This is a genomic window from Micromonospora sp. CPCC 206061 (genome assembly GCF_036906915.1).
Taxonomy (GTDB): Bacteria; Actinomycetota; Actinomycetes; order Mycobacteriales; family Micromonosporaceae; genus Phytohabitans.
Genome location: NZ_JBAKHX010000009.1, coordinates 113,817 through 155,392, shown reverse-complemented (window position 1 = coordinate 155,392; position 41,576 = coordinate 113,817). Strand labels below are relative to the sequence as shown.

Below are 41,576 nucleotides of genomic sequence, written 5' to 3'. Positions count from 1 at the left end.
GACGAGCCAGCGACCAAGCAAACGCCCGAGGCGTCCTCGGCTGAGCAACCCGAACCCCCGGCGCAGCGCGCGGCAGACGAGCCAGCGACCAAGCAAACGCCCGAGGCGTCCTCGGCTGAGCAACCCGAACCCCCGGCGCAGCGCGCGGCAGACGAGCCAGCGACCAAGCAAACGCCCGAGGCGTCCTCGGCTGAGCAACCCGAACCCCCGGCGCAGCGCGCGGCAGACGAGCCAGCGACCAAGCAAACGCCCGAGGCGTCCTCGGCTGAGCAACCCGAACCCCCGGCGCAGCGCGCGGCAGAGCCAGATGCGCTGCCCCAGGCAACAACTGCCAACGTGCCCGAGGACGAGCCAGCCACGAAGCAAACGCCCGAGGCGTCGCCGGCTGAACAGCCACGGAGTCGCCGGGCGGGGGGCGCGCCATCCGCCCAAAAGGCAAGCTCAAGCCGTCGTGCAGCACCGAGGGCACAGCAGCTAGCCGCGGCCGCCGCCCGGGAGGCCGTCGTCGACAGCTACCTGTCGGCCCGCCATCGACCTCACGAATGGGTCCCAGCAGGCATCCGGCTTCCCATCGACCTCCGGCACCGCCTGGAGGAACGACTGCTGACAGACCAGGACAGTACGGGCAACTACCAGCTTGCCCTTGCTCACTACGTCAACGCAGCCTTGGACCTAATCCCAGACGACGACGTCGAAACCTCATCCGAGTGGGCTCGGGGGTACCTGGAATCACTTGGCATGGCCAGGCCCCGAACCACAGGGACAGGCACCCGCCTGCACGGCGATGTCGAGCTGCGGATGAAGCGGCTAACCGCCCGCTTACGGCGCCATTCACGGTACGGCCTGGTTGGGCACCTCCACGCCGCAGCCGTTGTCCGGCTCCTCGACGCGCTCGACGAGGAGTAGAACCCCCGCGCCCCATTGCAGGGCCGAGACAACCAAGGCAGTCATGCCAACCACAACCCACCAGTGGGGGGCCGCGAGCGACGCTCGCGGCCCCCCACTGGTGGGTTGTGGACGTGTTGGGGCCCGTGCGCCACACCTTCCATGGACGAACGTCTACAAGGGCCTGAGGCTCAACGCCGGCGCACCATGAAGCACAATAGGTGACGAGGAAGCCACTGGCTGCGCTGCCCAACCGGCGGAGCCTCCCCTGCCCCGTCGAGCGCATCCGATGCCACTAGGAGCCGCGCGCGGAATGTGATGCGATGCGTGGTGCGACACGCCGCGGAATGTGATGCGATGTTCGGTACGCCGCATGGCAGGATCAGCGACCATGAGCAACAGCCGTCGTCGCGGTCCGAGACCCGGAGCACGTCAGCGTGGCAACACCGCGGTATACGACCCCAAATCGCGCCAACCGTACCGGACCACACTGACCTTTCCGCCGGTCCAGAAGCCGTGGCTCCTTGACGAGGCGTCGGCCAGGGGGATGACCGTGGCTCGCCTGCTCATAGACCTCGTCAGGGGAATGGACCTAGACGGCACCGGCCTTCCACTGTGGGCGGAAGGTGGCAACTGCGAAGAGCACATCGCCAGGTCCCTCGAGGAGTTCGAAGCCGTGCCTGGACAGCGATATCGGGTCACAGCAGAGTTTCCGCCAGCCATCGGCGCCAAACTCGTCGGCGTTGCCGACGGGCTAAGCGTTGCCGTATCCGAGGTCGTCCGGGCGGAGATTCGGCAGTTGATGACCGGCCGCGCTAACGGCAGCCGGCACACCACCCACACCCAGCTAGCGCTTCCGACCACTTCCATGGATCAGCGCCCGCCGACCGTGGCCGCCGCATGACCTTCATCCAGAACATCCCGCACCCAATTGGTGCGCGCGTCCCGCTTACGAGGAGGCGATAGCCGACCCCAACCAACGACGGGGCCCCGGAAATCCGGGGCCCGCCGATAACTGAATGGATCCGCTCCAAGACCCGGGGTGCCTCGTCGGCCGCTAAACCTTAGGCGCCTCGGATGGAGCCCCCCTGCCTTGGAGGGCTGCTGCCATGACGGTAGCACCTACCCGCCTGGGCTGCACAGTCTCGTCCACGTTCGGGGACGAGTCGCGTCGTGCTACGCCCGGCGACCTGCCAAACGATCCCGAGGCCCTGCGCTACGAGCTGTTCACGGTGCGGCTTTCGCCGCGGCCGCGAATACGGCTCGACCGCAGTGGCACTCACGAGTACACCGAGCGCCGACGGCCAGCCGTCGCGCCGACCTGCCCGCACGCGGTCTATCTGACCGACGCGGAGGGTCAGTTCCGCCTGCTCTGCTTCGATCTGGACGCCTCAGCCGGCCAGTCGGTGGTGGGGGAGGATCTCGCACGGCTTTGCACGCTGCTGGACACCGTGGCGATTTCCTATGTGGTCGCCCGATCCGGCCCCGGCGGTGGCTACCACGTTTGGCTTCGTCTGCGGGAGCGGGTCGGCGCTGCGGTGGTACGCCGCCTTGCCCAGGCTCTGGCGGCCGTTCTGCCGTCCTTGGACACTGGGGCACTAACGAACCCGGCGACCGGTTGTGCACGCCCTCCGGGTGCTCTACACCGCCACGGCGGACGTTCGGTGCTGGTCAACCCGAGCGACCCTCTGCGGGCCTATGAGACGCTTGCGGACGGCGTTTCTGAGGGGCAGCTGCAGCTGCTGTTCGACTCGCTGCCGCAGACGGCCCGTGCCGCCGGCGCGGCCGCCGCATCCCGGCCAAGGGGCACCGCGCAACAGCGGATCGTCGACAACGACAGTGGCCCGCATCTAGCGGGGCAGCGGCGCGCCTTGTCGCCCTCCACCGCGGCGCTGTTGACCGCCGAGCCCGCCGGTGACGCCTCGGCGTTGCTGTGGCGCATCCTGCTGCGTACCGCGTTCGCTCGATGGCGCCTCGCCGACGTGGCGACACTGGTCGCGGACCCGGCGATGACGGGTCTGGAGCACATCCGCTCCACGCGGTGCGGCAGCGGCGGTCGTGTCGCACGCGGTCCAGCCGAGCAGGACGCGCTGCTACGCCGACAATGGCGGCGGGCCGTCGAGCACGCCGCCGCGCTGCCCCAGCTCGTCCCGCAGGACGAGGACGGACCCCGCGAGGCCGGGCGGGCCGCCGAGGTAACCGCGGCCGTCCAGCGCATCGAAGCCGCCGCCGAGGCGATGCCCTGGCGGTGGGCAACACCGGCCGGACCGGCAGACCGGGCCGCCCTCAAGGCACTGTGCCTTATGGCCCTGGCCTGCTGCTCAACGGAGCTCGCCCTGGATTGCCGCCGCTGGTCACGCCTGACCGGCCACGGCAAGTCCACAATGGCCGAAGCCGCTAACAGGCTTAGCCGCTCGTCATCGTTGGACGGCCCACCCTGGATAGCGCTGGTCACTCCCGCCGAAGGCACCAGAGCCGCCGTCTGGAGACTGCTGCCTCCGGAGCCGGAGCAACAAGACGATGCCACCCAAGGCGACCCCCATCTGTCGCCTGTGGACATAACCCGGACACAAGGGCGCAAGCCCGCCCCCCAGGGATCCGACTACGTACCGCAACCGGCAGGGGAGGACTGGGCCGCCACCACCGCACGTCTGCGACAGGAGCTGGCCCGCATAGCCCACGACGTCTGGACACCGAGGGGAGGTCTTGGCCACCACCTGGAGCGCACCTATTCCTATCTCCTAGGTCGTCCTAGGACGGTAGGAGGGTTGGCGCAGATCACGGGCTACAGCACGGCTACCATCCGACGACACCTCGACATTCTGCAGGAACACAAACTCGCAGCTCAGCAGCGGTCGGGGGAGTGGAAGACCGGTCGGGCGAGCCTGGACCGGGTCGCTGACCGACTCGGCGTCGCCGGCGTCGGCCGGACCCGCCATCAGCGCTACCTCGTCGACCGGGAGCTGCACGCCTGGTGGATCGAGGAGCAGGACTGGCGGCAACGTCGCGGTAAACCCCGAAAGGGGGGGCCACCCACCGGCGAGCCACCCGACACCGGCCAAGCCGCGATCCCCCTACCGGTCGGTCCCAGAACCACCTACGGCCGGTTCCCAGTGCGCCGCGATGGCCGGGCCGACTACACCCGGGCCCGCGCAGTCGTCGCCGGCCGGCTCGGCCTGACCGCCATTGCCGACGACGCCATCGAACGCGCCGCGGCGCAGCTGCTCGCCGAGCGGTTGGGCGCGACCGAGCTGGAGAAGGCCGCCGCATAACCGTTCGCCAGGCCGACGGGGGAGTGAGGGGGTCCGCGGCCGCGCCCGTCCCCGGAGGGCCACCGCGCCCGGACGCGGGAACCTTCCCGGTTCCCGCACCCTCCCGGCTGGGCCTGCGCGGCCCAGACCCGCGGCGCGCCGGGAAGGCCGACAACGCCGGCGTGCACGCCGGCCACGAGACGCGGGACGAACTCACGGCACCAGGTGGTCTTCCCGTTCGCGCGCCCGAAGGGCACCGGGGCGTTCCTTGGGCGTCAAGGCCAAGCCGCTACGCGGTCGGCTACGCCGAGCCTTGACGCCCAAGGAACGCCCCGGTAGGGACAAGCCCGCGCGAACGGGAAGACCACCCACAACGGGGGGCCTGCAGCTGACGCCACCACGTAGTGGCGGGGCCAAACGGACACCGTCCACAGTGGCCCACGTCACAGGAGAAGCCTTCCCTGAACCTACCTAACTACTGTATCATTAGAAGTAACGATGAGGAGGGACGGCAACCCGCCCCGTCGCACAGGAACCCCTCAAACGCCCCTCTCGGAAGGGAAGACATCCACATGGATGCCGTACGGATCGATCTGGACTACGCCGGGCCGTACCAGCCGCCGTCCGCCCCTGGCATCGCGTACCGGCCCCAACCCGTTACGTACCACGGAAAACTCGCGGAGCCCGTCTACCCCGGGCGACTCGTGGTCGACGGCGACTGGCCCGCCACACGCCCGGAGGAATGCGTGGGGGAGTACCCCACCCAGTGGATCGGCGACGGCCAGGTCCTGATCTGCACCGGATGCGGGCTCGACTGCACGTAAGGCGGCACGCACCACGCGTTCCCGCACATCACCAACGCACGCGCCACCAACGTCCAGAAGGGACCGGCCAATGCCCGGCGCCAGCAGCGACCAGCAGCCCGAACCGACCACCGTCACCGCCCAGCTCGACCTACGCTTCCCGAGTACCACCTGGCACGACCAGTACGGCACGCTCACCAACTGCCTCTCCTGCGGCTTCGAGGGGTTCTGCCTCGTCGAAGGAGCCGCCAACCCGCACCAGTGCCCCACCTGCCAGCACGCCGGGGGCACCCGCACCCGCACCGGGACCGGGCACCGCGCGGCGGCCGCCACCCACCAAGGACGCAGACGGGTCAACGCCGACGCCGCCGCCATCGTCGAACACCCCGACGGAGGCCGAGGATGGGCCGTCGCAGACGGCGTAGGCGACGACTGGGACGCCGCCGACGCCGCCTACCTCACCGCATGGACGGCGGCCGCCGCCGCCCCACGCGTCAGCGCCACGGGCGCGCTACACACCGCCCGCCAGGCGTGGCACGAGCAGTACGGCCACGCCCCGCCCGGCCAGGCCGGAACAGCAGTCGCCGTGGTGGCCACCGCGATGCCAGAACACCTCGGCGGCGGCCTCGACATCGCCTGGTGCGGCGACGCCCGGGCCTACGCCCTCAACTCCGGCACGCTCGCCCAGCTCACCACGGACCACACCGAGGCCGAGCAGCTGCGAGCCCTGAACATCAGCTGGCTGCCGATCGGCCCCGACCACCCCGGACACCACTGCGTCACCTCGACTGTCCGATCAGGACGCATCGACAGCTTCCGTGTCGTGGGCGACGTCGACCGGCTGCTGCTGTGCACCGACGGCATCTACAACACTCTCACCGAGGCCCAGATCATCCAGATCCTCACTAGCACCGATCCCGCCGAGGCCGCCGCCCGGCTCGCCGAAGACGCCGGCAACGCCGGCCGGGACAACGCCACCGCCATCGTCATCACCTCCGTCGGCCCGTAGGCGCCCCGCACGCCGCTGCGACGGCCGGTGCATATGTGACCGCCGACACACGTGCGAGGGCACCATCAGAACCAGATCTACTGTATCATTAAAACAAGCGTGACGGAGGGACGGCAACCCACCCCACGCCCACAGGAACCCACCGGAACGGAAGGAACCTCCTCTCATGCGCATCGAGATCGGTGACCACATCACCTGGCCGGACCACGAGGTTGCCCGTGCCTGGGGAGCAGCGGCGGTCGCCGCCGGCACCGGAACCGTGCTGGACCACTGGCACGACAGCACCACCGGCACGCACGGGTACATCGTCGACCTCGGCCAATCCGCGTCGCGGACCGTCACGCCAAGCGCGGCCGCCTGCCGCCTCGCCGCCCCCGCCACGGGCATGCCGGCCGCATGGCGCTGGATCGTCGGGCCCAACGACTGGGCCGGATGGGTGCTCCACGCCGGACAAGACATCGCCGGCTACGTCCAGCGCGAGAACACCCGCAACGAACTCGGCCAGACGGTCTACCTCTGGATGCCCTACAACGGCGACGGCGAGCAACTGAGCAGCCGCGCACTGACCTACATGGAGTCGGCCCGCCGCACCGTCGAACAGCACCTCGCCGTCGCCGCCGTTCCGGTCCGACCCGACAGGGCCATCGGCGTCGCCCCCGTACCCGCCGCCAACCGCGTGCACCGGCCTGGGCGCCTGCCGGTCAGCTGACACCCCGGCATCCTGCCCGCGTGGGGGGCAAACCCCGCGCGGGCAGACTGCCCCAGCAGGCCGCCGAAAGCGGAGACGCGACCCGCCGAGCATCCCCACCCTGAGGCTCGGCGGGCACGCAACCCAGCGCGAACACGTGCACCGGGTCAGTCGCGATCGTCACCGCCCGCCGCGCGGAGTCCGCGTTCCGAGTGCATCGAGCACCCGGCCCGCGGGCTGCCGCGCCCGCGTTGCGCCGCCGGGACCACCGGGCAGGCCAACCCCACGACCCAAGCTGCACGGCACCAGCTCCGCCCACTGCCGGCACAACACCACAGGTACCGAAACGGCTGGTCCGCAGGCACGGTCGGGCCCGCGTGCTTGTCCCGGGCCGGCCGCCGCACAGCCACCCGGCCAAAGACCACGTCGAAAGGACCACGACCTTGACCAGCACCGACATAGACCTTCGCCACGGCGACCGGATCCAGGTCCTGCCCGGCAAGGCCCGCAGCGCCCACACGCTCCAGCCACTCAAGACCGGCCTCTACATAGAGGTCAGCTCCATTCGGCCAGACCCGCTCGACGGCACAGTCGAGGTCACCGGGTTCCTGCTCACCCAGCGCGGCGCGTTCCGCAGCGGCTTGCCGACCCGGACCGTCATCCTGACCTCCGACGCCTACACCACCCCGATCCGCGTCGGCGACCGCGTCCGCTACCGGGCCACGGGCGAAACCCCCACCGTCACCGCCATCCACGAGGACGACAACGGCTACGCCACCGCCGCCGTGCGGTTCCCATCCGGCGCCCACGGCACCGGCTACCGCCTGGTCGACCTGGAACACCTGGCCCGCCCCACGACCAGCCCAGCGCCGGACCTCGCAGCGGTCGTCACCGCATGCGCTGGGCTGCACTGCCACCAACCCGCGACCAACATCGTGCTGTGGTGGCCGCGCTCCGGCGGGCAGCAGACCAAGGCGCTGTGCGCGAGCGACACCGACCAGTACCTGGCGATGCTCAACGGCAACCCGGCCAGGGTGATCGAGCTGGCCGACGGCACCCACGACTGCCTCGCCGACAACTCGGCCACCCAGGTCGCCACCTGCCAGCACTGCGGCCACCTCATCTACCTGTACCGGGCGCTGCTCGACCACGCCGAGCCGTGGCGCGACGGCGAGTACGACGAGACCGGCCGCTGCGGGCCCGGCGAGGACCGCGCCCGCATCCCCGTGGCGCACGACCCGGCCATCACCATCGCCGCCCGCGACGCCGCCCTGGCCACCCGCCCCTGCGGTGCCAGCAGCGGCCCGCACAACGCAGCCGACTGTCCCGCCACCCGCTCGTGACACCCCACCCACCGAGCTCTGACCAGCCCAATCTGAGAGGACACAGCATGACCCGCACCGCGACCACGTACGGCATGCAGGACGGCTTCGACTACGAGGGCTTCCAGTTCAGCGACGCCTTCCCGGTCCCGGACGCGTACGCCGTGTTGTACGGGATGGCCCACTTCCAAGGCCCTGACGGGTACCTGTGGTTCGCCCCCGACAACGGCGCCGGACAAAACAGCATCGACTGGGCCTACCCGCAGAACGTGGCCGAGTTCGACCGGCGGCAGGAGAACGACGAAGACGCCTACCACCGTGACCCCGAGTACCAGGCGGTCATGGCCGAGCTTTGCGCACAGGTCGACGCGGTGAGTGCCACGGACGCCCGCTACGGCCGGTGGAGCAGGACGCGGATCGAGCGTTCCGGGCACCCGGCCACGCACTGACCTGCCTCCCTCCCCGTGGGTGTGGCCGGCTGGGCCGGCCACACCCAACGCCCTGAACCACTCGGACGGTGCGGCTACACCGACCGGAACCCGGACACCAACAACCTCAGCGAAAGAGCGTGATCGTGAAGATCGAAGCCTATGAGATCGAATACTCCTGCTCGCCCGGCGGCGTGGACGCGTGGGAGGTCTACGACCAGAGCGACCCTCGCCAATCAAGGCTCCTGGCCACCCTGGACACCGCCGAGCAGGTCCGCGCGCAGTACCCGGACGCCACGCTGCACACCCTGGCCGAGTACCACGCCGGACAGGGGGAATGATCATGGACGCCCTGGAAGGCATCCGCGTCGGCGACACCGTCCGGCGCGCTTGGGCGGGCGCCGCGAAGGCGGCCGTCACCGCGCTGCGCGAGCTGCCCGACGGCACCGAAGTGGCCGACCTGCTGCTGCCCACCGGCAACACCCAGTTCGCGTACCAGGTCGACGGGCTGGTGTTCGTGGCCCGCACCGCCGAGGCGCTGCCCACCCGGCCCTGCCGCCGCCCGCACGCCGACCTGCCATGCATCCGCTGCGAGCACGCCGACGAGCTGACCCTGCCGCACACCAACCTGATGGTGCCGTTCACCCCGCTGCGCGTGGTGTCCCGCCGCGGCGGCGAGCTCCAGTACACGGCAGTGCTGGCGTTGGACGGTCAGCCGGTCGGCACCATCGAGTACGACCTCTGCGTCGGCTACGCCGAGTACCGACCCAACCCGGGCAGCCCCGTCACTGTCGCCCAGGTGGACCGCTTCGCCGACCAGAGCGTGCTGGAGGACGGCACCACCCCGACCACCGCGCACGTGCTCGACCGTCTCGTTGAGGAGTGGTTCGGCCAGACGCTGGTCAAAGCGGCCACCCGACGCGGCATTGGACTGGCCCGCTACCACTGCGCCTGGGGCGATGAGCACCACTCGCTGCCGTCCACTCCGGACGACACCGACGAGGCCCTGCTCGCAGCGGCCCGCATCGTCTACCCGCGCACGCCGCACAGCAACGGCGTCTGGCAGGCGTGGACGAAGAGCCAGCGGTGGCAGGTCCTGCCCGACCCCGCCGGCGACTGACCCGGTGTACCGTCGCCGGCCGGCGCGGATTCCACGGAATCGGCCGGCGGACCCAGGTTCAAGGACGCGTGGCAGCACGTCGCCGCGCCGCCTCGTAAGGAACGGGGGGAGCGGGGATCACCTGCGCGCTCCCGCCCCCCGCCCCCCTCCGGGCGCAAGCCAACGCTCCGAACCCGGGCTCGAACCGGGCAGCTCTCCTCCAGGAGGTAACCCCCATGCACGCCGACACGGGTTCCCCAGTCGCGGCCGCCGGCCGTAGCCGGCACAACCCTCATCGGTACAGTGGACCGCGATCTCTCCTTACGCCAGGAACGCGGCATCAGTCGCCGACCGGCACGGGGGAATGGTCGACGGGCAGTGCCCGCCCGCCGCGGTTCACGGCGGAGACAACGTCCGGCGGCAGCGCGACACGAGCAGGGACCGAGGCTATGGAGATCCGCGAAGTCGACGGTCGCCGTGCCACCAACCGCCGTGGCGCAGCCGAGTACCTCGGCCGCTCGTTGCAGACCGTGAATCTGCTCGCATCGCCCAAACGCAAGGCGGAGGGCTCTGGCTGGCCCGACGCCTTACCGACCCGGACCGCAGGCCAAGACTGGTACGCGCTCGACGATCTCGATCGGTTCCGCAATACGGTCCTCGCCCCCGCCGAGGCGGCCCGGCGCGCCAAGGTGCACCACGTACATCTCGACGGCGATCCAGAGGAGTTGCTGACTGCCAAGCAGTTCCGCGAGATCATCGGCGTCGAGGCCGGCCCGTGGGCGAAGTACGTCGCCGAAAGCCAGCCCTCCTGGAAACACGGGCAGGACGGGTACCTTCCCCTTCCGGATGTGGAGGAACCCGGCCGCGGCGGCACCATTCGCAAGTGGAAACGGCAACGCGTCCAGAGCTGGATCAACGACCGCCCTGGATCGACGCGCGGGGGCACACGCCGCGGTGGACCGACCACGGCCGACGCCGTCGCAGCGATCGCCTCCGCCGGCGGGCACCTGACCGGCACCCAGCTCGCCGAGGCTCTCGGCGTCCCGCTCAACACCGCCTACCGGCTCCTCCGGCAGGCGCGCGCCCAGCACGCTGCGAACCAGGCACCTCCGCCAAGCCTCTGACCAGCAATTACGCTCTCAGACGGCCGTAGGCGGCCGAATCGCACCTGCCTAGGGTGAACGGCACGGGCAGCAGAGCGCCTAGACCCCCACACCCGCGGAGGTTGCGTCCCTTCCTCCGCGCCCCTTGGCCGGCCCCCCCGCCGGGCGCCCAGCGCGGGGGACACTGTCGCTTCCCGTTCGTTCTGTCGGTCCGTCATCGCGCTGACCCGCCCTTCGCCACATGCGAGCCCGTCGACGAGCCGGGCCGGTTTCCCATCTGATCTGGCGGATTTCCGTGCACTCTGTCCGTTCGACTACTGTCATTCGGGCCGATTGACACCACCCCCCATGTCATTCACACTGGATGACATGAGGGGTGCGGAGCCCCCTCCGGAATCAGGGAGGCGGCCCGAGATGGCCACGTACGTCTACTACGAGGGCTGCGGCTACGAGAGCGAGCCGTTCGAGGCAGCCACCGACGACGCGGCCATCGAGCACGTCGAGGGCACCTTCCGCTCGGCCGGCAACCCCGACTTCGACGGGGACGAGGGCGGCATTCTTCGCATCGAACTCGCAGACGGCGAGGAGGACCGCCTCGGCGTCTGCGAGTTCGCCGGCGAGAACATGCTCCCCGACCTGGCCGGCGAGCGCGGCTCCTACCGGGGCGTCTGATGGGCGACGATCTGACCGAGGCCGTCACCGTCGCACTGGAAGCCGCCGCGATCTCGTGGGCCGCCCTGCTCGGCACCGACATGACCGCCGTCCTCGGCGAGCGCATCGCGGCGAGCGCCCCGCGTATCGCCGCCCAGTTGCACACCCCCGGCGAGCAGCAGGGCACGGCGGCGGACCTGCTCGACGTGATCGGCCACCCCGGCGACGACGACCCCACCTGGTGGACCACCGAGCTGGGCCGGGCGATCGCGCACGCCCTCGACGACCAGGGCGTCAGCCAGACCGAGGCCGCGCTGCTGCTCGGCGTCACCAAGGGCACGATCTCGCAGCTCGTCGCCCGGGGGACCCTCGCCCGGGTGGCGGGCGGCCAGGTGTCACTGACCTCGGTGCTGGATCGGCTCGCCAGCCGACCCGTGAACTGACTCCTGGACAACACCGACGCCCCTCTGGCGGGCCGCCGGAGCAGCGATCCGCCACTTCCGGTGAGACACCGTCGGGCGTTCGCCACCCGGTTCGCCATCGCGCTGCGCGCTCGCCACTTCAGCTGAGAACCGACAGACACCTGCCCTCATCACCATGAGCCCGGTCGAATTCTCGGCCGGCTCATTTCTTTTCATTTCTTTTCGTTTCATTATGTTGCGGCGATACGAAATGAAATGCTATGATGGTTTCATGCTGATCGACACCCGCCGCGCCGCGCGTCGTACGCTCGCCACGGCCTTAGACGCCCCCCATCCCGCAGGAGTGGCGCACCGATGACCGACGCCGAGCGCACCGCGCCGCCCCAGCCCACCGCCGGGCAGCCCACGTGCAAGTTCCCCGGTTGCACCAAGCCCCGCCGCCCGGCCAGTCCCGGGCCAGGCCGACCGCCGGAATACTGCGAAGACCCCGACCACACCCCCTTGAAGGCGCTCCGAGCCGAGCAGGCCGCCGCCGGAATCCGCCCGGAGACCACCGGCGGACCGGACCCGGATCAGCGGCCCGCCAAGCACGCCCGCGCCACCGCCATCGACAGCCTCAGTAAGGCCACCGTGGTCGCCGCCTCGCTCCGCGAAACCGCCGAGCTGTTCGACCACGCCGCCCGCCTCTCCGGGGACGCAGAGGCCGCCGCCATCGAAATCGAGAAGGTGACCGCCGCCGAGCGGCAGAAGGCCGCCGAAGCCGAGACTCGTGAAGCCGAAGAGCGCGACCGCCGTCTCACCGCCGAAGCCCGCGCCGAGAAGGCAGAAAGCTACGTCGATGCCCTCGCCGACCAGACAGAGGCCGCCGAGAAGGCCCGAGACGAGGCTCGGGCCGAGGCACGGCAAGCCCAGCAGGCCCTCGACGAAGTAACCCAGGCCCTCGACGAACGGACCCGTGAACGCGACGCCTCCACCACCCGCGGCGACCAACTCGCCGGGCAGCTCGCCGAACGCACCGGGCAACTGGAGACCGAACGCAGCCGGGCCGAGGACCTCGCCAGCCAACTTGAGCAGACCAGCGCCGCGCGGAACCAGCTCGACAGCGAACTTCGCCGGGCCCGCGAGCGGATCACCGACCTTGAGACCGCGCTGAGCGCCGCCACCCAACGCGCACAAGCCGCCGAACAGGCAGCGGCCACCGCAGACACCAAGGCCGTCGAAGCCGAACGCCGCGCCGACCGCGCCGACGCAGCCCGCGAACAACTAGAGGCCCGACTCGCCACCGCCGCCGAGCAGTTGACCGAGGCCCGCGCCGACCGCGACCGCCACGCCGCCGACCTTCGCCAGACCATCGGCGAGCGCGACCGGATCACCGCCGAACTCGCCGACCTGCGCGCCCAACTCGAACACGCCCAGGGCCGCAGCGAGCAGCTCGAAACCCAACTACAGCAGGCCCATCAGACCGCCGCCGCCGAGCGCACCGCCCGCACCGAAGTCGAGCAGGCCGCCCGCGCCGCCGAGACCCGCGCCGCCGACGCGGAGCGCCGCGCCGACCGCGCCGACGCAGCCCGCGAACAACTGGAAGCGCGGCTCGCCAGCGCGGCGGAGAACCTGGCCGAGGCCCGCGCCGACCGTGACCGGCTCCGCAGTGAGCGCGACCAGGCCCACGCGGAGGCCACCGAAGCCAACGAACGGGCCGGCCGATACGCCGAGCAACTCGCCAGCCTCGCCACCACCCGACCAACCGATCCCGAACAGCAGCCCAGCCCTCGCCGGGGTCGACGACGAGGCGGAGAACCGGAGTAGGGAACCCGTGAGCCAGACAGCCGACCGGCTCGGCCAGCCGGTCCCCGTGCCCCCACACGTCGACCCCGACGTGTGGGCACCGGGCGGGCCACGAGACGACGGATACGCGCACCCCGTGGGTCCGCGCGCCCAAACCCCGTCATGCGCCTTCCGTGTCGGGGGTGTCCTTCACTTAGCTCGGGTATGGAGCAGTGCCCGGCGCCAAGCGGGTGTGACTCTTCGATGTTCCGGCTGCTCTGCCGTTCGACTGTTCGGGCGTTCGACTGTTCGACTGTTCGAATCAAGCGCTGACGGAGATGCGCTGGCCGCGAACCACCGCCGTCGAGCGGGCCCGCTCCAGTGTGGGCGTCCGTCGAGCCGCGCACACGGCCTCGCTGAGCAGCCAGGCACAGGTAGCGTCGCGCCGTGACCTCCCACCACGTGACCCGACAGGGCTCCGCATCAGGCACCGCGGCGCCCGCCGACGAGACGAACCCAGCCGACCTTGCCGCCCTCGCTGTACGGCTGGAACAGGTAACCGCGAACCTCAATGGCCACATCGTCGAGGCCGCCGACCATCTCGCCCGCCCGCGCATCGCTGCCGCCGAGGCATCCGCCGGCCGGCAGCTGGCGGACCTGCGCGCCGAGTACGAAGCGCGGCTGCGGCGCGCGCACGACCTCGAGACCGAGCTGCGCCGCCAGCTCACCGCCCAGCTGCGCCAGGTCGCCCGACTCCGGTGGGTCGCCCGGTACCTACCCGCGCCGCTGCGCGGCCTAGTGCTCACAGACCCCAGCCGGCCCGGCGCCTGGTGCGGCGACCGGCCCGACGAACAGTTCGCCGTCGACGTCGACGCCGCCGCGGCGGCCGTAGGGCTCACCCCGTACCCGCACTGACTGGGCGCCGACGGCTACCGCCGCTGCGCAGCACCTCGCCCGGCTCGCGGCGGAGGCCGACGACAGCCGTGAGCACCGACGGCCTCGACCCCAGCCCGCTCCCCGGGCCCGCCGGCGGCCCTGAAGCCAAGGAGCTTCCAAGTGCGTAAGGCCGACCCTAGACTCCGTAAGCCATGGTGGGCGTACCTGGTCGCCGTCCCGTCGCCCTCCTAGCCGTCGGGATGATCAGCGCCTGCTGTGGCCTCATCGCCGAACTGGTCATCTAACCCATTACCTGACATAAGGTAAATTATCGACCTTTGAGGAACGTCGACCACGCCACGGCCCGGGCGCCTGGAGCCACTGTGACGTACCACCTCTGATCGACCTCGGGGGCTGGCATCGCCCGTGCCATCGCCGAGCGGGCTCTCGACGACAGTTCACGGCGTATGCGAGGGCGGACCGGCCGCAGTCCAGGCCCGCCCCCTCCTAAATCCCTGCAGTGCGGACCTCATCGCAGTTGAACAGCCCATCATTGCAAGTACGGGTGCATGTCGGCAGCCCATACACTGCCGGTTGTGGGTTTCCTGGCTCTAATCCATCGTCTCAATGCCCGTCGCTACAGAGCGGGTGCAGAGGCAGGTGACCCGGTAGACCAGTACAACCTGGCTATCGAGCTAGAGCGTGCCGGAGATGACGTCGCAGCTGAATCTTGGTACCGCAAGGCCGCCGAGGCGGGCGACCCGGACTCTCGTAACAACCTTGCGTTGATGCTCGACCGGACCGGGCGCAAGTCAGAGGCCCTCAAGTTGCTGGTGGCCGCGGCTGACGACGACGCCGAGATCGCCTACAACGTCGCCGTCCTGAACGAAGAACTAGGCGACGAGATCGCCGCGCTGGCCTGGTACCGGCGCGCGAGCGAGATGGGCGACTCCGACGCCGCGCGCGAACTCCGCCGACGCGGCCTCCATTGATAGTGCCCGACCATCAGCTGCACGGGTGTGTGACGGATCATGGAGCGGTTGTCGATCATGGGCAAGAACGAGAATCCCCGCTTTCCGGTCCCCTTCCCCGGACTCCTCCTGGACGGTAACGGGTCAATCCTCCAGCCAGCGGCACCATCCAGCACGGCCTTGGAATGCGTTGGCCGGGATGCCCAGGGCGCCTGGATAGAGCCGGTCATAGGCAGCGCTGATCTTCGCAGCCGCTGCTGGTGGGCGCAGCAGCCATGGCGCAGCCACGTGATGAGGTTCGAGTACCGCCCCGTACTTGGTGCGCACGATGTCCCCGACAAGCAGGCCGTGGCGCATCAGCCCACGCCACAACGGCTCCGCCGACCCGGTGAACCCCCGCTCCCACATGCTGAGCTCGCGGAGCCGCAATGGTAGCGCCGCGACCCTGATTTCTGCGGCCAGCATCGGAGCGCCCAGGAGACGCAGGGCGTGAGTGCGGTGCGTGCCGTTGACTGTCACCTGATGGATCGGGCCGGCCGGGCCGTCAGCTCGTTCCATGTAGACGATCCCGTCGTCGCTGAGCACCTCGCACACCGCTTCGTCCGGATCATCGGCAGTCAGAAGCTTCTCGATGATCAGGCCGACGATCTCGGGCCGGTGGTCGCCGAAATCGTTCCAGTGGCGGGCGTTGCCGCCGATCACCGTCGTGGGATCGACCCAGGCGTAGGCGTCGAGGTAGCCGAGATCCTCGCCGTCCCACAATGGCTCGTAGGGCACGAACTCGGTAACGGAGATCAGAGGATGTTTCTCGTTGAGCGCGGCGGCCCGGGCGGTGATCTTCTCGGCTAGCAGGTCAAGATCCCAATCGGCGCGCGCGCTCAGTAGCGCGGCCGCGAGTTCGGCGCGCTGCTTCGCGCTGGCCTCAAGAAAGGCGCCCATGGAGGGAAGGGCGCCACCGGTGTCATACGGCAGCCGGTCCGGCATCCACGTGCCGACCGGCGCGTTGGCCCACCGGATCGCGGGGCAAGCACCAGGCGGGGTGGACACCCCCGAGAGCAACTCCGCAGCCGCTTCCGCGCTGCGGGCCAAGCCCGCGACAGGACGGCCGGACTCGTCCACTGCCGAAAAGCCCTGCCCCGACGCGGTGACGTGCCAAGCAGTCTGGCTCGGCGGGAGCAGCCCGCCGCGTACCTGCTGCCGCCGCACCAGCCGCTCATAGACGCCGGCCAGCCGCGCCGCGTCGTCGCGAGGGTCGACCTCGACCAACTCCTGATCCCGCTCGCGGACGCCTGCAGCCGTAGCCGACACTGCGGACGCCATCTCACCGGAAACGACGACCACCGGCGCGGGCCGCCGTCGCCGAAACGCCGGCACCGACAGCAGCGACCACCAGAGCCCGACGACACCGACGCCCACCCACTGCGACGGCGCCGGCGTCGCCGTCCACACCATGCCAGCCGTCGCCGCGCCGTAGCCCACCCAGCCAACCCGGCCGCCGACGTTGCGGGTCACGGCCAGTACAAATAGGAGGGCGCCAGAAATGCACCAGGTCCACCACAGGGTCTCGGCCACCACTGGCATCGCCGCTGTGTGCGTGTCCAGATACTGGTGCACAGGGACGGTGACGACTTGACTCAGTGCCTGATCACTCAACCAGGCCGTCGCGGCGTGCCCGGCCGGCGCCGCCGCGGCGGCCAGGCCCCGCAGGATCGGGGCTACGAAACAGACCAGCACCACCGCCCCCACGCCGAGCGCGGCAGCGATGAGCCACCATGGCGGCCAGTGCTCACTGCTGCGATCCCGGGCCCGTGTCCACAGGTACCGGCCCAACTCGCCAACGACGGCGGCGAGCTCATGCCCGCCGCCGCGCCGCTCGCCATCCGCGGAAGCGGTGTCTGCTGATTGCTCGGTAGTGTCATCGGTCACCTGTGCGCTCCTGACTCAAGCCGCGCCAGCTTCGGGTAACACAGTGCCACGCGGCGCTGACAAGCCGACACGGTCGTGGGTCGGCGGTGTCCCCCATGAGTCTTAGCGGCTCGAGGCCTGAGGACGTCGCCGCCGTCTAGCGACCAAGACGTCGGCCGGGGCGCTACGAGGCCGACCGGCGCAGCTCCAGCACCGGCCATCCGCGTCACCGGTGCAGATACCGGTTATGCGCAGCCCTCATCTCGTCCACATCCCGATCCTTGCCGGCCGGGCTGAAACGATCTAGCGCCGCCCAGGCACGGGCGAGAGCGTCCGTGACCGCACCAAGTTCAGCCGAATGCTGCTGGGCGAGGCGTAACCGCTCAGCCTCAAGGCGATGCACCCACCCAGCCGCGGCCGCCTCGGCGCTGGCGGCAGCCGCGCGGACCTGAGCCTTGTTGCGGGCAGCCTCCACTGGTACAAGGGCGGCGGCGGGTCGACCGGCATCGGTAATGATCGTCACGAGGTCTGTGAGCGCGGTGAGCCTGACGAGCTGAACTAAGCGCGTACGTGCCTCGTGGATCGTGACCTCGCGGCGGGCATCGTTCGGGCGGGTACCGGCGACCATAAGTTCAGCATCCGGACGCGTATGACACTTTCCCGAGCCGCCCGGTCGGGCAAACGCAACGCCGGCGGTTCGGCGGGCTGCCGGGTAGCGGCGGTGGGCTACATCGACGCGGCGAGGGGCCTCGGTCGTCGACAGTTGACGCCAGGTCGTACAGGCCCACCACACGAGGCTCCTTCGGGACCGATCCGTTTCTTGGCCGCGTGTGACGGTGTGCTGTGGGCGGGGATCATCCGTGGCGTCTATGGGAAGGGCGACGTTTATGCCGCCGTGGCGGACAACGAATTTACGATCACGGCCTTGCTTGTCGCTAGGGCGGTCTCAAGACGGTGAATGGCCAGCTCGGGCAGCGGCCGCCCGAGGCCGCTTGCCTCAACCACAGTGGACAGGCCGTGGGCCTGATCAGAGGTGCCGACCGCCACCGATGAGTGGTGTGAAAGGACGTCGCGCGCGGCGTAACCGTCGCCGTAGTCGAGAACCTCGCGGATCAGGTCGCGAGCGATGTTACGCGTCATCGGATCGTCCGGCTTGTTGATCGCGTCGATGATGGCCAACCCTAGGCGAGTACGGAAGACCGCAAGCGTCGGCTCTGGTCGCAGAGAGCGGTACCGGGTGACCATCATCTCGACGTTATCGACAAGCAGTGCCAGGTCCGTGGGCAGCACGAGCGCGGTGAGGCAGGCGGCCACGGCGGCTTCCCACGGCTCACCAGGTTGCGTTTCGGCGAGGAGGTGCAGGGCCTCGGCGCGGTCGCCGCTGATCGCGCGGGCGAGCACGGCGACCTGGCGGCCGTCGAGCATGCGCCGGCCGATGCCGTTGTGCCGCCTAAGCCGGTCTTCGGCGTCGCGCCACCGACCGGCGGTGGTCAAGGCGCGGCTGCCATCGGCCAGCTGAACGCCCCACAGCCATTGGACGAGCTCGCGGTGGGTGTCGCTGCTGGTGGTAAGCACGGCTGCGGGAACGGGAATGCCGTCGATGACGGCGTCGGTCCGGGTGAGGACCGCCTGATAGAGGCTGTCGAGCAGGGCGGCGGCGGCCACTCCGTCACCGGCGCGGATATGTAGTCGGGCGAGGTTGACAAGCGGCTCGAAGGCATTTCGAGCAGTGCCGGTGTGGCGTCCCGGTGTGTCGAGGTAGGCGTGGGCGTGCTGGTGGCACCAGAGGCGCGCGAGTTGCTGTTGCCCGCAGTCGGAGGCGATGAGGGCGGCTTGGTTGTGCACGCGTGATGCGGCCGTGAGGTCGCCGTCGCTGGCGGCCCTGTCCGCGAGCGCGGCCAGCGCGCTGATCCTCGCGGACAGGGCGGTGCACGGCGGCCGCGACCGGGCGATGAGGGGGAAGCGTTGCGCTATCGGCCCGGTGGCGTCCATGGTGTTACTCCCAGATGACGCTGATCGGGTGGCCGGGCCTGTCAATCAAGAAATGGCCTTCGTCGGGGCTGCTGGCGGTGGGGATCGTCGGCAGTTCGAACCGCACGGTCCGGTCGCGGAATCGGGTGTCCCAGGTGGCCGCCTCGCCAGCGATCCGGTCCACCAAGGCCGCGGCGTCGGGTCCGTGGCCGATGACCCCGATCTCGTAGCGTTTCTGCCCGTCGACCGGGTCGGCTGGACGCAGGGTGAGGTAGGCCAGGTTCGGGCCTTCGACGGTGGCCATCGCACCCCACGTGGGGAACATCGGGTCCACCTGCTTGCGGTCGATCGCCTCACGGGCGGTGTTCATCCGCATGATCGAGTTGGGTAGGCGCAGCGCGAGCCACAGGTCGACCCACTCGTAGGGCACCATCGGGGGGAAGATCACCCCGGTCCACACGGTTTCGCGTGGGGTGTCGAGCACGCCGGCGAGTTGGGCGGCGTCGACGCTCTGGTCCTTGTTGACCTGCAAGGTGACGTCCTGCTCGGGGTTGAGTGCCACGATGCGGCGGGCGTCGTCGCCGATACCGCGTAGTGGCATGAACACCGCGAGCTGGGAGTCGACGCTGCGCCATCCGGTGCCGGCGCGGGTGAACACGATCGAGCGGGACGCCGCACCGCGCAGCCGCAGCGGCACGACCAGCCGCCCGTCGTCGGTGAGCTGATCCAGCCAAGGGGTGGGCACGGCGTAGGCGCCGACTGTGGCGATGATCCGGTCGTGCGGGGCGCCGTTGGGGTGGCCGAGCGCTCCATCCGCCAGCACGACGTCCACGTTGGTCGCGCCAGCGGCGGCCAGGTGCTCACGCGCGCCGTCGACGAGATCAGCGTCGACGTCGATCGTGGTGACGTGCCCAGTGGCGCCGACCATGTGCCCGATGAGGGCGGCGTTGTATCCGGTGCCCGCCCCGAGTTCGAGCACCCGGTGGCCGGGTTGGGCGGCGAGTTGTTCGAGCATCATGGCGACGATGCGTGGCTGGCTGGCGGCGCTGATGCGGGTGCCGTCGCCGGCGGTCTTGGTGTAGACGGCCTCGTCGGCGTAGGCCGCTGGCGCGTCGACGTTCGGCAGGAACAGGTGCCGGGGAACCGCCGAGAACGCGTCCCGCACGGCGTTGGTGTGGATCACCGCTTCGTCGGCGAGCCGCTGCGTCATCGCGGCGCGCAGGGCATCGGGCGTTTCCGCTTGTTGATCACTGATCGTAGTCATCTCGGACACCTTAGTGGTCGGTGGTGGCGCGGACCGGCCGGACACCACGGCGTCGAAGCCAAAGGTCCCGGTCATGGCCAGCGCCGCCATTGTGGACAGGTCGGGCACGGAGATCCCGGCCCGGTTGGCGTGAAAGATGATGTGGTGGGCCAGCACGGCACGCAGGCCGCGCCGCAGCCGCCCGGCGCGCGCCAGGGCGGCCAGTTCCTGACCGGCCCGCTCGAACCCGGCGACCCACCCGGCGTAACCGGCCAACGGGCGTCCGGGGTCGCTAAGCCATTTCGGGTCGACGGTCAGCAGCCGGGTCATCGCCTGCACGAGTGGTTCACGTCGCGCTTCGTCGAACACGGCCGGGTCGGCCACGTCGACGGGGCGCTCCAGGGCGACCTTGGCCCACACGTCGCCCTGCTCGTAGCGGTCGAGTCCCGCACTGCGCAGCAGGACGGCACACAGGACCGCGGTGGCCTCACACTGCCACGGCAGTGTGGGAGTCGAGCCGGCTTCCCGGGCGCGGGCGAGCAGGTGGTGGCCGTCGGCGTGGAAGAGCCGGTGGGCGGTGTCCATGCCGTCGCGGCCGCCGAACGCGATGGTCTCGGGTTCGTAGATGTTGGGATGCCAGCCCAGGACGCGCTCGTTGGCGGCCAGCTTGTCCAGCAGCGTCTGGACGGTGAGGTAGCCGGCGTCGTCGGTGTGGACCCGTAGTCGCCATACCTTCTTGCGGATGTACCACCAGCCGCCCAGTACGCCGAGCCGGACCGCCTGGTCGAGGTCAGGGGCGAGGTCGGTGGCCAGGATCTGCCATCCGGTGTGGGGGTTGATGGTGATGTCGGCTTGACGCCAGGTGGCGGTGGTCATCGCGGTGTCCTTCGAGGGGTCGACGAGGTTTCAGCAGATGAGCAGGCAGGCGTCCCAGCGGGTACGCGGCAGCGTCCCGGCCGCCGGCGCGTGTGCGGCGAGCGCGACGCCGGCGGCGCCTTCGAGTAGCCCCGGTCCCGCGGAGGCCAGCAGCGTGGTGGCGGTGGTTCGGGGATCGGCGTCCGGCGGGTGCACGGCGTCGAGGAGTTCCGAGGCGACGGCACGTAGGCGCTCTGCGGTGTGCGGTCCGGCGTCGGCCGCCATCCGCGTCGCCAGGTGCGCCATGCCCGCGAAGCCGTGACACAACGACGAATCGACCGTGGCGGTCCGCTGCGCCGGGTCGGTCAGCGCGTTGACGGCGGCGTTCTCGGCCAGCAGCCGCCGGTCAGTGTCTGCGATGGCCAGCGCGGCGAGCTGCTGGGCGCGGGCAAGGCCGGCGGTGCCGTAGCACCAGGATGGGCGCCGCGGGTGCTCGTGCACGGCGGGTGGGCCAGCGCGATGTTGGTCTCGGGTCACCCAGTACGGCCACACCGGTCCGGTCGGGGTGTCTACGCGCCACTGGTCCAGCCAGCCGCAGATCGTGGTGATGGCCGCGTGGTGGCCGGGCACCTTCACCCCGGCGAGGGCGGCCAATGCCAGCAGCGCCAGCGGCCCGCCGATGCCGTGCGCGACGCCGGCGTTGGCGTGCCCGCCGGGAAACCGCGCCTGGTCGGGGTCGCCGTGCGGCCCGACCGTGGTCCACCAGCCAGGCACCTGGATCCCGTCGTGGGTGGCGGGTTCGGTGAGCCGCACCAGATAGGACAGCACGGTGGCCAGCGCTGGGCTGTCCGGCATCCGGAGCAGCAGGTAGACGCCGAGCCCGCTCACGCCACGAACAAGGTCGAAGTCCGCCAGTACGGGACGGCGGCCGGCGAGCAGGCCACGGTGGTGGGTGGCGGCGCAGCGCTGCGCGGCGGCGGCGATCGTCGCGTCCAGCTTGTCGAGCGTCGACCTGTAGGCGCCGGGCAGGTGCTCGGCGACGGTGGCCAGGACGAACGCGAGCGATGGGGCGCCGTAGTTGAGGTGACTGTCGGGGCCGCAGGTGGCTGGGGTGCCGGCGGTGTAGGTGAGCCAGTCGTGGACCCGCTGCCACGGGGCCTGCCCGGCGGCGGCGCGTTCGGTGTGTAGCAGGGCGATGCCGGGTGCGCCGTGTGCCAGGTGGTGGGGCCACCAGGTTCGTCCAGCCGCCAGCGTGGACGCGATCTGGGGATGGGCGAGGTGGTCGGCGATGGCGTCCGCCGCGGCCAGCACCGGGTGGCCGCTGGTCATGCTGGTACTCCGGTGGTGTGGGTGGCGGTCCATGCCTGGGCCGCGGCGCGGGCAAGGTGCAGACAGGCCGGTTCGTCGTCGAAGTCGACGCCGTAGGCGCGGATGTAGTGCCCGTGCAGGATGTGCCGCAGGGCGTCGTCGCGGTTGATGCCGGCGGCATCGGGCCCGGGTACGTCGAGCTGCGCCCGCCAGGTGGCGAGGGCTTCCTCGCGCGGCCGCCAGGCGTCGACGATCGCGGCGCCGCCCGGCGCGGCGCGTAGCGCCGCCCATCCGTGGTCGGGGTTGGAGATCCGCACCGCCTTGTCGAACACCGGTCGGGGCACCGGCGCCTGTGGTGCGGCCGCCGGCAGCTGGTGGATCAGCCACCGCATGCCCGCGGTCGTGTCGCCGAGGTAGGCGATCGTGATGGCGACGGTGTGCGCGGCGATCAGCGCCTGCCGGTCCGGTCGGTCGGCCTGGCGCAGCTGCGCGAGCACGGCGCGGGAGTCGGCGGCGAAGACCCGCTCGGCGGCTCGCAGTGCCGCCCCGGAACCCCACCGGCCGGTCTCGGAGTACGACGTCGGGTACCGCACCTCCCGCAGCAGTCCGGCGCGGTGCAGCCGGTCCGCCCACGTGCTGACCAGCCGCGCCGCCAGGCCGAAGCCGTCCGGACTGGCCAGGCGGATCCGCAGCCGCAGGTGCGGATCGAGCCGGTCCGCGTCGCGGTAGCGCAGGAACCACCATTCCGGTTCGGTGTCGAAGCTGGCCAGCAGGCGCGGCAGGTGCTCGGCGAGCAACTGGTCCTGCCGGCGCATGTCCCCGTACAGGTGGGCGTACAGCAGCCTCGAAGCGGCGGGTGGCTCGCCGTGCCCCCGGCGGATGATCCGGGCCGGCGACACCGCCGGCAGTGGCGGCCACGGCGGCGGCGCGCTGGCCCGCAACGGCACGATGACCTCGTGCGACCGGTTGGCGCACCAGCCCTCGCCGTCCGGGTCGACGACCTCGGTCAGAACCGCGTGGCCGGCCAGGTCCAGGTGTCGACGCAGGAGCACCCGGTGACTTGGCTGCGTCAGGTCGAACATCAGCCGCATGTCGTCGGCGACCATCCGCACGTGCGGCGGCATCCGCCGCCGCTGCTGCCATCCGGCTAGCGCCTCGTCCCACACCGCGGCGGCGGTGTCCCGGCCGGGCAGCTCGGCGGCCGGCAACCGCCACGTCGCCGGCGCCAGGATCACCCGGCCGTAGCGCAGCCGGGGCCGGTACGGCAGAGACGCGGCGGCACCCCACCGGATACCGGTCAGCAGCGCGCACTGCGCCCGGGTCGCCTCGATGAGGAACCGGGCCAGCGGCGGGGTGTGGGTGCGCAGGTTCAGCGCGTGCAGCGCAGAGACTTCGATCCGGCGGCCCCAGGCCGGCACGGCCAGGTAGAGCCGGCGACCGTCGCAGCCCACCGCGATGTCACGCACGCTCAACGCTTGATCGGTGTGGGGCCGGTGTTCGGCGAGGCTAAGCACCGTCGGCAGGGCCCGTATCGCTCGGGTGACGTGTGCGGTAGCCGGGTCCAGCGGCGGGAACGACGCCTGCACCAACAGCGTTTCGCTGTCTGCCGCTGGTAGCGCGGCCATGGCGGCGATGTGCCGCGCCGCGGCGTCGGCGTCGAGTACGCCGAAGAACCGGCCGGTCAGCCCACCGACGTTGCGGGACACCTGCACCACTTCGAGGGTGTACCGGCCCTGCCGCAGGGCCCGCTCGTCGACGGCGTTGACACGGACCGCGACTTCGAGGTGCGACGGCAACCGCGGCGGGGTAGGGCCTGCCTCCAGCGCCGCGATCAGCGCCTCATCCAGCACGATCTCGCGACGCCCCTCGATCGCGGCTATCTGCGCCAGCGACAGCAGCAGCTCGTCGCGTGCCTTCACCTTCGGCGCCGGCGGGTCGACCAGCGTTCCCGGGTACCCGGCCGGAAACCCGATGCCGCTGTCGGGATCGACGAGTTCCAGCAGGGGCACTAGCGCGCCGATCCCGTACCGCTCGTAGAACGCGCGGTGGTAGTCGCGCCAGGCTGGCGTGCCGTAGGGGTACTCGCTGAGCCGGGCCAGAACCAGCGCGGCCCGCTGCACGTCAGCGGCGACCCGCTGCGGCAGCACCAGCCGGGCATCCAACCGCAGGTCGAGGGCGAGCGGGTGCCGTCCAGGGACGGATTGCACCGTCCGCATCCGCTCGGATAGCCGGTCCCGCACCGCCGCCTGCCCGCTCACCGCCTGCCCGCTCACGTCGATGCCGTTGTGCTCGGTAACCAGGCCGGCGATCTCGCGCAGGGACCGCACCAGGTCGGCGGCCTCACCGACCCGCCCGGCACCGCAGGCATCCAGGACCCGCACCAGGTGGTCGAGCGGGTCGATCTCGGTACTGGGTGCGTGCAGGTTCGTGATCAGCACCTGGCGGGCGACCAGCGTGGACAACATCGCCTCCACCTGCTCGACCGGCACGGCCGGCGCCCCGGCACGCAGCTTCGCCAACAGGTCCGCGACACCAACCGGAGACTGCGCCGCCTCGACGACCAGCCTCACGGCAGGGGTGTGGCGGATCGCTACCTCGGTCGGCACAACACCGCGGCCGTCAACGCGCGGTTGGTGCGACACAATCAGATGATCACCGCGCAGGGTCAGCGTCGAGTTCGCTACCACCAGCAGCCTGGCCAGCACCGCCGGGCTGGCTTCGAGCCCGGAGATGATCTCGGCGAGCCAGCCGGCCGCCGGCTGCGCCACAGCCCGATGCGCATCGCCCCAGATCACACCCGCACCTTCGGATGATCCGAACTCGGCCGAGGCCACTCCGGCCAGAAGCCCGAAGGGAGTGGGCCGTCCAGTCATGCGCAGCAGGTACCGCGCCACCGCCAGAACACTGCGGCGCACGCCGCGCCCGTCCACCACGGTTGGTGTGGCGGCACACAGGTCCACCACGGCCCGCGCCAGGTCGGGGCTGGCGTGACGGATCGCCTCCGCTACCGGGCCTATCCCCCACACCTGCCGCAGCCATGCCTGTCCAGCGTGGAGGCCAGAGCAGGTCCGGGCGCCGAGGTCCGGCCACGGTGGCAGTGGGAAGGGCGCGTGGGCACAGGCCCGAAGCAGAGCCGGCCCCGCGACCTGAAACGTGGGCGTGGAGGCGGAAGCCTTCACGGGCACCTCCGAGGGTGGCGTCGGGTACCGGCCGGCTGCTCCACCAAGGTTGACGATCAGCCGGCCGGTATCGTGTTCGGGTCTTCTGGCTCAGCCGGTCGTGCAGGCGGTGCAGGTGCTGCCGCAGTTGTCATCGGTCAGCCGGACGAGACCACCAAGGTCCCCCTGCTCGATCACCGTGATGTCTAGCTGGAACGCCGCCATGTCCAGTGGACCGGCTGATCCGGTGGCCACGGCGGCCGGGCTACACGTCCCGTCCGCGAACGTCGTCGAGGTAGTCATGTCGAATATCCCTTCAGGAGGGGGCTAGGACGTAAGGCCGGACCACGGATGGATCCGCTTGGCCGGTTGGGGAGGTCCACGGCTCGTAGACCTGCTGAAGCCGATCCCCTTCCAGCCGATCGGGGCACGGCGCCGTCCGACCGCAGGTAATACAGCAGCCCACACCGTCAGCACGGTGCACGGCGGCCAGCCGCTCGCCCTCAGCCCATCGGGCCTGGGCGAAGACGGCCATCTGCGAGCGGTACAACCCCACGGTCACCACCCGGCGGAGGGGACGGCATCGATACCCACGGGTGTCATCGTCCGTGCGTCGGGTAACCGAACGCAGCCGTTGGCCGGTAGTCTCAGGTAGCCTCCCAACCCTCGAGAGCGTGCCGATGCCAATGTCGACCGGAACGCGAGACCTGATCGGCCATCCGCTCACCGCCGTGCGATTCCAACGTGGATGGACACTTGTCCACGTGGCGACCGTCGTGGCCCGTCGCAGCCGCCTCAACATGGCCGTCCGCAAGGAGAAGGTCTGGCGGTGGGAGAAGGGTCTCGCGGTGCCCGAACCGCCGGCGCAGTACGCCCTCGCCGACGAGCTCGGCGTCGCCCGTCACCTCGTCGACGCCTGCCCGTGGCCGGACTGGCTCCTGCTTGTCGACCCGGAGGAGCCGACGACCACAGCGTGGACCACGTCGGCCGCCGCCGACACGATCGCCAAGGTCGTAGAGTCGGCAGTGATGGACCGCCGAGGTTTTCTGATCATGTCCGGGTCCGCAGCGACGGGCCTTGCCGCCGCCTGGAGCGCCGCTGAACCGCAGCAGGTGCCCGGCTTGGACCGTGGCCGGGTGACCCCGGACATGGTCGATCACATGCACGCCAGGCTGGAGCAACTGTGGCACCTGGACGATGTTCTCGGTGGCGGTGCTTGCCTCGCCGCCGGCGTCGCTGACCTGCGCTTGGTGGAGAACCTGATCCGAACCGGCAACCACCCCGCCGAACTGGGCGGCCGGCTGTGGTCTCTCGCCGCCGCACAGGCGCGGTTCTGCGGCTGGGCCGCCTTTGACGCCGGCCTCCAAGCCGCTGCTCAACGCTTCTGGCACGCAGCGCTGCGCGCCGCCGCCGTCGCCAGCGACGTCGACCAGGGCGTCTACGTGCTGTCAAACCTCGCCCTCCAGTCGGCCTACGCCGGCGACGGCGCCACAGCGGTCGGCCTACTTGAAGTCGCGCGCCGCCGCGTCGACCCCGCCGCCCGCACCGTTCTGGCCATGCTGGACTGCTGGTCGGCCCGCGCCCACGCCCTGAGCGGCGACGCCACGACAGCCGCCGTGCTGATCAACCAGGCCGATGACCTCTACGACCGTCGCCGCGACGGCGACGACCCGGACTGGGTGTACTGGATGCCACAGCCCTCGCTCACCGCCGAGGCCGGCACCGCCCTGCTCGCCATCAACGACCTCCCGGCCGCCGAACGGTCGCTCGGTGCCGGACTGGACACCCTTGACGCGGACTCCACACGCGACCGCAATCTTTACCTGGTGCGCATCGCCGAAACCCAACTGCGTACCAACCGCATCGACGAAGCCGACGCCACCGCTCGCGCCGCCATCGACGCCGCCACCGGCATCGACTCCGCGCGCGTCCAGCAGCGCTTGGACGCGTTGCTCAAACAGTTCCCCGCCGGAGACCCGCGGACCCAGCACCTGAGCGACTACCGCATGGCCGCCCACCAACCGCGCATGCTCGGCTGAGCCAACGTCAACGACCTACCCAGCCGACTGGCCATCGGCGGATCCGGCGTCAAGCGCACTCGGCGGGCAGCGGCTAATGACCGGGTTGCGCGCGGCGGACACCTGCTGGCGTTCTTCTTCGACAACGACACCGCCAAGCAGCGCCTCGTGACCCGCTTGTGGGAACGAGTCGCGCCGTGGTCGGGCACCGGCCGGGATTACACCCGAACCCTGCTACTCGAAGGCTCGCACGCCGCCGAACTCGCTGACCAGGGCACCCTGGTCCACCGGCGCCTGACCAGATATGCCGGCGACGCCAGCCCGCAGGCCGCCCGTGATTGGTTCCGACGCGGGCACCTACGTGGATTCCCGAGCCTGGCCGCCGCGCTCGACGTCCAAGCCGAGGTCGATGGATGCGACGGGCTCCAGCGCGTCGGTGCCTGTGCAACGATATTGAGCTCAACCAACGCCCGAGGAGGACGGTTCACGCGATGGGAACGGCGGACGAGGCGGCAGAGATCGACACCGGTCGGCCGACGGCAGCGCGAATGTATGACTACTACCTGGGTGGGCGCACGAATTTCCCAGCGGATCGCGCGGCCGCCGAGAAGGTCATCGAACAGATCCCGTTAGTGCCGGACATGGCCAGGACGCACCGAGCCTGGCTGAGGCGAGCGGTGCGATACGTCGCGGATCAGGGCGTACGTCAATTCCTGGACATCGGATCAGGCGTCCCGACGATGGGCAACGTCCACGAGATCGCTCAACAGATCGCACCAGAGACACGAACCCTCTATGTCGACCTCGATCCCGTCGCAGTCCTGCATGCCCAACAACTGTTGGAAGGAAACGACCTGGCCGACGCGATCCAGGGTGATCTAGGGCGCCCCGCCGAGTTGCTGCGCCAGATCGAAACCGAGCCCCATCTGTCCGCCATCATCGACCTGAAGCAGCCAGTGGGACTCATCCTGGCCTGCGTACTGCACTTCATTAAGGACGACCAGGACGCGTACAGCGTGATGGACACGCTACGCCAGAGCCTCGCACCTGGCAGCTGGATCGTGATGAGCCACGCCTCTCGAGAGAGTTTCGAACGCGACCAGATGAACGTTGCTGAGAAGGTGTACGCGCGAACCCCGACGCCGGGTGAGTTCAGGAGCCGGGAACAGGTTCTGCGGTTCTTCCGCGGGACGGAACTCGTCGAGCCAGGCCTTGTGTGGACCCCTCAATGGCGGCCGTCTCTCGATGATCCGCAGCTCTTCACGGACCACCCGCACCGGGCCGGGCTGTTCTGCGGCGTGGCTCGGATAGCAGAGCCCCGCTGACCCAGGCATCGGGACCGTGGCCGTCGTCGTGGCAGGCACAGCACGCTGCCGCCGGCATTAGGCCCCCGCCGACCCCTCTGCAACAGCTGCCTCATCGACGAGCCGGCGAGCCCTGTCCAGCCCTTCGAGGACCGAGAGCGGGCCGTACTGCCGCATCAGATTGAGCATCAGCTCGGCCGGTGTCGGCTCCGCGCTGCCAACCTCCCGATCGGCGGACTGCCCGTGCAACGCGAGCGCGAACCTGACGGTGGACCAATCCACGCCGGCGTCAACAGCTGCCACTATCTCGTCCTGCTGTCGGCGGACGAGCCGGCTGTGCTCGGCCCCCAACCGCTTCCGATCCGGATGGTGCAACGCCATCGCGCACAGCCGTTGCTCGAGCGTCCGGATCTGCCGCCCCGTGTCCAGGAATGTGTTGATCAAGCTGCTCACGTCGTCCGTCCACTCCGTCCCGCCCGCGCTGATGGGCCTCGAAGTCGTAACGACGGCTGGAGATCACGCCGCAGCGCCCGAAGCGCACTGCATTACCCCAGATACTCAACCGCCATAGGGTTCGGTGTCCATATCGCCCTACCGACGCGGACCACACCCGTGAAGCCGGGCGTCAAGCACCCTCGGCGGGAAGCCGCGTCCGCTCGGCAAGAGAATGACCGCCTCCCGTGCCGTACCACACGGAACGGTGTGGACGGCATGGTCACCATGGATCGTCGAGACGACGTAGCGCTGGCTCGCCCGCACCGGCTGAGCAACGCGCCGCGCCAGGACCCGCCCAGCCACACCGGGCGGCGCGTACCCCGCGACCTCACCATCGGATCGCCAGTCCGGTCTGCCCTGGATCTCCATGGCCAGCTCCTCATCGGCGATCATGCACCGACCGTACGCCCAGCTACACACGTCGGATCAGCCGATCGACGCTCCCAGGTGTCCAGCCCGGCAACAGATCCGGCCACAGCACCGGTGGTCGCAGCCCGCATCCACCGACTAGCGTCGCCGCATGATCACGGGGAGTGAACCAGACACCGTCGCCGAAGCCCGATCCCTGCTCGACGCCCAGGGCCGTGACCCGCGCGTGGCGGCAGTTCTGGACTGCCTGGAAAACGAGCTGGCAGCCAGGCTGCGAACCCTGCCGGACGACCGCTCATACCGCACGCTCGAAGACCTGGCCACCGCCCGCGACGCCCTCCTACTGCGCATGGCCCGCCGATACCGCCGCCCCGGCAGCCAGCGACGCCACCCCGCCGCGGCCCTCATGCTCGCCACCGTGCACCGGGTCGGCGGCGGCCGCCTCCGCGTAATCTGACCGTGACGGTTCGAGAAGCCCCGCCGCCGACCCGGCTCAACCGATCAAGGGGTCCTTACTTGCACGCGTCCTCCGCCCCGCCGGAGGCGCCGCAGCAGTCCTCCGCGTGCACAAACACACGAACCCGCTGGCCCCGGTACTCCACCCAGTGATCTAGGGATTCGTACAGGTGCACGTCCACCAGCAGGTCCTCGCTGCTGGGCAACGCGACCACCGTGCCGTCGTACGGGCCCCCGACCAACAACGCTTGCGGGCCGTCCACGACCGCGACCTACCCGACGTGTGCGCAGGTCAAACGCGAGGTCACGCCACCCGGCGGTCGTCGACCGCTGCCGTCGCAACCCCAACCTGGCCGCCCGCCCGCAAGATACCGGCGGTCGCCAGCACGCCGGCCGTGTGACCGGCGTACAGGTGCGTATCCGGACCGGCGCCAGCCAGCAGCTGGTCCAGATCGACGCGTCGACCAGGGCCAGCGCCGAGGTGCCTGGCGTCCGCTGCGTACCAGCCGATCAGGCCGTCCAGGATCGGGTCACGACTGGCGGCATTTAGTGCCGCTCGTGCCAGAGCGTGCGAATCATTCGGGCTGGTCGGGTTGTGCATCGCGCCGACGGTATGCCGCCGCCGGCAACCGCTGCATCCGCCGGTGTGGTCAACCTTGTCCCACACCCGATGTGACCAGTCCGGCCGTTCAGTCGGAACCGCCGTGACGGTCAGGCACCGCCCCGGCTGCAGGCACCTCGCTCGCCGCGATCCTCGACCGCTCCGTGCCATCGAGGAACGGCCGAACCGCGGCGACGGCCGCCTCAGCCGCCGACTCCAGGCGGTCCTGAGCAACATCCGGGAGATTCGCCGCGAGGCTGAGTACCACGACGGTGACCGCGGCTTGGTCCAGATCGTCTTCCAGCGTCATGACGCCAAGGGTGCCCACCGGCACGGCCGTGGTGGAAGACGCCCAAGCCCGGCGTGGTGCGGCGCGTACCCTCTCTCAACACGACGGGCCGAGTGCCCGCTTCCCAGCGCGCGGGGATCTACAGCCGTACAGGACGACCGCCGACGACGCCGCGCCGCCCGAGCCGCGCTGCTGCGGGCAGGGTGGGAGCCCGTGGTCGCCCAAGGCCGGCGTAAGGACGGCGATCAAGGCACACCTTGTTGCAGCGGCTCAATCCCTGTGCGCAGTCCCGGTGGGCGGTGCCAGATTGCAGTGTGTCGGGATGGTGAGGTGTGCGAATGGATAGCGGTGGTACGGGATGGCGTGAGTAGTTAGGAAACGAGACAGGTAATGGGTACCTCACCGAGGGCACCGTCCGGTCTCGACACCACGGCGCTTGCTGGTTGACTTGCGGCCTAGGCGCCACCGCGCGGCGGTAGCTCCGTTGTATGGTGGCGTCTAGCGCGCGAGTTAGACCTGTCCGCGCGGTCGGGCTACGCGCTGGAGGTGTTATGCCGCTCGCGGTGGCGGCGCCGGCACCGCAGACCAGGGCCAGACCGTGAATACCAGAGGGCGGTTGGCGGACGTCGTCACCTCCGACGGTCTCGTGCTGGCCACCGACGCCTCAGTCGCCGGTACGAAGCTGGGCCTCGGGTGGCTATCGAACCAGGGACACTACGGCGCGTTGTTCCAGCGGCATCCGGAGAGTCGGATCGTCGGGTCGGACTCAACGACCATAGGCGAACTGCGTGCAGTGGCGTACGCATTGCGGCACATTCGTCCGTCCGGCCGATTCCTCCTGCTCGTCGACAGCAGGGCCGCTGGTTCATTCCTCGGGCGCTGGCTAGAAGGCGACCTGACTCTGCCGTCCGGCTATCCGACGACTCGACCATCTCCTGCACCGCCGTCATTGGTCAGGTTGGCGGGGTTTCTGGCTTGTGGCGCTGGTCACGTGGATGTGCGGTGGGTGCCTGGTCACAAGGGTCATCCGTTGAACGAAGGGGCAGACTCCTTGGCGAAACTGGCGCAACGGAATGAGTTCTCTGGCCAGAAGGCCCGCGACGTCGTGGAGATGATCGCGCGTCGCCGCGTGCTGGACTACCAGCAGGTGGAACCCCTTCGGTGAGTGCTGGCGCGGCGAGCCAGGCCAACATTGGCAACCTGCTCAGCCCTCCGCATAGTCTTTACCACTGTTGACGATGACCAGTGTGCCGTACTCCAGGCTGTCCCTCGGCGGCCAGAAGTCCGCAGCGTCCACGGGCTTGCGCGTTACGCCGTCGTCACCCGTGCTGACGGCGTAGCAGCCCTCATCAAGGTAACCACCAGCGCGTTAGGAGGATCCTGGGCATGCCGGAGGGACCAGCCGTCGAGGGGCAGCTGATCTCCCGATAATCTCCGGCGGCATGGTCAACTTCGCCAATGCCGAGTTCTCCGGCGGCACGGTCCATTTCGGCGCCGCCGAGTTCTCCGGTGGCACGGTCAACTTCGCCGACGCCAGATTCTTCGGCGGCACGGTCGTCCTGGCGTCGCCCGATGACTGGTCGATCCCGCCGGTGGGATTGGATTGGGCATCGCCCGGCTTGCGCATGCCCTCTCCGGAATACCTCGCCAAAATCGCTAAGGGCCCGACGTAGTCCCGCCTATGACCTGCTCGAAATGATCTACCTCCGGCCGTGCCGTGACGTGACCGCTTGTGCCGGCCGGGCTGGCCAGGCGGTCGGGCGATGCCGGCGGCATCACACCAGGTCAGCGGCCAGCGCATACACCGCTTGCTGGGCGGCGCCGTCGAAGGTGTGGCGGATGTAGCGGTCGGTGGTGGTGCCGGTTGCGTGGCCCAGGACCCGGGAGATCACCGACCGGGGTACGCCGGCGGCCTCGGCCGCGGTGGCGAACCCGGCGCGTAGGGAGTGGCCGGCGAGCTGGTCGACGACCTCGGCGGGTTGGCCGGCGGCCGTGGCAACGGCCTTCACCGTGCGGGCGACGTGCCGGTCGGTCAGCGCGGTGGTCCGCACCTGGCCGCCGAGGGTGATGCCGGACAGCAGTGGGATCTCGCCGGTGCGTGGGCGGCCGGGCCGGTGTAGGTGGTCGCGGCGGCCGGCGGCGTCCAGCCAGGCCAGGGTGGCGCGAACCGGGCACAGCCAGGCCACCTCTGGCGGCGCCCACGGCAGGTCCACGCGGCGGCCGGTGCCGGTCGGGTCCGTCTTGCTGCGAGCGACCAGCAGCCGCAGCCCCTCGGGCGCCAGTTCGAGGTGGTCGACGGGTAGCCCGGCGAGCTCTTCGCGGCGCAGGGCGGCCAGGTAGCCGACGGTGAGCAGGCACCGGTCGCGCAGCGCGGCCAGGTACGCGCGGCGGGCGGGCAGCGGGGCGGCCGGGCCGGGGTCGTCGGCGGGCAGGGTGGCGAGCATCGCCGCCAGCAGCGGCAGCCCGATGGCGCTGACGCCTTCGACGGGTCGGCCGTGGACGCGGCGGACGCCGTCGCGGATGCGGCGCAGCCTGGGGTCGTCGGTGGGCGGCAGCAGCCCGGCGTCGAGGTGCCGGTCGCGGATCGCGGCGAGCCGGCCGTCCATGGTGGACACGGCGAGGCCGTCGCGGGCCAGCTGCGCCAGGTACAGCGCGACCACCTCCACGGCGGTCGGCGGCCCGGCCGGGAACTCGAACTGCGCGCACCAGTCGGTGAACGCGGACCAGCCGGTGTCGTACTTGCGGACCGTCTGCGCGGCCCGAGACGACTGCGCGTAGCCGGCGACGTCGGCCGCGAGGTCCCGCAGCCGGTGCAGGGCAGCGTCGTCGCGCGGCTGGTGGGTGGCCAGCCAGCGGTCCAGGTCGAGCCGCGTTGACGCGGTACCGGGCACGGCCGGCGGGGCCGGCTCGACCAGTTCCCCGTGCAGCACCTCCCCCGCCGGGCCCGCGTCCGGGTGCGCCGCCGGTCCGGCTGCGGCCGGCGGCCGGGGCGCAGGCAGCGGGCCGGCCGATGCCAGGTCGTCGGCGCCGGCCGCAGTCGTCGGGGTGGCCGGTCCGGTCACGCCGCGGCGGCCGCCGGCGCGTCGCCGGCCGGGGCGAGGTCGCGGTGGTCGAGGACCGTGACGCTCACCGCGGGGGGCAGTTCGCCGACCGGGCGGCCCAGCAGCGCGGGCGCGCCCAGGTGCGCGGCCAGGGCCAGGGTGGCGCGTTCGGCGTCGGCGAGGTCGCCGGCGCGGCGCAGCTGGTACTGCAGGACCCGGACCGGTGCCCATTCGGTGTCCAGGCCCGCGGTGCGCAGCCCGAGCGCGGCCAGTACGTCCGCCACCGCGTCGAAGCCGTGCTGGCGCCCGGATCCGGCGGCCGGGATGTTGCCGGTCGCGGTCATCCCGGCGGCCAGCAGCACCGCGAACAACTCATCCGCGACGGCCTCGGTGATGACCAGGCGGGGCAGCAGCGGCACCAGGGCGTCGCCGGCCGGGTCGCCGTCCAGCAGGGCCAGCAGCGGCGACGTGTCGCAGATGATCAGCCCGTCGGCGGGCAGGTCGACCGGCGCTCCGGTGGCCGGGCCGGGCGCGGGCCGGCCGAGGCCGTCGACGAGCGCGGCGCTCAGCGAGCCGTGCGCGCCGTGCGTGTCGAGGGTGGCGGCCAGGGCGGAGCGGACCCGGGCCAGGGCCGCGTCGCCGGTGGCCACGACGAGCTCGCCTGGCCGCTCGCCGCGCAGCACCACCACCAGGCCCGCCGCGATGCCGGCGGCATCAGCCAGGGCCGTGGGCAACGTGAACCGCCGCCGGTGGTCCACCGTGGACGGGCGGGCGGCGGCGCCGGTCGCGCCTTCCAGTTTCATCGTGGCATCAGCTCCGTCTCGGGCGTCGTCGACGCGTGCGGGTCGTGCGCGGCCAGCATCTCGGCCGCGCACTCGAACAGCTCCGGCCAGTCCTCGCCCGCGGTGAGGGCGGCCGGGTCGATCAGGCCGACGGCGAGGCCGAGCCGGACCGCCGGGTGCTCGGCGCCGTGCACGGCGAGCCAGCCGGCGCACAGGTGCGCGCTGGTCTCCGCGAGGTGGTGGCAGGCGAACAGCGTGCCGAACGCCGCGGCGGGGTCGCCGTCGACGGGCCGGCCGAAGCCGGGCGCGCCGGGGATGGTGCCGGCCGCGTAGTCGGCCAGGTTGTCGTACCGGAACCGGCCGGCGGTGTCGCGCCGCCACGGGCAGGAGCGGCACGGCCGGGCGCACACCCGCACCGTGGCCGGCGCGCCGGCCACCGCCGGCGCGACGGTGCACCGGTCGTTGTTTGGTGGGCGGGCGGCCCGGTCGAGGGTCGTCGTCGCGTTCCGGGGCCGGGCGGACTGCGGGGGCATGCCGGCAGCCTAACCCACATCTTGCCAACTGTGGGCCAACTTAAATCCTGCCCCCACATGTTCAGGAATCCCCCGTTTGTGGAACCGACCCACGCCACCGAGCGGCGAGGGCTGGAGGCGAATTCGCGGGGCCAAATCACGGGCCGCCCCGGCTGGCCGCCACTCCCCCAGCTCCAGACCTCGCCCACACCGGAGCCGGGCGGGGCGGGCCGGAGAAGCGAGGGCGGACGCCGACTGGTGAGTAAGGTCCGGGAATGTTCGATTCCCGGACCTAACTAAGACCCTCGAAGCCGGGCGTCGCCACACCACCGCCGGTGTGTCATTCTGATACAGTCCGGTGTGTCAAATTGATACAGCGATCCCTGGAGGCCGCCGCATGGACGTGATCAAGCACCGTCGAACCGAGGGCTCTGATACCCGCACGATCACCATCACCTACTCCCGCGACGACGATGACCCGAGCGGCATGCTCAGCGTCTTCGCGTCCTCCGGCCAGCTCGGCGCGTTGCTGCGCAAGATCGGCCGAAGCACCGAACCCGACGTCGCCAAAGACGAACGCGAGTTCGAACTACAGATGGCCATGTACCGGGAGGTCTTCCGCATCATGGGGCTGGGCCGTCGCGCGGCCCTGCTCGCCGGCCGCGACCAGTTCCTGCTGTCCTGGCGCGACCTCGCGCGCCTGTCCGACGTGCCGTTTCCCACCGTCAAGCGGTGGATCCTCGAAGAGCGCAAGAGCTACGCCGGCCGTGGCATGTGGTTCTCACCCGCCGGCCTGCAGACGGACGATGACGACCCGTCCGGGTTCGTCGCCCAGGCGGCGCGCGACGAGCGGGACCGTTACGACGCTGCCGACACCGGAAGCACCCACAACGGCGAGCCCGTCCTTCGTACCAGCTCCAGCGACGGACCCAACTAGGACCAGGAGATCGCGGGCCCCCGCCTCCGTTGGTCTCAGATCATCTGGCCGGTCACACGCGGGACGAGGCCGGCCTCCACCGTCCTCCCGCGTGTCGCTCGCACGCACGCCTGCGGTGGTTATACGATGAGCGTGGCGTCGCGCGGGACGCCTACCCGAGGGCTTTCCGGCCCGGTTCGGGCGAAGGGCAGACAGCTCACCCGCGCACTTCCTTGCTTACGACGATCTTGCACTGTCGTCCGGCTCTATCCTGGACGGTGGCTAACACGCTGGCCTGAATCCGAGCCCGCATCGCGCGACCCACGCCGCGCCCGCGAGGCGATGAGGACAACAGGCTCCGCCGCGAGCCACGCGAGTTCGGTGCTACGGCCGGCAGCGACCGTATAAGAACGGACTCATGACACACCAGTGGGCGGGCAACGTATACCTCGGGCCAGAACGCGGGCGATGGCACCCCGGGTCATGGCAGGACGTGATCGATGCGGTCGCCGGCGGCATTCTCGACGAGTCACACTGGGTTGATCTAAAGCAAGAGCTGGGAAAAGGGCGGGACAAGAACACCGACCTGGCGATCGATCTCGCCTCCCTGGCCATTGACGGCGGCCTCCTGGTCATCGGTGTTGAAGACCGGCAAAGTCGAGCTGGCACCGTTTGCGGGGTGCAACTGGCTGGGCTCGCCGACCGAGTGGACCACGTCGCGCGGGGACGTGTACACCCGCCACTGATGGTCCGTTGCGTAGAGCTTGAAGACCCCGCCAAGCCCGGCCATGGTTGTCTGCTAATCCACATACCGCCCAGCCCGCAGGCCCCTCACATGATCGACCACGTGTACTACGGGCGCGGCGATCGGGGCAACAGGAAACTCGGCGATGAAGAGGTACGCGCCATCCTCTCGGTGCGTGCCCAACAGCACGACGACGTGTCGAGCCAGTTGCGACGCCTGGCCGCCGACGACCCCGTTCCCGCACAGGATCGCCGGAACGGCCATCTCTACCTCGTCGCGCAACCATTGGCCACACGAGACGACGTCATGGTGGAGCTGCTCACGGCCCCCGACTTTATGAACCGAATGCTCGCTATCACGAACGGCATCTCACAGAACATCGGCAACAACTACTTCTGGCCCACCATCGAGGTTGCGACCCGACGCAGCCGACGCGCCGAGGGCGTCGCCCTGACGTCGTACAGCGGGAACGACCATATTCGCGAAAGCGGCATGATCGACCTGCTCGTCAAGGAGGACGCCGGCGTCTCACTGATCTGCGGCCGAGGCACCGACGTCGTGAAGCCGGACGCAATGGCGGACCCGGCGTCCGTGCTTCAGGCGGTTGTGGTGCTCGGCCTGACCCACAGCGTCCTGACACTGGCCGGCCGCCTGGCGGACCACTACGCCGCTTACCAGGGACAATGGATCGTCGGGGTGCGACTCGACCGGCTGAAGGACGTCGTGCCCTACGAGCATGTCCTTTCGTTGGGCGGCGACTTCGGCAATCCCTACAGTCGCGACGAGTACGAACGGGTAACCACCACCACCACTGCGGAGCTGGTGGACCAGGCCCCAGCGGTCGTCGAACGGCTTTTCGGCCCCCTGCTTCGCGGACTCGGCATCGACAGTCGATACCTTCCCTACTCCACCGAGTCTTTGCGCAAATCACCGCCATGATGCGTATGACGTGCCAAGCCCACCAACCGCGGTGGCCTGACCGGCCGTAGCCGGGACGGGCCCGCCTGCTGACCTGCCGTCGGCCGTCCCGCTCCCATGACTGTTCCCGTCCGCTATCGCGCGCTGGCCAGGCACCCGGCACTTCGTCGAGCAAACCTCACGGCGTGTCGCCCTCCCTTTCGTGTCGGTGTGGCCGCGTACCGTAACCACGGGCGTTGACCGTCTTGGATGGGAGTAGCGATGACCATGTTCTCTCGCCGGCGCCAGGCCGCGCCGGCTGCCGTCGATGAAGAAGGCGAGCGGGATGCGCAGTTCGCCGCGATCGAGGTGGCTGACGGTTTCCACGACCACGACACCGCGGCACTCGCCGCGCTGAGCGCCCACCAGCGCGCCGATCAGGTGGCCGCTCGCAGGGCGTTGTTCGACTACGTGGACGCGATGTGGGATGGCGCCAAGGCCAAGGGACTCAGCCCGGCCGACCTGCCGGAGTACGCCGTCGTGGCCGGCATGCGCGACCTGACCGCCGAGCTGCTGGCCACGGCGGAGCAGGCCCAGCACGATGCCGGCGACGAACCATGACCGACCCCGACACCGGCACCCTGGCGGACCGGGCAGCCGCCCGGCGCCTGGCCGCGCTGACCGATCAGATCGGCCGCGCCTCCGGCCGAGAACCGATCCGCGAGTTCCTGCAATGGATCAGCCGGGGGCGGCTCGGCCGGCGGAACGGCTGGCCGAAGGTGCCCCGCCTGCCCACGCCGTGGCAGGACACCATCTCGGCCGAGCGAATCGGCTGGCGCCAGCGCGCCGCCAACCTGGGCGACGACTTCGCCTTCGCCGTCGACTACCAGGTGTGCCAGCTGTGCGGAACTGGCTGGGTTGAACAGCCCTACACGCTGCCGAAGTACCAGCGGTGCGGGCTCGCCGCAGCCGGGCTCGCGGCAGTGCGCGCCGAGTACCCCGGCCTGTCCTGGCACACCCTCGGCGGTCACATAAACGGCTCGCCGCCGTTCTGGGCCAAGGTCGGCATCGGCGTTCCCGGCGGCTACCAGCCGCGCGAGGTCTGCCCACACGTAAAGCCCGGCTGAGCCCGGCCGATCCAGGACGAGAACATGATCAAGGCGTCCCCAAGCCGTTAGAGCGACTTCAAGGGACGCCTTGATCCGGCCGATCGCAGCCGGTGCACTCGCAGATGTCCTCGCTGCCACCGGAGAGGGCCCGCAGCAGTCGTCGCGTGCGGGTACACCCGCAGCGCTGGCCACAGCGGAGCCTCGCCGCCTGCTCGCATGACCCCACCGGCACACCCGACCACCATGACCCGACCGCAGAAGCGGGACGAGACGCCGCATCGAGCGCACGCCAGGTCAGGTGCCGGTGGCCGCATGCTCCAACGCGTTCACGGCCGCCGTGAAGTCTCGAGCGCGCCGTTGCGACGCCTCGCCGGCGTCGAGTGCAACGGTGGCGAGCTCACGCGCCCGGGACAGCACCAGCGCGGTCCGATACTGCGTCGGAACCGCGGTGAGAGTCTGTAGGGCGTGCCGGTGTCCGGCTGCCGGATCACCCGCGCGCATGATGCAGGCGGCCTTGTCGAGGCAGATCAAGGCCGGGTTCACGTACTCGCCGGCAGGGTACTGCGACAGCGCCTCCCGGGTGGCGCGTTCGGCCTCGCGCACACTCCCAACCAACGTCAGCGTCGAGGCGACGTGGAAGCTGAGCTGCCGATGGGGGTAGCCGAAGATCGAATTCGCGCGGTCGGCCTCCGGCAGGCCCTCCGCGATGGTCCGGGCCCGACCCAGGGCGTTCCTCGCGGCGGCGGCATGCCCCAAGCGCGCCCAGGCTCGTGCCTCGGTGGCAGCGGCAAGGACTGCGCCGGAACAACGGACCCGACCGGCGCGGCGTTGGGCTTCGACCGCCCGCGAAATCGCGGTCTCAGCGGATTGGCCTAGGTATAGCCCGACCGTTGCCTGCCGGGCCAGCACCCAGGCATGCAAGGACCGGTCTCCGGCCTGGTCGGCCGCACGTACCGCCGTGGCGAACCAGCGACCCCCCGCGCGGACGTCACCGATGTCGGTCAGCACATTTCCGGCGATGCCCGCCAGCCGGCTGGAGAGCCCGCATAGCCGGGCCTGGACCGCGGTTGGTTGATGGTGACCGGCGTGGGTGAGCAGTTCGGCGAAGTCTGCGATCACCTCGATCAGGACCTCCCGGGCGGGCATGGTCTTGAACGCATGCCCACGCTCCTGCACCGTCTGCCCCCACCTGTCTAGGTCGCCGTCGGTCAGCGACCCTGAGTCCAGGGCTCGGTCCATGCGCGCGCGGATGCCGTCCGCCTCGTCGAGTATCGCGACGGGGAGCAGGATGCCGGCGGTGGCGGTCGTGCGCAGCAGGGAACGGCGCAGCATGGTGGCCTCCTTGGCGGCATGTACTCCGTTCTCCAGAGAATCATCTACCGGACCTGCGCAGCTAGGGGTCAACCACATCGCGGGCGCCGCGTCGGTGACCGGCTGCGCCGAGTAGTCGACGGCCCAGCCCATTTGTACCGGGCCTGTGCGGTAGAACCGGCAGAACACGTCCTGGTAGCGGCTGCTTGGCCGGCCGCCGCTCTCGAAGTGCGTCAGCTGCTCGCGGGTGAGCCGGCACTGCTGTTGCGTTGCCTGCTCGTACACGGCGTGGAGCGCGGCGACGGCCTGATCCACTGTCAGCCCCCGGGCCAGCCGGTTCGCCTTCAGCATCGTCACCGCGCAGCAGTCACGGATCCGGCCGGCGAGCGTACGTACCGCGTCACCGTGCGGATCGAGATCCTCACCCGCCTCCAGACACCTGCGACGTTGCTCCCGAGCACACGCGCGAGCATGCCGTCCACGCGGCATCCAGGACCCACCCCACTAACCTCGGCGAGGGTTCGCAGCGCATCGCCGGACGGGCCGGCGCGCTGACGGTGCCTTGCCGGGCCAGTGTGGTCCCGACCTGAGATCACCCGCAAGGGAACCCCTCATGGTCCTTTTCGTACTCACCCGCTCGACGAGCGGTCGGTGCTGTCTGGGCTCACACACGTAGCGCTCGACGGTGAAGTTGAACCTCGCCAGACCGGCCGAGATCCGACGCAAACGAAGCACAGGAACGCAATAGGCACCGACTAACATCCGGCGCACCGCGTCCACAATGCCCACGAGCGGCAGCCTAGATGCCGCCGCAGTCGATCAGCCGTCGATGGCCGCAACCCAGGATCGGCGGAACTCGAACCGTTCCTGCATCCGCCCGTACGCCTCGAACGAGCCGGCGTGCACCGCGCCGACGCGCGCCAGTAGTCGGCGGGATCGAACATTGGCCTGCTGCGTGACGGCGATCAGTAGATCGTCATCGGTGTGCGCGAAGAACCAGGCGCAGATCAACGTCACCG

41 protein-coding genes (1 of these 41 only partly in view) are annotated in these 41,576 nt (G+C 70.4%); 25 read left to right on the top strand and 16 right to left on the bottom strand.

Annotated features, from left to right (window positions below):
• The first annotated feature begins 1,438 nt into the window (after nt 1-1,438).
• From V6V89_RS10385 to V6V89_RS10310, 16 genes are all read left to right on the top strand, one after another.
• On the top strand, nt 1,439-1,789 hold the full coding sequence (locus V6V89_RS10385) for a hypothetical protein (protein ID WP_334618815.1): 351 nt from the start codon (nt 1,439-1,441) through the stop codon (nt 1,787-1,789).
• Between the two features lie 205 nt (nt 1,790-1,994).
• On the top strand, nt 1,995-4,157 hold the full coding sequence (locus V6V89_RS10380) for a helix-turn-helix domain-containing protein (protein WP_334618814.1): 2,163 nt from the start codon (nt 1,995-1,997) through the stop codon (nt 4,155-4,157).
• 551 nt (nt 4,158-4,708) lie between these two features.
• Nucleotides 4,709-4,960 (top strand): hypothetical protein, encoded by a 252-nt coding sequence (locus V6V89_RS10375; protein WP_334618813.1) that lies wholly within the window; start codon nt 4,709-4,711, stop codon nt 4,958-4,960.
• A 70-nt stretch (nt 4,961-5,030) separates the two neighbouring features.
• Nucleotides 5,031-5,948 carry a PP2C family protein-serine/threonine phosphatase gene (locus V6V89_RS10370; RefSeq protein WP_334618812.1) on the top strand — a complete coding sequence of 306 codons (918 nt, stop codon included), beginning with the start codon at nt 5,031-5,033 and terminating at the stop codon, nt 5,946-5,948.
• A 166-nt stretch (nt 5,949-6,114) separates the two neighbouring features.
• Nucleotides 6,115-6,657 carry a hypothetical protein gene (locus tag V6V89_RS10365; protein ID WP_334618811.1) on the top strand — a complete coding sequence of 181 codons (543 nt, stop codon included), beginning with the start codon at nt 6,115-6,117 and terminating at the stop codon, nt 6,655-6,657.
• Nucleotides 6,658-7,079: 422 nt separating this feature from the next.
• Nucleotides 7,080-7,979: a hypothetical protein gene (locus V6V89_RS10360; protein ID WP_334618810.1), complete on the top strand. Its 900-nt coding sequence runs from the start codon at nt 7,080-7,082 to the stop codon at nt 7,977-7,979.
• A 47-nt stretch (nt 7,980-8,026) separates the two neighbouring features.
• A complete protein-coding gene (locus V6V89_RS10355; RefSeq protein ID WP_334618809.1) occupies nt 8,027-8,407 on the top strand; it encodes a hypothetical protein in 381 nt (126 codons plus the stop codon).
• A 125-nt stretch (nt 8,408-8,532) separates the two neighbouring features.
• The gene (locus tag V6V89_RS10350; protein ID WP_334618808.1) at nt 8,533-8,727 is read left to right on the top strand and encodes a hypothetical protein; all 195 of its coding nucleotides are present in this window, start codon (nt 8,533-8,535) and stop codon (nt 8,725-8,727) included.
• A 2-nt stretch (nt 8,728-8,729) separates the two neighbouring features.
• Entirely contained in the window at nt 8,730-9,506 is a 777-nt protein-coding gene (locus tag V6V89_RS10345; RefSeq protein WP_334618807.1) for a hypothetical protein, read from the top strand.
• A 428-nt stretch (nt 9,507-9,934) separates the two neighbouring features.
• Complete coding sequence (locus V6V89_RS10340; protein WP_334618806.1) at nt 9,935-10,609, top strand: helix-turn-helix domain-containing protein; 675 nt, start codon at nt 9,935-9,937, stop codon at nt 10,607-10,609.
• A 393-nt stretch (nt 10,610-11,002) separates the two neighbouring features.
• Complete coding sequence (locus V6V89_RS10335; RefSeq protein ID WP_334618805.1) at nt 11,003-11,260, top strand: hypothetical protein; 258 nt, start codon at nt 11,003-11,005, stop codon at nt 11,258-11,260.
• A complete protein-coding gene (locus V6V89_RS10330) occupies nt 11,260-11,682 on the top strand; it encodes a hypothetical protein (protein WP_334618804.1) in 423 nt (140 codons plus the stop codon). The genes V6V89_RS10335 and V6V89_RS10330 overlap by 1 nt, the downstream gene beginning before the upstream one ends.
• A 154-nt stretch (nt 11,683-11,836) precedes the next feature.
• Nucleotides 11,837-12,019, top strand: coding sequence for a hypothetical protein (locus V6V89_RS10325; RefSeq protein WP_334618803.1), 183 nt, complete (start codon nt 11,837-11,839; stop codon nt 12,017-12,019).
• Nucleotides 12,016-13,467 (top strand): hypothetical protein, encoded by a 1,452-nt coding sequence (locus tag V6V89_RS10320; RefSeq protein ID WP_334618802.1) that lies wholly within the window; start codon nt 12,016-12,018, stop codon nt 13,465-13,467. The genes V6V89_RS10325 and V6V89_RS10320 overlap by 4 nt, the downstream gene beginning before the upstream one ends.
• A gap of 405 nt (nt 13,468-13,872) precedes the next feature.
• On the top strand, nt 13,873-14,340 hold the full coding sequence (locus tag V6V89_RS10315; protein WP_334618801.1) for a hypothetical protein: 468 nt from the start codon (nt 13,873-13,875) through the stop codon (nt 14,338-14,340).
• Between the two features lie 557 nt (nt 14,341-14,897).
• Nucleotides 14,898-15,293, top strand: a complete 396-nt coding sequence (locus V6V89_RS10310; protein WP_334618800.1) for a hypothetical protein — start codon at nt 14,898-14,900, stop codon at nt 15,291-15,293.
• A 123-nt stretch (nt 15,294-15,416) separates the two neighbouring features.
• Here V6V89_RS10310 and V6V89_RS10305 read toward each other — a convergent pair whose 3' ends face one another.
• The 7 genes from V6V89_RS10305 to V6V89_RS10275 all read right to left on the bottom strand — a co-directional run bounded on the left by V6V89_RS10305 (nt 15,417) and on the right by V6V89_RS10275 (nt 26,015).
• The gene (locus tag V6V89_RS10305; RefSeq protein ID WP_334618799.1) at nt 15,417-17,198 is read right to left on the bottom strand and encodes a hypothetical protein; all 1,782 of its coding nucleotides are present in this window, start codon (nt 17,196-17,198) and stop codon (nt 15,417-15,419) included.
• Nucleotides 17,199-17,403: 205 nt separating this feature from the next.
• A complete protein-coding gene (locus V6V89_RS10300; protein ID WP_334618798.1) occupies nt 17,404-17,805 on the bottom strand; it encodes a type II toxin-antitoxin system Phd/YefM family antitoxin in 402 nt (133 codons plus the stop codon).
• 257 nt (nt 17,806-18,062) lie between these two features.
• On the bottom strand, nt 18,063-18,842 hold the full coding sequence (locus tag V6V89_RS10295) for a hypothetical protein (RefSeq protein WP_334618797.1): 780 nt from the start codon (nt 18,840-18,842) through the stop codon (nt 18,063-18,065).
• A 331-nt stretch (nt 18,843-19,173) separates the two neighbouring features.
• The gene (gene fxlM / locus V6V89_RS10290) at nt 19,174-21,267 is read right to left on the bottom strand and encodes a methyltransferase, FxLD system (protein ID WP_334618796.1); all 2,094 of its coding nucleotides are present in this window, start codon (nt 21,265-21,267) and stop codon (nt 19,174-19,176) included.
• A gap of 30 nt (nt 21,268-21,297) precedes the next feature.
• Nucleotides 21,298-22,575, bottom strand: coding sequence for a lanthionine synthetase C family protein (locus V6V89_RS10285; RefSeq protein ID WP_334618795.1), 1,278 nt, complete (start codon nt 22,573-22,575; stop codon nt 21,298-21,300).
• Nucleotides 22,572-25,733, bottom strand: coding sequence for a lantibiotic dehydratase (locus tag V6V89_RS10280; protein ID WP_334618794.1), 3,162 nt, complete (start codon nt 25,731-25,733; stop codon nt 22,572-22,574). The genes V6V89_RS10285 and V6V89_RS10280 overlap by 4 nt, the downstream gene beginning before the upstream one ends.
• Before the next feature lie 90 nt (nt 25,734-25,823).
• Entirely contained in the window at nt 25,824-26,015 is a 192-nt protein-coding gene (locus V6V89_RS10275) for an FxLD family lanthipeptide (protein WP_334618793.1), read from the bottom strand.
• Between the two features lie 461 nt (nt 26,016-26,476).
• Between V6V89_RS10275 and V6V89_RS10270 the strand changes: the two genes are divergently transcribed.
• Together V6V89_RS10270 and V6V89_RS10265 are read left to right on the top strand one after the other, a co-directional pair.
• The gene (locus V6V89_RS10270) at nt 26,477-27,751 is read left to right on the top strand and encodes a hypothetical protein (protein ID WP_334618792.1); all 1,275 of its coding nucleotides are present in this window, start codon (nt 26,477-26,479) and stop codon (nt 27,749-27,751) included.
• A gap of 470 nt (nt 27,752-28,221) precedes the next feature.
• Nucleotides 28,222-29,055, top strand: coding sequence for an SAM-dependent methyltransferase (locus V6V89_RS10265; protein ID WP_334618791.1), 834 nt, complete (start codon nt 28,222-28,224; stop codon nt 29,053-29,055).
• Between the two features lie 57 nt (nt 29,056-29,112).
• On the opposite strand, the gene V6V89_RS10260 is transcribed toward V6V89_RS10265, so the two are convergent.
• A complete protein-coding gene (locus V6V89_RS10260; protein WP_334618790.1) occupies nt 29,113-29,487 on the bottom strand; it encodes a hypothetical protein in 375 nt (124 codons plus the stop codon).
• Nucleotides 29,488-30,049: 562 nt separating this feature from the next.
• On the opposite strand from V6V89_RS10260, the gene V6V89_RS10255 reads away from it, so the two are divergent.
• Nucleotides 30,050-30,355 (top strand): hypothetical protein, encoded by a 306-nt coding sequence (locus V6V89_RS10255; RefSeq protein ID WP_334618789.1) that lies wholly within the window; start codon nt 30,050-30,052, stop codon nt 30,353-30,355.
• Nucleotides 30,356-30,410: 55 nt separating this feature from the next.
• On the opposite strand, the gene V6V89_RS10250 is transcribed toward V6V89_RS10255, so the two are convergent.
• From V6V89_RS10250 to V6V89_RS10240, 3 genes are all read right to left on the bottom strand, one after another.
• Entirely contained in the window at nt 30,411-30,617 is a 207-nt protein-coding gene (locus tag V6V89_RS10250; protein ID WP_334618788.1) for a hypothetical protein, read from the bottom strand.
• A 41-nt stretch (nt 30,618-30,658) separates the two neighbouring features.
• Nucleotides 30,659-30,955 carry a hypothetical protein gene (locus tag V6V89_RS10245; RefSeq protein ID WP_334618787.1) on the bottom strand — a complete coding sequence of 99 codons (297 nt, stop codon included), beginning with the start codon at nt 30,953-30,955 and terminating at the stop codon, nt 30,659-30,661.
• Nucleotides 30,956-31,043: 88 nt separating this feature from the next.
• Nucleotides 31,044-31,265, bottom strand: a complete 222-nt coding sequence (locus tag V6V89_RS10240) for a hypothetical protein (protein WP_334618786.1) — start codon at nt 31,263-31,265, stop codon at nt 31,044-31,046.
• Nucleotides 31,266-31,860: 595 nt separating this feature from the next.
• On the opposite strand from V6V89_RS10240, the gene V6V89_RS10235 reads away from it, so the two are divergent.
• Entirely contained in the window at nt 31,861-32,409 is a 549-nt protein-coding gene (locus tag V6V89_RS10235; protein ID WP_334618785.1) for an RNase H family protein, read from the top strand.
• Between the two features lie 277 nt (nt 32,410-32,686).
• The gene (locus V6V89_RS10230) at nt 32,687-32,917 is read left to right on the top strand and encodes a hypothetical protein (protein WP_334618784.1); all 231 of its coding nucleotides are present in this window, start codon (nt 32,687-32,689) and stop codon (nt 32,915-32,917) included.
• Between the two features lie 102 nt (nt 32,918-33,019).
• Here V6V89_RS10230 and V6V89_RS10225 read toward each other — a convergent pair whose 3' ends face one another.
• The 3 genes from V6V89_RS10225 to V6V89_RS10215 are packed head-to-tail and all read right to left on the bottom strand — an operon-like array spanning nt 33,020 to nt 35,600.
• A complete protein-coding gene (locus V6V89_RS10225) occupies nt 33,020-34,306 on the bottom strand; it encodes a tyrosine-type recombinase/integrase (RefSeq protein ID WP_334618783.1) in 1,287 nt (428 codons plus the stop codon).
• Nucleotides 34,303-35,088, bottom strand: a complete 786-nt coding sequence (locus V6V89_RS10220; RefSeq protein ID WP_334618782.1) for a PIN domain-containing protein — start codon at nt 35,086-35,088, stop codon at nt 34,303-34,305. The genes V6V89_RS10225 and V6V89_RS10220 overlap by 4 nt, the downstream gene beginning before the upstream one ends.
• A complete protein-coding gene (locus tag V6V89_RS10215; protein WP_334618781.1) occupies nt 35,085-35,600 on the bottom strand; it encodes a DUF6283 family protein in 516 nt (171 codons plus the stop codon). The genes V6V89_RS10220 and V6V89_RS10215 overlap by 4 nt, the downstream gene beginning before the upstream one ends.
• Nucleotides 35,601-35,976: 376 nt before the next feature.
• Between V6V89_RS10215 and V6V89_RS10210 the strand changes: the two genes are divergently transcribed.
• The 4 genes from V6V89_RS10210 to V6V89_RS10195 all read left to right on the top strand — a co-directional run bounded on the left by V6V89_RS10210 (nt 35,977) and on the right by V6V89_RS10195 (nt 39,264).
• On the top strand, nt 35,977-36,516 hold the full coding sequence (locus V6V89_RS10210) for a hypothetical protein (protein ID WP_334618780.1): 540 nt from the start codon (nt 35,977-35,979) through the stop codon (nt 36,514-36,516).
• Nucleotides 36,517-36,988: 472 nt separating this feature from the next.
• Entirely contained in the window at nt 36,989-38,179 is a 1,191-nt protein-coding gene (locus tag V6V89_RS10205; RefSeq protein WP_334618779.1) for an AlbA family DNA-binding domain-containing protein, read from the top strand.
• 240 nt (nt 38,180-38,419) lie between these two features.
• Entirely contained in the window at nt 38,420-38,758 is a 339-nt protein-coding gene (locus V6V89_RS10200) for a hypothetical protein (protein ID WP_334618778.1), read from the top strand.
• Nucleotides 38,755-39,264: a hypothetical protein gene (locus V6V89_RS10195; protein ID WP_334618777.1), complete on the top strand. Its 510-nt coding sequence runs from the start codon at nt 38,755-38,757 to the stop codon at nt 39,262-39,264. The genes V6V89_RS10200 and V6V89_RS10195 overlap by 4 nt, the downstream gene beginning before the upstream one ends.
• A gap of 276 nt (nt 39,265-39,540) precedes the next feature.
• On the opposite strand, the gene V6V89_RS10190 is transcribed toward V6V89_RS10195, so the two are convergent.
• A complete protein-coding gene (locus V6V89_RS10190) occupies nt 39,541-40,914 on the bottom strand; it encodes a hypothetical protein (RefSeq protein WP_334618776.1) in 1,374 nt (457 codons plus the stop codon).
• 462 nt (nt 40,915-41,376) lie between these two features.
• A protein-coding gene (locus V6V89_RS10185) for a GNAT family N-acetyltransferase (RefSeq protein WP_334618775.1) crosses the window boundary here: on the bottom strand, nt 41,377-41,576 show its 3' portion. The gene runs 319 nt beyond the window's last position; 200 of the gene's 519 nt are visible here — the last part of the coding sequence; its start codon lies off the right edge, out of view; the stop codon is at nt 41,377-41,379.

What these genes read in the sequence shown, in the direction of transcription:
- V6V89_RS10380 (WP_334618814.1), top strand. Translation starts at nt 1,995, where the DNA reads ATGACGGTAGCACCTACCCGCCTGGGCTGCACAGTCTCGTCCACGTTC.
- V6V89_RS10375 (WP_334618813.1), top strand. Translation starts at nt 4,709, where the DNA reads ATGGATGCCGTACGGATCGATCTGGACTACGCCGGGCCGTACCAGCCG.
- V6V89_RS10370 (WP_334618812.1), top strand. Translation starts at nt 5,031, where the DNA reads ATGCCCGGCGCCAGCAGCGACCAGCAGCCCGAACCGACCACCGTCACC.
- V6V89_RS10365 (WP_334618811.1), top strand. Translation starts at nt 6,115, where the DNA reads ATGCGCATCGAGATCGGTGACCACATCACCTGGCCGGACCACGAGGTT.
- V6V89_RS10355 (WP_334618809.1), top strand. Translation starts at nt 8,027, where the DNA reads ATGACCCGCACCGCGACCACGTACGGCATGCAGGACGGCTTCGACTAC.
- V6V89_RS10345 (WP_334618807.1), top strand. Translation starts at nt 8,730, where the DNA reads ATGGACGCCCTGGAAGGCATCCGCGTCGGCGACACCGTCCGGCGCGCT.
- V6V89_RS10340 (WP_334618806.1), top strand. Translation starts at nt 9,935, where the DNA reads ATGGAGATCCGCGAAGTCGACGGTCGCCGTGCCACCAACCGCCGTGGC.
- V6V89_RS10335 (WP_334618805.1), top strand. Translation starts at nt 11,003, where the DNA reads ATGGCCACGTACGTCTACTACGAGGGCTGCGGCTACGAGAGCGAGCCG.
- V6V89_RS10330 (WP_334618804.1), top strand. Translation starts at nt 11,260, where the DNA reads ATGGGCGACGATCTGACCGAGGCCGTCACCGTCGCACTGGAAGCCGCC.
- V6V89_RS10325 (WP_334618803.1), top strand. Translation starts at nt 11,837, where the DNA reads ATGAGCCCGGTCGAATTCTCGGCCGGCTCATTTCTTTTCATTTCTTTT.
- V6V89_RS10320 (WP_334618802.1), top strand. Translation starts at nt 12,016, where the DNA reads ATGACCGACGCCGAGCGCACCGCGCCGCCCCAGCCCACCGCCGGGCAG.
- V6V89_RS10300 (WP_334618798.1), bottom strand. Translation starts at nt 17,805, where the DNA reads ATGGTCGCCGGTACCCGCCCGAACGATGCCCGCCGCGAGGTCACGATC.
- fxlM (WP_334618796.1), bottom strand. Translation starts at nt 21,267, where the DNA reads ATGACCACCGCCACCTGGCGTCAAGCCGACATCACCATCAACCCCCAC.
- V6V89_RS10285 (WP_334618795.1), bottom strand. Translation starts at nt 22,575, where the DNA reads ATGACCAGCGGCCACCCGGTGCTGGCCGCGGCGGACGCCATCGCCGAC.
- V6V89_RS10275 (WP_334618793.1), bottom strand. Translation starts at nt 26,015, where the DNA reads ATGACTACCTCGACGACGTTCGCGGACGGGACGTGTAGCCCGGCCGCC.
- V6V89_RS10265 (WP_334618791.1), top strand. Translation starts at nt 28,222, where the DNA reads ATGGGAACGGCGGACGAGGCGGCAGAGATCGACACCGGTCGGCCGACG.
- V6V89_RS10255 (WP_334618789.1), top strand. Translation starts at nt 30,050, where the DNA reads ATGATCACGGGGAGTGAACCAGACACCGTCGCCGAAGCCCGATCCCTG.
- V6V89_RS10245 (WP_334618787.1), bottom strand. Translation starts at nt 30,955, where the DNA reads ATGCACAACCCGACCAGCCCGAATGATTCGCACGCTCTGGCACGAGCG.
- V6V89_RS10240 (WP_334618786.1), bottom strand. Translation starts at nt 31,265, where the DNA reads ATGACGCTGGAAGACGATCTGGACCAAGCCGCGGTCACCGTCGTGGTA.
- V6V89_RS10230 (WP_334618784.1), top strand. Translation starts at nt 32,687, where the DNA reads ATGGTCAACTTCGCCAATGCCGAGTTCTCCGGCGGCACGGTCCATTTC.
- V6V89_RS10220 (WP_334618782.1), bottom strand. Translation starts at nt 35,088, where the DNA reads ATGAAACTGGAAGGCGCGACCGGCGCCGCCGCCCGCCCGTCCACGGTG.
- V6V89_RS10215 (WP_334618781.1), bottom strand. Translation starts at nt 35,600, where the DNA reads ATGCCCCCGCAGTCCGCCCGGCCCCGGAACGCGACGACGACCCTCGAC.
- V6V89_RS10210 (WP_334618780.1), top strand. Translation starts at nt 35,977, where the DNA reads ATGGACGTGATCAAGCACCGTCGAACCGAGGGCTCTGATACCCGCACG.
- V6V89_RS10200 (WP_334618778.1), top strand. Translation starts at nt 38,420, where the DNA reads ATGACCATGTTCTCTCGCCGGCGCCAGGCCGCGCCGGCTGCCGTCGAT.
- V6V89_RS10195 (WP_334618777.1), top strand. Translation starts at nt 38,755, where the DNA reads ATGACCGACCCCGACACCGGCACCCTGGCGGACCGGGCAGCCGCCCGG.